At 50.6% G+C, this 41,355-nt stretch carries 37 protein-coding genes, 2 rRNA genes and 1 pseudogene (1 of these 40 running past the window's edge); 29 read left to right on the forward strand and 11 right to left on the reverse strand.

Annotated features, from left to right (window positions below; all coding sequences use genetic code 11):
* Positions 1–339, forward strand: a 23S ribosomal RNA gene (locus RDV48_29575) (its annotated part extends 592 nt beyond the left edge of the window); the annotation flags it as partial.
* Between the two features lie 69 nt (positions 340–408).
* Positions 409–525: ribosomal RNA gene (gene rrf, locus RDV48_29580) — 5S ribosomal RNA — on the forward strand.
* 567 nt (positions 526–1,092) lie between these two features.
* Here the strand turns inward: rrf and RDV48_29585 are convergent.
* Together RDV48_29585 and RDV48_29590 are read right to left on the reverse strand one after the other, a co-directional pair.
* A complete protein-coding gene (locus tag RDV48_29585; GenBank protein ID MDQ7826986.1) occupies positions 1,093–1,605 on the reverse strand; it encodes a hypothetical protein in 513 nt (170 codons plus the stop codon).
* A gap of 22 nt (positions 1,606–1,627) precedes the next feature.
* Positions 1,628–2,584, reverse strand: a pseudogene (locus RDV48_29590) (IS66 family transposase).
* Between RDV48_29590 and RDV48_29595 the strand changes: the two are divergent.
* The 4 genes from RDV48_29595 (at position 2,468) to RDV48_29610 (ending at position 5,993) form a co-directional block, all read left to right on the forward strand.
* The gene (locus RDV48_29595) at positions 2,468–2,905 is read left to right on the forward strand and encodes a hypothetical protein (GenBank protein ID MDQ7826987.1); all 438 of its coding nucleotides are present in this window, start codon (positions 2,468–2,470) and stop codon (positions 2,903–2,905) included. The pseudogene RDV48_29590 and the gene RDV48_29595 sit on opposite strands and share 117 nt — an antisense overlap.
* 111 nt (positions 2,906–3,016) lie before the next feature.
* Positions 3,017–3,532: a hypothetical protein gene (locus tag RDV48_29600; protein ID MDQ7826988.1), complete on the forward strand. Its 516-nt coding sequence runs from the start codon at positions 3,017–3,019 to the stop codon at positions 3,530–3,532.
* Between the two features lie 299 nt (positions 3,533–3,831).
* On the forward strand, positions 3,832–3,975 hold the full coding sequence (locus RDV48_29605; GenBank protein MDQ7826989.1) for a hypothetical protein: 144 nt from the start codon (positions 3,832–3,834) through the stop codon (positions 3,973–3,975).
* 38 nt (positions 3,976–4,013) lie between these two features.
* Positions 4,014–5,993, forward strand: coding sequence for a proteasome accessory factor PafA2 family protein (locus RDV48_29610; GenBank protein ID MDQ7826990.1), 1,980 nt, complete (start codon positions 4,014–4,016; stop codon positions 5,991–5,993).
* 36 nt (positions 5,994–6,029) lie between these two features.
* On the opposite strand, the gene RDV48_29615 is transcribed toward RDV48_29610, so the two are convergent.
* Positions 6,030–7,325, reverse strand: a complete 1,296-nt coding sequence (locus RDV48_29615; GenBank protein ID MDQ7826991.1) for a hypothetical protein — start codon at positions 7,323–7,325, stop codon at positions 6,030–6,032.
* Positions 7,326–7,338: 13 nt separating this feature from the next.
* The gene (locus RDV48_29620) at positions 7,339–9,927 is read right to left on the reverse strand and encodes an ankyrin repeat domain-containing protein (protein MDQ7826992.1); all 2,589 of its coding nucleotides are present in this window, start codon (positions 9,925–9,927) and stop codon (positions 7,339–7,341) included.
* A gap of 437 nt (positions 9,928–10,364) precedes the next feature.
* Here RDV48_29620 and RDV48_29625 point away from each other — a divergent pair, with 437 nt between their 5' ends.
* From RDV48_29625 to RDV48_29635, 3 genes are all read left to right on the forward strand, one after another.
* Positions 10,365–12,701 carry a delta-60 repeat domain-containing protein gene (locus tag RDV48_29625; protein ID MDQ7826993.1) on the forward strand — a complete coding sequence of 779 codons (2,337 nt, stop codon included), beginning with the start codon at positions 10,365–10,367 and terminating at the stop codon, positions 12,699–12,701.
* A 232-nt stretch (positions 12,702–12,933) separates the two neighbouring features.
* Entirely contained in the window at positions 12,934–13,365 is a 432-nt protein-coding gene (locus RDV48_29630) for a hypothetical protein (GenBank protein MDQ7826994.1), read from the forward strand.
* On the forward strand, positions 13,359–14,990 hold the full coding sequence (locus RDV48_29635; protein ID MDQ7826995.1) for a beta-galactosidase: 1,632 nt from the start codon (positions 13,359–13,361) through the stop codon (positions 14,988–14,990). The genes RDV48_29630 and RDV48_29635 overlap by 7 nt, the downstream gene beginning before the upstream one ends.
* Before the next feature lie 86 nt (positions 14,991–15,076).
* Here RDV48_29635 and RDV48_29640 read toward each other — a convergent pair whose 3' ends face one another.
* Positions 15,077–15,379, reverse strand: coding sequence for an RNA-binding protein (locus RDV48_29640; GenBank protein MDQ7826996.1), 303 nt, complete (start codon positions 15,377–15,379; stop codon positions 15,077–15,079).
* 421 nt (positions 15,380–15,800) lie between these two features.
* On the opposite strand from RDV48_29640, the gene RDV48_29645 reads away from it, so the two are divergent.
* The 20 genes from RDV48_29645 to RDV48_29740 all read left to right on the forward strand — a co-directional run bounded on the left by RDV48_29645 (position 15,801) and on the right by RDV48_29740 (position 35,473).
* Entirely contained in the window at positions 15,801–16,559 is a 759-nt protein-coding gene (locus tag RDV48_29645) for a formylglycine-generating enzyme family protein (protein ID MDQ7826997.1), read from the forward strand.
* 128 nt (positions 16,560–16,687) lie between these two features.
* Positions 16,688–17,302 carry a hypothetical protein gene (locus RDV48_29650; GenBank protein MDQ7826998.1) on the forward strand — a complete coding sequence of 205 codons (615 nt, stop codon included), beginning with the start codon at positions 16,688–16,690 and terminating at the stop codon, positions 17,300–17,302.
* Positions 17,303–17,478: 176 nt separating this feature from the next.
* A complete protein-coding gene (locus RDV48_29655; GenBank protein MDQ7826999.1) occupies positions 17,479–18,675 on the forward strand; it encodes a serine hydrolase domain-containing protein in 1,197 nt (398 codons plus the stop codon).
* A gap of 146 nt (positions 18,676–18,821) precedes the next feature.
* Positions 18,822–20,063, forward strand: coding sequence for an ATP-binding protein (locus tag RDV48_29660; protein ID MDQ7827000.1), 1,242 nt, complete (start codon positions 18,822–18,824; stop codon positions 20,061–20,063).
* Positions 20,064–20,473: 410 nt separating this feature from the next.
* Positions 20,474–20,788 (forward strand): hypothetical protein, encoded by a 315-nt coding sequence (locus tag RDV48_29665; GenBank protein MDQ7827001.1) that lies wholly within the window; start codon positions 20,474–20,476, stop codon positions 20,786–20,788.
* Positions 20,789–21,178: 390 nt separating this feature from the next.
* Entirely contained in the window at positions 21,179–21,406 is a 228-nt protein-coding gene (locus tag RDV48_29670) for a hypothetical protein (GenBank protein MDQ7827002.1), read from the forward strand.
* 54 nt (positions 21,407–21,460) lie between these two features.
* A complete protein-coding gene (locus tag RDV48_29675; GenBank protein ID MDQ7827003.1) occupies positions 21,461–23,023 on the forward strand; it encodes a class I SAM-dependent DNA methyltransferase in 1,563 nt (520 codons plus the stop codon).
* Positions 23,024–23,031: 8 nt separating this feature from the next.
* Positions 23,032–24,150: a three-Cys-motif partner protein TcmP gene (locus tag RDV48_29680; protein MDQ7827004.1), complete on the forward strand. Its 1,119-nt coding sequence runs from the start codon at positions 23,032–23,034 to the stop codon at positions 24,148–24,150.
* On the forward strand, positions 24,151–24,852 hold the full coding sequence (locus tag RDV48_29685) for a phage Gp37/Gp68 family protein (protein MDQ7827005.1): 702 nt from the start codon (positions 24,151–24,153) through the stop codon (positions 24,850–24,852). It begins immediately after the preceding gene.
* Positions 24,853–25,015: 163 nt separating this feature from the next.
* On the forward strand, positions 25,016–25,606 hold the full coding sequence (locus tag RDV48_29690; GenBank protein ID MDQ7827006.1) for a hypothetical protein: 591 nt from the start codon (positions 25,016–25,018) through the stop codon (positions 25,604–25,606).
* A gap of 48 nt (positions 25,607–25,654) precedes the next feature.
* Entirely contained in the window at positions 25,655–26,947 is a 1,293-nt protein-coding gene (locus RDV48_29695; protein MDQ7827007.1) for a restriction endonuclease subunit S, read from the forward strand.
* Between the two features lie 27 nt (positions 26,948–26,974).
* Positions 26,975–27,343, forward strand: coding sequence for a nucleotidyltransferase domain-containing protein (locus RDV48_29700; GenBank protein MDQ7827008.1), 369 nt, complete (start codon positions 26,975–26,977; stop codon positions 27,341–27,343).
* A complete protein-coding gene (locus RDV48_29705) occupies positions 27,324–27,734 on the forward strand; it encodes a HEPN domain-containing protein (GenBank protein MDQ7827009.1) in 411 nt (136 codons plus the stop codon). The genes RDV48_29700 and RDV48_29705 overlap by 20 nt, the downstream gene beginning before the upstream one ends.
* A complete protein-coding gene (locus RDV48_29710; GenBank protein MDQ7827010.1) occupies positions 27,727–27,948 on the forward strand; it encodes a hypothetical protein in 222 nt (73 codons plus the stop codon). The genes RDV48_29705 and RDV48_29710 overlap by 8 nt, the downstream gene beginning before the upstream one ends.
* Positions 27,949–28,000: 52 nt before the next feature.
* On the forward strand, positions 28,001–29,251 hold the full coding sequence (locus tag RDV48_29715) for an ATP-binding protein (GenBank protein MDQ7827011.1): 1,251 nt from the start codon (positions 28,001–28,003) through the stop codon (positions 29,249–29,251).
* On the forward strand, positions 29,248–29,760 hold the full coding sequence (locus tag RDV48_29720; protein MDQ7827012.1) for a hypothetical protein: 513 nt from the start codon (positions 29,248–29,250) through the stop codon (positions 29,758–29,760). Before RDV48_29715 ends, RDV48_29720 begins: the two co-directional genes overlap by 4 nt.
* A complete protein-coding gene (locus RDV48_29725; protein MDQ7827013.1) occupies positions 29,757–32,900 on the forward strand; it encodes a type I restriction endonuclease subunit R in 3,144 nt (1,047 codons plus the stop codon). Before RDV48_29720 ends, RDV48_29725 begins: the two co-directional genes overlap by 4 nt.
* A gap of 22 nt (positions 32,901–32,922) precedes the next feature.
* Positions 32,923–34,110, forward strand: coding sequence for an XRE family transcriptional regulator (locus RDV48_29730; GenBank protein ID MDQ7827014.1), 1,188 nt, complete (start codon positions 32,923–32,925; stop codon positions 34,108–34,110).
* Complete coding sequence (locus RDV48_29735; protein ID MDQ7827015.1) at positions 34,110–34,589, forward strand: DUF4411 family protein; 480 nt, start codon at positions 34,110–34,112, stop codon at positions 34,587–34,589. The genes RDV48_29730 and RDV48_29735 overlap by 1 nt, the downstream gene beginning before the upstream one ends.
* A complete protein-coding gene (locus RDV48_29740; protein MDQ7827016.1) occupies positions 34,574–35,473 on the forward strand; it encodes a nucleotidyl transferase AbiEii/AbiGii toxin family protein in 900 nt (299 codons plus the stop codon). The genes RDV48_29735 and RDV48_29740 overlap by 16 nt, the downstream gene beginning before the upstream one ends.
* Here RDV48_29740 and RDV48_29745 read toward each other — a convergent pair.
* From RDV48_29745 to RDV48_29770, 6 genes are all read right to left on the reverse strand, one after another.
* On the reverse strand, positions 35,435–36,313 hold the full coding sequence (locus RDV48_29745) for a hypothetical protein (GenBank protein ID MDQ7827017.1): 879 nt from the start codon (positions 36,311–36,313) through the stop codon (positions 35,435–35,437). The two genes, RDV48_29740 and RDV48_29745, sit on opposite strands and share 39 nt — an antisense overlap.
* Positions 36,314–36,537: 224 nt before the next feature.
* On the reverse strand, positions 36,538–37,467 hold the full coding sequence (locus RDV48_29750; GenBank protein ID MDQ7827018.1) for a competence protein CoiA family protein: 930 nt from the start codon (positions 37,465–37,467) through the stop codon (positions 36,538–36,540).
* A 23-nt stretch (positions 37,468–37,490) separates the two neighbouring features.
* Positions 37,491–37,718, reverse strand: coding sequence for a DUF2188 domain-containing protein (locus RDV48_29755; GenBank protein MDQ7827019.1), 228 nt, complete (start codon positions 37,716–37,718; stop codon positions 37,491–37,493).
* Between the two features lie 14 nt (positions 37,719–37,732).
* Entirely contained in the window at positions 37,733–38,809 is a 1,077-nt protein-coding gene (locus tag RDV48_29760; protein MDQ7827020.1) for a HEPN domain-containing protein, read from the reverse strand.
* A gap of 127 nt (positions 38,810–38,936) precedes the next feature.
* A complete protein-coding gene (locus RDV48_29765; GenBank protein MDQ7827021.1) occupies positions 38,937–39,791 on the reverse strand; it encodes a toll/interleukin-1 receptor domain-containing protein in 855 nt (284 codons plus the stop codon).
* Positions 39,792–40,026: 235 nt separating this feature from the next.
* Positions 40,027–40,884: a hypothetical protein gene (locus RDV48_29770; GenBank protein MDQ7827022.1), complete on the reverse strand. Its 858-nt coding sequence runs from the start codon at positions 40,882–40,884 to the stop codon at positions 40,027–40,029.
* Between the last annotated feature and the right edge of the window lie 471 nt (positions 40,885–41,355).

Genomic DNA, 41,355 nt, shown 5'->3' on the forward strand with positions numbered 1-41,355 from the left:
TAAAGCGGTACGTGAGCTGGGTTCAGAACGTCGTGAGACAGTTCGGTCCCTATCTGCTGTGGGCGTAAGATACTTGAGGGGTTCTGTCCCTAGTACGAGAGGACCGGGATGGACAGACCAATGGTGAGCCAGTTGTTCCGCCAGGAGCATTAGCTGGGTAGCTATGTCTGGACGGGATAAGTGCTGAAAGCATCTAAGCACGAAACCCACCCCAAGATTAGGTATCTCACCGGATTAACCGGGTAAGACACCTTGAAGATGACGAGGTAGATAGGCCAGAGGTGTAAGCGCCGTAAGGTGTTGAGCTGACTGGTACTAATCAGTCGAGGGCTTGCCATAATCATAAGAACCCTCCCTTAACGTTGAGATTATTCTGCAGCATACAACTCTATCACAAAGATTATATATCCCGGTGGCAATAGCGGAGGGGTCATACCCGTTCCCATTCCGAACACGGAAGTCAAGCCCTCCAGCGCCGATGGTACTATCCTGGCAACGGGGTGGGAGAGTAGGACACTGCCGGGATTATTTATTTTCTCATCTCTTTACCCATAAGAACCATTCGAACTAATGCTTATCTCTCCATAAAAGGCCTTTTGAGGGATCATATGAATAGACTTAAGGGTGAGGAATAATTACCCATGAGGATAGATTCGCCACCTTTTTCCATCGCTTATAATAATAAGAGGGTACACCGGGGATTTCCGTTATAAGAAGCTGCTTCTTATAACACCGATTTTCGCGCATCCTTAAACGTCATATAAATATAACATCAAAATCCTACCTGAACTCAAGCGCAAGTTTAGTGCCAGGCATACCTGCTGTTGCCTGATGCATTCTGTCCCATTTTGCCGCACGAAGCACAGGATTATGAGCACGCATAGGATAACTCACGTTGATCTGACCATCAGATACGCTCACGGTTCCTTTTCCTCTTATGAAATGGAGATATATTGTCCTGGCATCGCAATGCTTAAAGCCACGTAATCTTGACGCCAGAATTGAGTAAAGTGTATCCACGATCATCGTCATCACCACGTCGAAATGAACTTTGATAAGGATAGGAGATGACAGTGAATTAAGATGAAAGAACTATACCGCCTCAGCAATGCCGTTCTCAACCCTCCAGCGGCGTCTGTAATTCCCGATCACTAGCTCTACAGGGCTTTCAAAATTGTTGGTGATGAGAAAGGCCGGCTTTTCATTGCCATTGCCAAGAACCACCAACTGGCGCAGCATTCCATCATAGCCTCGAAGCTCAACGATAGACTCATGGACCTCTGGATTCGGATATTTCCGCTTCGCATGGGGGATATGGACTCTCTCCCAGGGAGCCATCTTTTCAATGTCCTGCAGTATGCCTTTACCCCTTCGACGAAGCGTGATAAACTTTACACCCTGTGCATTTAATGCAGAAAGATTGCCATATGTCGTGAACTTTGAATCAAAGACAAAGGTGGGCTTCACGCCTCGCTGTACGCCCTTCCAGAAAGAGAGAAAGGAGAGCGCCTGGTCATTCGCTTCGTCTTGCTTGATATCTGCAGCGGTATAAAGAAGAAGCCTGGAATCGGCATCCTGCGCGAAAAGCGTAAGAGCGCTTTTCATCTTCTTTTTTCTTGGTAAGTTTTTAGTGTCCTGAAGTTGCTGATTCGGGAAATGGCGGTAGTTTCCCTGTTTTGATGTATTCTACAAGATTATCATGGAGGGCATCAATAGGATTATGGCCTCGAATTTTCAGTATTCGGTAAATGCTCATCAGCACCGCCTGCATATCGGCGCCCTTTTCGCTCTTGTTCTGTCCCGAGTTCTTGCGCGTTATCACCGCCGGGCGGATTTCCCAATCCGCCTTGTTATTGTCCGATGCCACGCCTTCATGGTCAAGAAACGTCAGGAGCGCATGCTGAAAATCCCTGAGCCTCTTCTGAATCCTGCGGCACTCCTTGTCAGCAAAAGACTCTCCGATGAACTCTTTGAGGCAAAGCTCCAGTCTCTCCCTGCGGGAAGCGAAAGATTCTTCCGCAAGATCTTCATTTTTGTCAAGGCGAACGGCATCTCGCATCCAGCGGGTGAGCTTCTTGCTGAAAGCTTTCCACTCCAGAGAGGCATTCTTCAGCGATACCTTGGCCAGTTCGCGAAACATATGAACAAAGCATGCCTGGCGGTGTTCCGCAAACTTCCCATAGGCTTACCAGAAGACAGTGATAAGGACTCCTTTGAATATCTCCTTGAAGAATTCTCTCAGCGCAGGAGATCCTCTCGAGCGATCCACCATATAGTAGACAACACTCTCATTGGTAAAGCACCAGAGCCAGTTCGTAATCCCATTCACCCTCCAGCCGGTTTCATCGGCATGGAGATGAGTGCCCGCCTGCGCTTCATCGGCAAGCTTTTCATACCATACGGCGAGGATTTCGCAGAGCCGCTTCCACATATTCACCAGCCCACCGCCACTCAGCTTGAAATGGAGATGGAAATTCAGAACCTCGCAGATATGAGGGATCGTCACTCCAAGACCATAATGAAGCCATGCGATGAAGACCAGAAGGTTCAGGCCGACAGTGGATTTGGGAAGCGCTTCGGCCACGACGCCTTCCACCAGTTTATTGCATCGCTTGCAGAAACTACTGTGAATGACATATTTTTTGACGTAGGCACGCGTGTCTCGCATGTCCTCTATCAGACGCTCCCGGGTCACCATCGAAGCGGAGAGCGTATCGCCACAATGGGGACATTGAAACACATATACGTGGGTCGGTTCTCCGTCAATAACAAGAGGAACTTCACGGTGCTCGCCCTTATGACCCTTCTTTCTCCCCGGCTTTTTCCGCCCTCTTCGGGGAGAGTTCTCTTTCTTGTAAACCGGGACTGCGCCTGGATGCGTTGTCGCTCTTCAATCTCACTCTGAAGGTTCCGTGCAAGCTCAAGAAGCTTGAAAACAATCGCTTCACGGCCTTGCTCATAGATGGCGAGAGCCTCTTGCTCGGTCAGAATACTTCCAAAGGCGCCACAGGTCAACATGGAAGTATTATCCTTGAAGAATAGAAAAAATCCTGCTGGTTTCAGAAAAAACTTTAGATGGCTAAAAACTTACCTTCAGAGAAGTGCCACATTTCTCACACACTTCGGGGTAATGATGCTCTGTTCGGGTATCGTTATTCTGCGGCATAAGCTCTCGATGATGACCGGGGTGGCCCTTCTGCCCTCCCTTTGGACGACCCGATGGAGGCTTTTGTTGTTTGGGTTGTATCCAGGGCGGATCAGAGGATGGAGGCTTCGACGAATTGGAAGAATTCTCTCCCAATCGACTCTTAAGAACCCGGACCTCATCTTTGAAAGCCCGATTCTCAATTTCAAGTTCAGATATACGCTTGATAAGGGTGACGAGAAGATCCTTAACGGCTGGATGAAGCGTTGCCAATGCTTCCGGTGGAAGCGATTGCAGCAGATCTTCGTTGTGCCCGGACTTTTCCTTCATAGAGAGATATTTCAACAGAAAAGTGAAAAATCATGCAAAGTATCAAAATATTCTTGAATTCTGGGAGAAAAGTTCAGCTACTCCTGGGGAGGGGCTGAATGGTTACAGAAAAGGTAAGCATAAGCTGAGGAGGAGTGGAAAAATCAGCGCAAAGCAAAGAACTCCATAAAAGCCCGGGAAAAATCCCGAGTGCGGCGGCGCTTTCCGGCAAAGCCCTCCGGCCATCCCATAGGCCGATGATTCATGAAGGGGAAAAAGTGCATGGGAAAATGTGATCCGGTGATAAGGAGTCGAGCAGTTGATTTTATCAGGGGTATCGATTATAATAGATAGTACGAACGGAAGGAGGAATACCGATGAAACTACAAGATGAAGTCAAGAAGGAAATGCCGGTAGAAAAAGAGGTCGCGCCTCCTGCAATCGAGAACATCAAGCAGGATGCGATGAAAAAGCCGGAGCAGTATATCAAGGACTACAAGATTCCAGCAGAAGGGGAATAAACACTCATCTGGGGCCATAGCAGCGCCCGTCGATTCATGTGAAAAAAAGAATATACGGCTACGAAACAGAATACGGGGTGCTCATCTCGTCCTCAGATGATGATGTCAAGCCGCCTATGAGACTCCATATATACGATTATATGGAGTTTCTTGTCAGTACCACCGTGAAGGTGCTTTACTCGACGTACCGCAAGAAAGGCATTTTTATCGAGAATGGAGGGCTTTTCAACTATGAGGCCCTCCATACGCATTTCTTCGAAGGCCTTGTGGAAATGGCAACGCCCGAGTGCGCTACACCGCGGGAGGTGGCCCTCTACCACACGGCACAGACGTCGATCCTTTATAACATTGTCCAGGAACTCAACAGGAACATCAAGGATATCGACCCGGCATTCATTGGAAGGATATTCCTCGGGAAGAGCAACGAGGACTCAGGGGGGAAGTTCATGGCTTCCCATGAGAATTATCTCGTGGAAGATGACCCGGGTTACCTTTCCAGGCTGCTTCTCCATCTCGTCGTGCCCCTTTTCTGGCTTGTGCACCTTGTGCTGTTAGCCGTCACCTACCTCCCGCTCATCCTGTTTATTCCCCTTGTGGTCGCTTTGTCAGTCTTCTCCTCCCTGCTCTCGGCCCTTTGCTCCCCCTTCAAGTTTCTCCACGGCATGGCGAGGGCCCTCAGGTCATTTGTGTTCGATTTTCTTCTCAAGGAAGAGTTTCTTATCAACCAGTTCGCGAGGATCCACGGCGATTTCTCCCGTTTCATATTCTCCCCCTGGATCACGGCCTTTACCTGGGCCCTCTCGCCCTTCATTTTCAGGAAGATAAGGAGGAGCCTCATCTCTTTCCTGGTCACGAGGATCATATACACCGGCACCGGCAAAGTCGAGGCCCAGCCGCCCAGAAAGGACAGGACCGCCGACAACGGGGGCATCTTCGAGATCTCCCAGCGCGCCCGCGCCATAAAAAGCCTCTGCAGGATTTATTTCGACGACGAGAAGCGCCCCATGATAGATATGCGGGATTTCTTCCTGGAGCCCCTCAGCGCCCTCAGGCGCGAGAAAAGGCTCCATGTTCTTTTCAGCGACACCAACATGTCTTCCATAGGCCTTTACCTCAAGGCAGGCGTCACCGGCCTCATTCTGGACATGATAGAAGACGGCGTCACCTTTGACGAGGTGCAGCTCAAAAGCCCTCTTGAGGCGATGAAGACAATCTCTCGGGACCTTTCCATAAGGGAAAAGGTGCCCCTCAGGAGGGGAGGCTCCATGACGGCCCTGGAGATTCAAAGGATATACCTGGGCAAGGCCAGGGAGTATGTCCACTCCAGGATTCCCGATGACCACGACGCCAGGGACATCATTGAGAAGTGGGAATATCTGCTGGGATGCCTTGAGATAACGCCGTCGCTTCTTTACAGGAAGGTGGACTGGGTAACCAAGAAAGATCTTATCGGGGAAGTGATAAGGGACAGGGCAACTCTTTCCGAGCTTAAGGACGTGGCCCCCTGGTATTCTTACCTGTCCGAGCGTGGCCTCTTGGCGGGCCACCAGGTCCCCCGGGCCCTTATAAGGAGCGTTCTCAAAGAGAAGAAATACCAGGAGTTTCTCTCTTATCTCACCGAAAAGCACATGACCTACGAGGATTTCTGGGAGAAGATGACTCTTTACAGCGAAGTGGTGAAGGTGGACCTCAAGTTTCACGAGGTGGACGAGGAAGGCTATTACTACCAGCTCCTGCAGTCAAATCTTGTGGACAGCCTCTTCACCCACCAGGAGATAGAGGAAGCGAAGGTGGCCCCTCCCCGCCACACCAGGGCCTTTGTGCGCGGCACCCTTATCAAGAAGTTCGGCTACAAGCTCAGCCCCCTGGAAAGGGAAATATACATGGAGAAAATCGTCCAGGGGAAGTGCAAGATAGGATGGAACAAGTTTTATATAAACTGGCCATGGAAGAAGATTAAGCTCGATGATCCATACAACAATAACATCTCCTCAATAGAGAGAGAGATCAACGAATGAAAAATAGGGACAGACTCCTCTATCCCGGCGGAGACCCTACCTCACGGTGACCATGATGACGAGCTCATCGTCTGATGAGAGCTCGATTCCGGGGAAGAGAAAGTCTTTTATCACCTTGGTGAAATATTCCCCCCTGAGGGCCGTAATGATTCCCGATTCTCCCCGGGAAAGCTCCAGAATGACATCGGAGCTGATGGTGTAGATTTTCAGCGGCATCTGCTCGCGCCTGACCCCGAACAGCATCGATGGATCGGCGTTGTTGAGCCATAGCTTCGCCGTCACGTCCCAGCGGCCGGGTGAGAGGGCCGCGCATTTCACCACGCCCTTCATCCCGATATCGATGTAGATGACCTGGTACATGCCTGATCTCGGGTCAAAGTAAGTGAGGGGATATTTCCGCCCGATGAACATGGCGCTCTCGCTTCGTGACGAGAGGATCTTCTGGCAGTCGATGAGCCTCGCCCCGCCCGATTTCGTGAGGCCCGCCATTTCCCCGGGGGAGAGCCGGTAGCGTGTTTCGTACTTCTTCCAGAGCGCGCGGGGAAAAAAGAACGACCTCATCTCGATGCACGAGGGCGGCCCGCCCTTCTCCTCTCCCAGTGGCCCACCCTGGGAAGGCGCGAGTGAGGGGGTGACGGCGACGACAAGCCCGCTCCCTTTCCTCGAGAAGGCCTCTTTCTCCCCGAGACTCTTCAGGAAGCTCTCGAGGGAGAGCCCATGGAAGTTCGAGATGATGAGCGTCTCGCCGTTTCGCAGCCCCGAGAAGGAGAGCTCGGCGCTGGAGTTTTTCGTGGAAGGGTAGTAGAACACCGTGTCCCTCTCAATTTCCTGCCGGTAGTCCTCTATCGACGAGATGTCGGATTTCATTCCCACGTCGATCCTTCCGCCTGAGGTGATGACGGGCTTGATGGCGAATTTCATGCCCACGTCCACAAAAATTATCTGGTAATATGAGTTCTTGGAGTCAAAATAGGTAAGCGGGAACTTGTGGCCGATGGAGGCCATGGTATCCTGGCCGTTCTGCGCGGGGAAATGAAAGGTCTCGAGCTCCCGGGCCATTTTCCCGTCAATCAGCTTCTGGAGGCTCCCGGGTGGCAGCGTATCCTTCTCCCCCAGGGCCCTCACTCCCTCTTCGGTAAGGGAGAGGACGCTGATGCGCAGCCATAGCTGTCCCTTGTCGGAAGGAGCAGGCTTCTCTTCGGCGCAGGCCGCCGGCAAGCAAAGGAAGAAGGCAAAAAAGAGGAGGCTAAAAAGGAAGAAGGCCATTCCCGCGAGCAGAAAGATGGCGGGGAAAGGGCCTTTTCTCTCATGACAGGATACTCCGCTTTTCATAGTGCTTCTCCCTTCATCGTGACGTTTTGTAGACTGACAGGGGGATATCGACGGTCCCCCCCAGGACCTGGGGGTGCTGCCGGTCTTTGGTGATTCTGGGCACCATCTCGGTGACATACTTCTCGATCTCATAGAGGGTGACCTTCCCGCTGCCGCCCGGGGAGGCTTTCCCCCCGAGGCCCGAGAGAAGGGTCTGCGTGAAGACCCCTCCGAGCCTGGGAAACTCGCGGCTGGACTCATCGGCGCGGCATGCGGCGAAAACCGTCACGCCGACCATTCCCTCGGCCAGGCTCTCATGAGGCGCAAGCCCCGCGTCGGCCCCGAAAAGTGACGCCGAATGGCACACGTCGGCGATAAGGAGCACATGCTTCGCCTTCAGATCCATCAGAATTTTCTGAAAATCGCCCCAGACGAGCCCGTCCGCGGGAAGCCCCTCCCGCCTTCCCCCGTGGCACAGGAAGAAAAAGCGCTCCTGCTCATCGAGGACTCCGTGGCCGGCAAGAAAGAGCACTATGAGATCCCTTTCCGTCGATTCCCTGCCTATCTCCTTCAATGCCTTCAGGATGGCGTGATCCTTTGCCTGCGAGTCGGTAAGAGCGAGGGACTTCACCGATTCAAATGCAAGGCCCTTCATTCTCCTGAAGAAGGCCTCGATCTCCCGGGCGTCACGGGCGGCGCACTCGAGATTCAGGTTGCTGTCGCCGTAGTCGCTTATGCCGACTGCAAGCAGGAAGAGCTTCTTCGAAGGCACGGCGAAGGGGTAGAGATAGTGAATGACGACGGTCTCGGGGAGGCTTCTCACCTCGTCAGTGCTCACGGCCAGCGCCTCTATCCTGTTAAGGCCGGGCTGCAGCCTGATTTCAGCAGTAAGCTCCCTTGCTTCCGCGGCGCTGCTCTCATTGATCGCAAAGGTCCCGGCGGGGCGGCCGTTGATGAGGACCACGAGATCCCTGATCCTGCACTTCCCCTTCGCTTCGAGCTTCAGCGTGATCTGTTCCTTCTCAGACATGCCCTCTGGAGGGGAGATGATCCTGATCTCGGGGGGATCAGGGAGCTTTTGTGCTTTCTGCGGGAGAGCCCTTCCGCCGAGGATGTCCCTCACGGTACCGGCGCTTCTGCGGGGGCCCCGGTACTGGTCGAGGGTCACGGCGGCTCCCTTGGACTCAAGAAGGATGGAGCGGGCGCCATAGAGGGATGAGTCAAAATAGAGTCCGGGAGTTACCGAGACCCATTCCCCGTCGCTGAAAGCCACAAGCGTAGTCAGCAGAGCGCCGAACACGGAGTCCACGATGGAGAGAGAGCCGTCTTCTCCGCCCAGGACCAGGTATCTTCCCCCCGGGGAGAATTTCATGGCGCCTATGGCCACGCTCCCCCTGTAGAGGACCCGCGACCTGCTCCTGGAGAGCCCGTCCCAGTATTTTGCCGCCCCGTCGCTCCCCGCCGAGACGAGGTACCTGCCTCCCGGAGAGTAAAGAAGAGAGCGCACCGCTCCCTCATGCCCTTGAAAACGCTTCAGCACCCTGCGGGAGAATATGTCCCCGATAAGGATCTCGCCCGATTCGTCTCCCGATGCCAGGATTCTGCTCCTGGTGGAGAAGCAGAGGGAGCGGATTCCGCTCCCATGGGCATAGAGGAGCTCCTGGCTCTCCAGGCCCGGGAAATCAATCGCCGTGAGGGTGCCGTCCTCGCATCCCGCCAGAAGCGTGCGGTTTTCAGGGGAGAGGGCCAGCGCGGTGAGAGGGCTGTGGGAAAGAAGAGCGGACCTGACAGGCTCCCCTGAAGCCAGGCTCCATACCTTCACCGTGCCGTCAGTGCAGCCGCAGGCAAGATATTTTCCCTCGCTTGAGAAGCAAAGGCTTCTTACCGGCGAGGAATGGGCGAGGACCTTCTCGGAGCCGTCACGGAAAAGGGCGCTCAGGTCACGCAGGATGACAGTGCCGTCGAGGGATCCCGAGGCAAGCCGGGAGCCTCCGGGGGAAAAGGCCACGGAGGTCACGGAGGCCTTGTGCCCGCTGAAGCCGGCAAGGAGCCTTCCCGATACTGGGCTCCATATGGCCAGACGGCCGTCATCGCTTCCCGAGACCAGGAACCGTCCCCCGGGGGAGAAGCATATCGCGGTGACGGGCGCGGCGCATCCTTCCTTGATGCGCCATGGCCGTTCCTCCAAAGAAGCATCAGGGGCCGTCAGCTCCCCGTAAGGCAGCCCCCCGAAGGGCATCTTCCCTTCATTGTCAGCTTCAAAGGGATAGGCACCCTGAGAGAGAAGGAGAAGGATCAACTCCTTGTTGTTGTTCTCTGCCGCGAGGTGGAGAGGCGTCCTGCCCAGGCCATCGTGAGTGTTGACATCGGCCCCCATGTCCAGGAGCAGCCTCACGCATTCCTCGTTGTTTCGGTATACGGCCAGGTGCAGGGCCGTGCTGCCGTCGCGGTTTTTGGCGTTTATCGCGGCGCCCTTCAAAAGGATCGCCCTGATGACATCAGCCCGCCCCTCTTCGGCAGCCCTGTGAAGAGGAGTGCCGGTATCAGCCGCCCAGGCCCCCCCTGCGACAAGACACACTATCAGTAAAAAAAGTGACAGACTCTTATATCTGCAATTATGCAACACAGGTGCAGTCCTCACCGGATAAAAATATGTGAATGCCGATGAAAATTCCAGGCCCCTCCATTATACACCCGGCCACCACCCGATGCAAAGGGAGCTTCTCGAATCTGAAGAGAATATTCAGCAATTAAAACCGGGCGGAAAATATAGTACGGTCAATAACGCTGGAATTCCGGAGCTCGTGACACCCGATCCGGCCAGGTTTTCCCCATGGAGCACGCACCGCAAGGCCGGGGAATTTTTGCCGACAGGATTACGCTGTTTTTCAGAAAGGATTTTTCACGCTGAGAATGTAGTATACCTTTGTAAATATTTTACCTTACTCAACCCCAGTAAAACATCCCAATGCTCGAACACCGTTCCGTAAAAAGAATTATCGTAATCCATCGCAAAAGACCGCCTTTATCTCTGCGGTGAGAGAAAGGAGTGCACTTTCCATGAAGAGGATGACCATGCCATTCCGCTTTCCTTTGATTCTTCTGCTCGCTCTGGTGATTCTCTGTCTCTCCTTTTATTTTACCGGCTGCGGCGGGGGCGCGGGGAATGCAGGGGGATGGGCAGGAGGCTCCTCATCAGGCGGTAAGGGCTCCCTGAGGCTGGAGCTTCCTTTCCCTCGTTACCAGGTGACTGAAAATGTTTATGCAAGGGTCACCTCATCGGCAGGCACAAAGGTTGAGGAGCTGCTTCTTCGCAACGTCCCTTCAGGGGTGAGCTCCTATGTGATTTCAGCCTGTGGCAATGAGAGCGCCGCTCCCCTTTTGAAATCCGCCACGATTACCCGCCCCGCATCAGGAAGCATCGGGAGCGCCACGTTAAAAAGCCTCCCTGAAGGCCGGAGCACCCTTCGCGTGAAGGCTTATACCGCAGACGGCGCTCTCGTGGCCGAGAGCTTCACCGCTGGAGATTACCGCGGCATGGTGACCGTTGATCTCCCTTTTCCCGGGCAGGGAAGATTCGTGAAGGTATCGGTGAGGACCCGGGGAGGCCTGTTCAGAAGCGCGGGAAGTCTCGCCCTTAGAAAATGCTCAGCCCGGGAGAGGGAAATACCTTCGGAGGTGGCATATTATGTAATCTCTGTGAGCGAGCGCGGGGATACAGGCCCCGTGCTGACCCCGGTGAGGGTAGACCGCCCCGGTGACGGAGCTTCTGCCTCTGTGACTCTTGATGAGATACCCATCGGCTGGAAAACTGTCACCATAAAAGCATACAATGGCAACAACGGGCTTGTGGCCGAGGGATCGGCTGATGCTGAGATTCTGCCGGGCGATGCAGGCCCCGACATCACCATATCTCTCACTCCTCTGGTCTCTCCCGCTCCCTCCCAGTCACCGGCTGCCTCTCCTTCTCCCTCACCTGATATTTCACCTGTCCCGTCGCCTGCCCCCACGGCAAGCCCCTCGCCGGTGCCGACGCCTTCCCCTGACCCTCCGGGCCCTGGCCCGGTCCCGAGCCCGACTCCTACTACCGGCGATGTGACAGGAACCGTCACCGATGCCGCGACATCCCTGCCCATTGTCGGTGTGACCGTGACAATAGGCACAAGCAGCACCAGCACCGCCGTTGACGGCACTTATTCCATAACCGGGTTATCGGCGGGCCTCCATGTGATCTCCGGCCAGAAGAACGGATATAAGAACTATTCATCAAGCGTCTCAGTGGCAGCCGGCTCCACTGCGGTTCACGATTTTTCCATGGATGGCCTGAAAATTCTGATAGGGGGAAATTTCAACATCTATAATGCAACAACCCGCAATTTCTGCGCGCAGGTAAACCCTGACGGCTCCCTCGACACCTCCTTCAATCCCGGCACGGGAAGCGATACCGCCATCGAGGCGCTTGCGGTGCAGAGTGACGGCAAAATCATTATCGGCGGGCAATTCTCCACTGTCAATGGCGTCTCACGAAACCGCATCGCCCGGTTGAATCCTGACGGCACCCTTGACACCTCCTTCGATCCCGGCACGGGATTCAGCTCAACTGTCTGGGCACTGGCTGTGCAGAGTGACGGCAAAATCGTCGTGGGCGGAAATTTTGTCACTTATAACGGCTTCCCGTGTAACCACATCGCGCGGTTGAACACCGACGGCTCACGGGACACCTCCTTTACACCCATTTCAGGAGCCAACAACGTGGTCTATACGGTGGCTCTGCAGAGTGACGGTAAAATCGTCATCGGCGGATTCTTTTCCGATTATGACGGCACCGCGTGCTGGCGCATCGCGCGGGTGAAAACCGACGGCACCCTTGACACTTCCTTCACGAGCAACCCGGGAGCCGATTCCCTTGTCAATTCTCTGGTAGTGCAGAGTGATGGCAAAATCGTCATCGGCGGAGGTTTTTCCAACTATGACGGCGTCGCGCGTCAACGCGTCGCGCGGGCGAACAGTGACGGCACCATCGACACCGCTTTCAACAGCAGCTCGGGAGCCAGTTTCAACGTCGAAATGCTGGCGGTGCAGAGTGACGGCAAAGTCTTCATCTGCGGGCAATTCACCAGTTATGGCGGCACCCCGCGGAATTACATCGCCCGGGTGAACGCAGACGGCTCCCTCGACACCTCCTTCAACCCCGGCACAGGAGCCAATGTCCCCGTGCTCTCGATGGCACTGCAGTCCGATGGCAAAATTCTCATCGGCGGGCAGTTCGCCAGCTATAACGGCACCCTGCGTAATTACATCGCGCGGGTAAACGCAGACGGCTCCCTCGACACCTCCTTCAATCCCGGCACGGGGACCAACGGCAATGTTACGGCAATAATCCTCCAGGCCCCATAGTAAGGCAGGACTCCTTTATTGACAGAAGGGCGCCGCTCGGGAGGCATATGCCTGGGAAAGCCGGGGGCCCTGCTCCCTGCCGGCAGATAGCCGGGGAAAGTACCGCCCGAGAAAGGAAAAGCTTTGTCTGCTGCGAAGTCTGTAATATGAGTCCCGTGGTTTTCTGGTCGTATTAAAGCCCGGTCCCAGCTATGAATCACTGTTCTAAACGACTGAAGAAAAGAGGTGCCTTATGGTGATATCGCGGTGTCTTATGAGCTTCCTTGTTCTTGTCCTGGTCTTTTTCTCACCCCTGCCTGCCAGGTGCGAGGAGAAGCTCGCGCCTGCGCAGATCATGATGGCCTATACCAACATTTCGGTGCAGATGAAGAACCTCGCCTGCGCCCTCGACATGTATAAAACCGACAATAAGCGCTATCCCGGGAGCCTCTCGCAGATATATCCCACCTATCTGAAAAAGCCCAGCGACACGATGAAGGATTCTTATTTCACCTACCTTCCCTCGCAGAACGGGCAGTCATTCCAGCTCCAGTTCAACCAGGGGGCGCCTCCGGGCGTGAAGGTTCCCGGCGGCTATCCACGCTATGACAGCACGAAGGCGGCAATCGAGTATATGCCGGGAATCACCGATTTTGAGGCTTTTCTGAGGAAGATCACATGGTAAGCCTGGCCGTGTGGTGCCATTGTATAAAAGTCTGTCCCCGTTTTTTTGCAGCCCTCGCGCTGGTCTCTTTGCTGATCTGTGGCTGCGGCGGAGGGAGCGGCTCATCGGGGGCCTCGGGGTACAGTGCTTCAAGCTCCACCTCTTCTCCCACTCCCTCGCCCTCCAGTCCTCCGGCTTCCCTCACCACGAGCGAGGTGCGGCTTGTGAACAACAGGCCCGTCCTCTTCGTAAATGACCGCGAGCTCACCCCCAGCGTGTTCACTGAAGTCTATTACCATCCTGACGATATGCCCGCCCACGCGAACCAGGCCCTCTACGCCTCGGGTGACAGCCGGTGGGTGACGGCCATGAAGAAGGTCATCGACAGGGCGAAGGAAAACGGCGTGAAAGTGGTGATGGCGAGGATATGGTGGAGTGACGTGGATCCATCAACGGCAAGGCCGTCGCCGATAAGCAGCAATTTCACCTTCGCGAAGCTCGATGAGGTAATGAATCATGCCCAGGCGGAGGGAATGTACGTGATACTGATGTCAGACCTCCACAACAAGTATCCCGCCTGGTGGAAAGCCGAGAACAGCTTACCTTACGCCACGGCCAGGAACACCGGCTGCGACTTCTGTGAGACCGATTCATACGGCAACCAGTACAACAATCCAAGCATGGGGAGCGATAAAGTGCGCAGCGACTTCGGCGGTTTCCTTGAGGCGCTGGTGAGCCGCTACAAAGCCCATCCAGCCCTCATCGGATGGGCCTTCGGCCTCGGCGCGAGCGGGGAGGACGGGTACGGGCCCAATTACATCCTGGTGCTGGGGCTGGGGGGATACCCGCCTCTTGAGGGCGGGTGGCAGCCCCTGATGTTTACCGACTACTCTCCCTTTTTCCAGCGGGCCTTCAAGGAATGGCTCCGCGCCAAGTACAAGACCGATGAAGCGCTCCAGGCCGCATGGTCTGACGGAGCCGCTTCTTTCTCACACTTCATCATGCCCGGGCCTGAAGAGATGGTGAAAGACGCCGCAGCCTTCGGCATGAACAAGTTCCCCGAGCCTGATTCCAGCGGAGGCGGGAACTACGCTGAAGCGCTCACCCCGAAGGGCATGGACTTCTACGAGTTCAGAAACTTTACCAGGGACAGCGAGACTGATTTCTACGCCGGAATTTTCAAGAACAACGACCGCAACCATATCCTCATCCTGAACGGAGGGGCGACACCCCGCAAATCTCTTCTTACCCACTCCAGGGTGGACGGCATCATGGGCAACCCCAACCTCACCTATACCGACGACAAAGGCGGCAGAGGATCGCAGTCAAACGCCATCATGTCGGAAATTGCCACCGTCACGGGGGCCGGGAAGCTCTGCCTCATCGCCTCGGAGAACTCCGACGGCACCCTGGAGCTCAGGGAGCCGCAGCAGCTCACCTATCTCGAGACCACAGGCAAGTCGGTGCGCTCGGGCGGGGGCTGGATGGGATACGCGAGCGACCTGCTCGACAGCGGGGGCACCGAATCCATCTGGCTTCCCACCTGGTCTTCGCCTCAGGCCATGGAGGTGGTGAAGAAAATAGCGGCTTACGCACCTTCCCAGGGCAGGGCGGCACCCGGGAGTAACTGTCCTGGGAAAGAGTGAGGATCCCCTCTGAATAAAAAAAGAGCCGAGTGTTGCGTCGGCTCTCTTTCTGAGTGATTGTCGCCCTGCGGCGATGATTCGCGTTATTATCTTCTGCTGTAGCTTCTGTTGCCGCCCGATGAGCGGCGGTCACCACCTTCTGTACGGGGGCGAGCTTCGTTCACGACGATCGTCCTTCCGTCCATCTGGGTGTTGTTCAGCATCTGGATTGCCTTTTGCGCCTCTTCTTCCGTGGTCATCTCGACGAAGCCGAAGCCCTTCGGTCTGCCGGTTTCCCTGTCGGTAATGATGCTCACGTTGTCAACAGCTCCAGCGCCCTGGAACGTCTGAGTCAGCGTCTCTTCGGTGATGCCGTAAGGCAGGCCACCGACGTATAATTTCTTTCCCATAGTGTTTCTCCTTTCTTATTTGCTTCAGGAGAAAGACTTGCGAGCAATGCTTTATCCTTTATCAAACATATTAATATACCCAGTCCTGCTTCACTCTCAAGACTGGGCAAACTTTTCAATTTTAAATCCAGTAAGGATTGCGATTCGACTGTGGTAAGTATATCATGTCGTGCATATAATGTCAATGGATATCCGGAAAAAATCTGAAGCCCCCTGCTCCCCTTGTGCATATTCTCCCGCCTTTTTCCTCGATGATTTTCATAAGCCGGCAATGATGCTATGCCGGTGTGTAGAGGGAAACCTGAGACCGCGCTGGAGGAGAGGGCCCCGGAAAGCCGGATGAGGGAGAAATGGCAAAAAGAGCGAACTCTTTTATGGGGAAGAAGACCCATGGAAAGAAATAAAAGAAAGGAGCAGTGCTATGGAGAAAATCAATCCCGCTGACGGCGCCGGGTTGATCCTGATCCCCGCAGGAGAGTTTTTGATGGGCTCTCCTCCCGGGGAGGGAAGGAATGACGAGCGCCCGCAGCACAAAGTCCATCTTGAAAGCTATGGGCTCTATAAATATCAGGTAACCAACGGGCAGTTTGCGAAATTTGCGGCAGAGTCAGGATATAAAGCGGAAGGTGTGTGGAAGACCTGGCACAAAGCAGGTAGAGAGAATCACCCGGTGGTCTGTGTGACATGGAATGATGCCCTGGCTTACAGCAAATGGGCAGGCGGGAGTCTTCCGACAGAGGCGCAGTGGGAGAAGGCGGCCCGGGGCACCGACGGCCGGCCTTTCCCCTGGGGCGATGAATGGGATGAGGCAAGGTGCAACTGGGATAAAGGGCCGAAGCTGCCGGTGATGGTCGATTTGAGCGAGGGAATGGGCACGGCGCCGGTAGGCTCCTTCCCGGCCGGAGCGAGTCCCTGCGGGGTCCATGACATGCTGGGGAATGTGTGGGAATGGTGCGCAGACTGGTATGATAAGAGCTATTACAAGCACAGTCCCCATGAAAACCCCGCCGGACCGCCGGAAGGAGCACATCGAGTGCTGCGTGGAGGATCATGGGCTGCCGAGGAAGATATCAACCCTCTTGAGGATCTTCGCTGCACCGCACGCCGCAGGTTCAATCCGGGTTACAGGTATCGCATTGACTTCGGTTTCCGTGTCTGCCTCCCCGCCGACACTCTCTGATAAGCTCCCTTGACCTCGTGGCTGCCGGGAGGCTTCACCCGGGGCGTCATGGTGCTGTGTGCCGGGTGAGGGCTCGGCTGCGGTGCAGGGCCTGCGCGCCACATCTTTGAGACAAGGAGGAAGGTTTCATGAAATCCTATTCTGTCTTTTACCTCAGGGATAAGACTCCGGAGGAGCTGGAGCGCCTGGCGGGCGGCGAAAGAAAGCTCCGCCTCATGCTCGGCCAGGTCAATGTCCACCCCGGCTCGCCATGGCTCGAGTGCAGCTTTCACAGGGATGCCGGTCCGCCCCATGACGAGGCCCTGTTCGGTGAAGCCTCCGTTATCAGGGAGCAGTCAAGGGCCTTCGGGGAGATGATATTCCTTTACTGCAGCAAGCCTGACTGGTTCTATTACGAGCACGCCCGCGACGGGGTGCTGCTGCGCAGGCTGACCTGGCTTCCCTTTCTTGACGGTTTTGACACACCGGGATGGATTTCCGTCGAGGGAGAGCCTGAGCCGTGGGAGCGGGACTTCTTCTTCCAGGAGAAAAAGCTTGAGTGGGCCATCAGGAAAGCCCGCGATATCTATGCCTGTGAAAAGGATTTTGATCTTTCGGCCCACGAGGCGGGAATCCGCCGGATCTGGGAGCATGGCAGAATTGAGGCCCGCAATGCGCTGCCGGAGTGTGACTGGACGGTTGCAATGCACGTTGAGGAGGTCTTCGGGCTCAGGCACCTGGCGGATCCCTGGAAGCCGGCATGAGGTGCCGCCGCTTCAGTTTCAACACTCATAAGCTCGGCATTGTTCATCAGTATAGGTGCTCCATTCAATGCAGCCATATCCTCCGGGTGATTCAGAGCCCTGAAGGAGAATTCGCGGGAGTGATGAAATCTGCCAGGTCTTCACATAGAGGGAAATATACAAAGGAGCAGATGGTGATGAAAAAATTCTCTTTTCTCATTCTTGCAGGGCTTGTCATCGTGCTGACAGGCTCGACTCTCTCTGCGGCGCAGGCACAGGAATCCCTTGATTCCATGCTCAGGCCGTACCTGGCGAAGTATGAGCTTCCTTCCCTGGCGGCAGCGGTGGCAAAGGAGGGAAAAATCGTCTGCGCCGGCGCCGTGGGGACACGGCGGTACGGCGAGAATATCCCGGTGACGATACATGACAGGTACCACCTGGGCTCCGACACCAAGGCGATGACGGCAGTGATGGTCGCGATGCTCGTCGATCAGGGGAAGCTGCGCTGGAATACCCCCATGGGCGAGATCTTTCCCGAGCTCGCCGCCTCGATGGACCCCGCTTTCAAGGGAATCACCGTGGAGCAGCTCCTCTCCCAGACCTCCGGCATGCCGAGCGACAACACCTCCAAGGAAAGCGAGGCCTACACCAGGTTCATGATTGATGAGGTGTCCTATCCCCAGGGAAACCTTGATGAGATACGCTACTGGCTCGTCGGGAAGTGGTGCGGGCTCCCCGTGCCTTCAAAACCGGGCGAGAAATTTGAATATTCCAATCTCAACTATATTATTGCCGGCGCCATAGTCGAGCACATCGAGAAGAAAAGCTGGGATGAGCTCATCATTGAAAAGGTTTTCAATCCCCTGGGCCTCAGGAACACCGGTCTCGGGATCCAGTCATCGCTCGGAAGGGTCGATGCGCCTCTCGGGCATGCCGTCGTCGAGGGAAAGATCAAGTGTTTTCTCGCAGGCCCGCGGGCTGACAACCCCGTCGTGGTGGGACCTGCCGGCATCGCCAATATGTCGGTGCTTGATTTCGTCACATGGGCGGGATGGAATGCCGGCGAGGGGAAACGGGGCCCCCACCTTGTCAGGCCCGAGACGCTCAGGAAGCTTCATGCCCCTGCCGTTGCCATACCTGCGCCCAAGGATGCCCCCCTGGGGACGGCGACGGTGGGAAAATATGCTTTCGGGTGGGGAGTGGTGGCCGTTCCCTGGGCCGCTCATCCGCTTCTCTTTCACGGGGGCTCCAACGGCTTGAACTTTGCGGAGATCTGTGTTGATACCGAGAAGGACCTTGGGATTGTCATCCTGACCAATATGGGCGGGAAGAATGCCGATGCGGCGGTAAAGGAAATCCAGAAAGAGCTTTATCGGAAGTACGGCGGAAAGTGAGAAGGGGGGCGGAATCCACCTTCCTGTTGATCGAAAGCACGAGACTCACGGCTGAAGAGCTCAGAGGTCTGTGGTGATGGCTCTGGAGGCTGGTGAAGCGGGGGGAAGAGTCTGATGTCACAATATCAGGAAAGCGTGCCGGGCTCATGAAACAGAAAGATTCAACAGCACCGGAGCATGAGCGCTCTCTCGATGCGCTGCAGCTCATACATCATCTGCAGGCGGGCGTGGTGGTCCATGGTCCCGACACGGCGATTCTGCTGGCCAACAATGCGGCATCGAGGCTGCTGGGGCTGTCGCTGGAGCAGATGCAGGGCAAGGTCGCCATAGACCCTGACTGGTGCTTCATCCGGGAAGACAGAACGAAGCTCCCCACTGAGGAATATCCGGTCGTTCGGGTGATCGCAGCGCTCCAGCCCCTGGATACGCAGATCCTCGGCATCAATCGTCCGAATACGGGCGACATCGTCTGGGTGCAGGTCAATGCCTTCCCGAAGCTTGATGACCGCGGGCAGTTGGTCCATGCGGTGGTGACGTTCGTGGACATCACCGGGCTCAAGCGGGCTGAGGAGCAGATCCGCCGGCTTAATGAGGACCTGCAGCGCCATGCGGCAGAGCTGGAGCGCCGGGTGGCAGAGCGGACTGCCGAGCTGGAAGTGGCCCGCGATCATGCCCGGGAGTCCGACAGGCTCAAATCGGCTTTTCTCGCCACGATGTCCCATGAGCTGCGCACTCCCCTCAACTCCATCATCGGCTTCACGGGCATCATTCTCATGGAGATGGTGGGCCCTCTGAACGAGGAGCAGAAAAAGCAGCTCGGCATAGTGCGGGCCAATGCCCACCACCTGCTGGAGCTGATCAACGACATACTGGACCTTTCCAGGATAGAGTCAGGCCAGTTCGAGATTACCCGGAATCTCGTCGATATGGAGAATACCATAGAGAAAGTACTCGAGAAGATGACGCCCCTGGCCGGTAAAAAGGGACTGGAGCTGACGGCCGTGATCGCCCCTCCCGTCGGCCAGGTTCTCGGAGACCGCCGGCGGGTGGAGCAGATCCTCATCAACCTGATCGGCAATGCCATCAAGTTTACCGAGGAGGGCGAGGTTCGTATCGAGAGCAAGGCAGAGGGCCGATGGCTGGTCACGCGAGTGCTGGATACCGGCATCGGCATCAAGCCAGAAGACCAGGAGATGCTCTTCAGGCCTTTCCGCCAGGTGGATACGCGTCTCTCCCGCCAGTATGAAGGCACCGGTCTCGGTCTTTCCATCAGCAGGCTGCTGGTTGAGGCCATGGGGGGTGAAATTCACGTGGATAGTGAATTCGGGAAGGGGAGCGCCTTTACGTTCACTCTGCCGCTCACCCTCCCCTCCGGCCCTGCTGAGTAAGCTGCCGCCCGGCCGATGATCATAAAAAAAATGCGCATATCATTTCAGTGAGGATCCCCTCCTGCGGATCCTCCGCAGCTTGAGCTCCTTTCCTGGAGAGCATCTGGGCTCGCCGGCCTCTTTTGCCACAACTCGCCCTTTCGGGCTCAAACAGTGGCAAAAGGATCGGCCGCCTTGCGCCCGATGCTCTTGCCATGAATTCCGCAGGCTGCTCCGGATTCCACAGGAGGGGCTCTATCCATTACTGCATGAAAATGGGAGCCCTGGCCCCACGAGGAGGTATGCTCCAGCAAGGCGAAAGTGAAAGGGGAGGGGCACACGTGGGCACTCTTTCTCACTATGGCGGGGTTGACAGGGTTTAACCTACAATATATAATTATATGGAGAAGAGTAGGTTAAGTGAGGGCGCCATGGAAATGGTAAAATCAATGCTCAAAGAGGAGCTTGCTCATTCCCTTGAGGTGCTGGAGCATTATCGCCGTGCGCTCTCCGGGCTTCCCTCCGGCGCGCTGGTGAAGAAGCGGATTCACGGCGGGGAGTACTGGTACAGGGTGTTCCGGGAAGGCTCGAAGGTGAGGACGGAGTATGTGGGAAAGGTGAACGGGGAGGAAGCCGCAGCGGCGCTCAGGGATCAGGAAAAGCGGAAGCGTTACCGGGAGCTTGAGAGAGAGGTGCGCCAGAAGATACGCTACCTGGAGAAGGTGATTCATGCCCGAGCAGTATGAGGTGGTGGACAGGGTGCTCGAGGCGCTGGAGCCAGTCTTCATGGAATTTGCAGGAAAGGCGCATGATGCCGCTGGATAAGGGGGGAGCGCTGTACATGGCGGCCCTGGAGAAGATTGGCGGATCAGGCATCAACCGGATCTCCCCAAATGCCTGAAAACCGGCTTCATCGTGCCGGGACGGCGCCCAGGTAAGGATTCAGGGGGGGTGAGCCGGGGCTTTTTCTGAGAGTGGACTGGTCGGGTGGAAATTTTGTAGAGGGCTGATTGTGGCTGGATCTGGTGGAGAAGGGCCGGCCAGGGGGTCGCCTGGGGTGGAGAGTTTTATAGGAGTGACATACATGTGTCATTGTATAAAGATATAATAAGGGGAAAAAGGGAAGGATGAAAGCTATGGCACGATACAAAAACCTTGGCGGAAATTCTGGAGTTGTAGAATATGAGATAGGGGAAGATAGTATAAGAGTTGCATTTGACGATGGGTGGAAATATTTATACACCTATCAAAGCGCAGGGAGCCATCATATTGAACAAATGAAGCAACTGGCACTATATGGACAAGGCCTGAACAGTTATATAAAAAAGTATGTTGAAAAAAAATATGCAAGAAAATTTCGATGAAGCACCATAATGTGTAGAAGAAGATTGCTTTTAACAGAAGTGGGGTGAATGGTGATGGCGAGGGCCAAGGTGAAAGAGAAGAATGGGACGGGGGCTAACCTGGGTTTTGAGGCGACGCTCTGGACGGCGGCGGACAAGATGCGGAATAACTTGGATGCTGCTGAATACAAGCACGTGGTGCTGGGCCTCATTTTCCTGAAATATATCTCTGATGCTTTCGAAGAAAAGCAGAGAGAGCTTTTGCAGGAAGCTTCACAGGGAGCCGATCCAGAAGATCCCGATGAATACAGGGCTTATAATGTTTTCTGGGTTCCCAGGGAGGCAAGGTGGGCTGAATTACAGGCCCAAGCGAAACAGCCCGAGATCGGAAAGCTCGTCGATAACGCCATGGTAGCTATCGAGCGTGATAATCCATCACTCAAAGGGGTGCTTCCCAAGGAATATGCGCGGCCCTCACTTGACAAACAGCGATTGGGTGAGCTTATAGACCTTATAGGCACAATCGGTCTTGGCGACAGGGAAAACCGCTCCAAGGACATTCTGGGAAGAGTCTATGAATATTTCCTCTCACAGTTTGCAAGTGCCGAAGGAAAGAAGGGCGGGCAGTTCTATACCCCCCGCTGCGTGGTGCAGGTGCTCGTCTCGATGCTTGCCCCTTACAAGGGGAGAGTCTATGACCCATGCTGCGGCTCCGGCGGCATGTTCATTCAGAGCGAAAAGTTCGTGGAGGCCCATGGAGGCAAGATCGGCGACATCAGCATTTACGGCCAGGAATCGAATCCCACCACATGGCGCCTTGCCAAGATGAACCTTGCCATACGCGGTATTGAAGGGAACCTGGGCGCAGAGCATGCCGACAGCTTTCACCGTGATCTGCACAAGGATCTCAAAGCCGATTATATTCTCGCCAATCCCCCTTTCAATTCGAGCGACTGGGGAGGCGAGAGGCTCAAGGAAGATGTGCGCTGGAAATATGGCGCCCCACCGGCGGCCAATGCCAACTATGCCTGGGTGCAGCATTTCATTCATCACCTGGCGCCCCATGGCATCGCCGGCTTTGTGCTCGCCAACGGAAGCATGTCGAGCAACCAGTCCGGCGAAGGTGAGATAAGGAAAGCCATCATAGAAGATGATATGGTGGACTGCATGGTGGCTATGCCGGGCCAGCTTTTCTACTCGACGCAGATACCTGTCTGTCTCTGGTTTCTTGCGCGATCAAAACAGAAAAACCGCTTCCGTGATCGTCGGGGACAGACCCTGTTCATTGATGCCAGGAAGCTTGGCCAGCTCGTGGACAGGGTGCACCGTGAGCTTACAGATGAGGATATCGCAAAAATTGCAGGGACCTACCACGCCTGGCGAGGTGACAAGGAAGCAGGAACCTATGAAGATATGCCGGGATTCTGCAAGAGCGCCTCGATTGAAGAGATAAGGCAGAATGGCTATGTGCTCACTCCAGGGCGTTATGTAGGTGCCGAAGCGGTGGAAGATGATGAAGAGCCATTCGAGGAGAAGATGAAGAGGCTTACAAAAACGCTCGCGAATCAGTTTGCAGAAAGCGAGAGCCTGGAAAGAGCAATAAAGGAGAATCTGAGAGGGCTTGGTTTATTATTATAGGGGGGAATATGGTCACTGACAAAGGCTGGTTTGAAAAGCCCACTGAGGAATCTCTAGCGAAAAGAGAGATAGTGACAAAATACTTCAGTGCCTGGTCAAAAATAATGCTGAGTAAAAGTAAATCAGTTCTTTCCTATGTCGATCTTTTTTCTGGACCGGGAAGATATGAGGACGGCACTCCATCGACCCCTCTGTTGATATTGGAAAAAGCAATCAATGATGCCGGTTTACGATCACGTTTAATGATAGCTTTTAACGATGCAGATCCAAATCTATCAAACTCGTTGGATAATGCAATTAATTCTTTCGAAGGAATAAATACGCTTGCTTACAGGCCAAAGGTGAATAACATCAAGATAGCAGGGGATATCGTAAAATCTTTTGAAAAAGCATCAAATCCTACGTTATTCTTTCTTGATCCCTGGGGTTATAAGGGATTAACATTGAAATTGATTGGCTCTGCTGTCAAACAATGGGGATGTGACTGCATTTTTTTCTTCAATTACAATAGAATAAAGATGGGGATAGCAAACAAGATCGTCCTTGAACATATGAACGAGCTCTTTGGTGAAGAAGGTATGAGACAGCTCAATAATAGACTGAATTGCAAGGTTAATGCTCAGGAAAAAGAAAATATCATAATGTCTGAGATAACTGATGGATTAAGAAAAATCGGGGGCAAGTTCATTATATTCTTTTGTTTTAAGAATATTAAGGGAACAAAAACAAGTCACTATATTATTTTTGTCAGTAAAAACAAGATAGCGTATAAAATAATGAAAGAAATTATGGCACAGATGAGCACATTGAAAGAGCAGGGAGTAGGCACATTTACTTTCTGTGCGCTTGAGAAGAAACAATTACGCCTATTTGAATATTCAAAACCTCTTGATGATTTGAAGGAAACGCTCCTTAAGGATTTATCAGGAAGGTCAATGACGGTGGAAGAAATATTTTATGACCATAGCATAGATACCCCCTATACACTGAAAAATTATAAAGATGTGTTGAGAACACTTGAGGAAGAAGGCAAGATTAAGATAGTATTACCTAAAGGAAGATTTAAAAGAAAAAAGGGCACGTTGCCTGATGACTTGATTATAAAATTCCCTGAAAGAGTTGATTAAATGGCACACACAAAAATAGAATGGACACAAATGACCTGGAATCCTGTAACAGGCTGCACAAAAATCAGTGAAGGATGCAGAAACTGTTATGCAGAGCGCATGGCGAAGCGACTTCATCTGATGGGTCAGAGGAATTATCAGAATGAATTCAAGATAACGATGCACGAGCATATGCTGAATCTCCCTTATCACTGGAAAAAAACGCAGCATGTATTTGTCAATTCTATGAGCGATCTTTTCCACGAAGATATCCCTTATGAATATATTAAGAATGTATTTGCCACTATGGAGAGCACTCCTTGGCATCGCTACCAGCTGCTGACAAAGCGCTCTGAGCGATTGAGCAGACTGGATTCACAGATCAAATGGCCATCAAATGTCTGGATGGGAGTGAGCGTGGAGAGTGATGCATATTCCTTCAGGATTGACCATTTGAGAAAGACAGGTGCATTGCTGAAGTTCATATCCTTTGAACCATTAATAGGGCCAATTGACAATATCGACCTCTCGGGAATAGACTGGGTTATTGTGGGAGGTGAATCAGGTCCTGGCGCACGCCCTATGGCGAAACAATGGGTAATTAAGATAAGGGATAAATGCGAAGAGATGAGTATCCCATTTTTCTTCAAGCAATGGGGAGGCACACAGAAGAGCAAGACAGGACGGCTTCTGGAGGGAAAGATATGGGATGAGTACCCGTAGAGTTTGTGCCACATCGACGGAGCAGGTCAGAAATAAAAGGAGACTTGGGAAGTGTTCTGTAATGATTAAGGGGCTTTGATATGGGAACATTTGATAATCTTGTGACAAGAAGACAAAATACAAAGAAAAGTCTAGTGTGCAATATTTATGATTAGGGTGTAAGATGATTACTCCAAAAAAGAAAGTAACAATGAAGTGTGACGATGCATTTTTTGTCAATACTCAAATTTCCCATGAGAAAATATTTACAGTCGGTGATTTCTGGAGATGGGCTTTTTCTGACTTACAGGATAATACTTTGAGGGGAGAGCTCGCAGAATTTATCGTGGCAAAGGCGCTTGGGATTAAAGTCCATGTAAGGGAGTCCTGGGCAAATTATGATCTTGAGACGGAGGATGGAATTCAAATTGAAGTAAAAGCAGGTGGATTTCTCCAGGCATGGGATCAGAATAAGCTGTCCAGCCCGGTATTTTCCAGACTTAAAGCGAGATCCTGGAATCCGATAGATGGCTATGATAAGGAGAAATCATACAGGGCTCATGTATATATTTTCTGTGTGCAGACAGCAAAAACCCATGAGGAATATAATCCGTTGGATCTTTCACAGTGGGAATTTCGGGTGGTTTCAATGAAGGCTCTTGAAAAGCTTGATTTCAAGAGCCTTTCATACAGTTCACTTTGTAAGCTCTGTCCGGAGAAAGTTTCTTTTAATGAGTTACGTGAAACTATGTATAGAATAAAAATTGGGGTTTGAGGAACCTATATTAGACTGTGTTGAAATAGAGTTTTAAGGAGATGTGGAATGAGAGATGAATGGAAAAAGTATAAATTGAGGGATGTTGCTAATATTATTGATAGTTTACACAAAACACCTGATTACTCTGAATTCGGATTTCCTATGGTAAGAGTGACTGATATTAAGGAAGGCTTTCTTTCTTTGGAAAATGCCCTCTATGTCTCAAAGGAAGTTTATGAAGAATTCTCAAAAAAACACATATCTGAAAAAGGTGATATAGTCTTTTCCCGCGTCGGATCATATGGAATAGCAAGCTATGTGAATACAGATAATAGATTTTGTCTAGGGCAAAATACCGTTTTTATTTTACCTAACATCAATAGACGTTTTTTTTACTATTCACTTATAGCTCCTTCGACGAAAAAACAAATCGAGCGACTGGTTGTTGGATCAACCCAAAAGACAATTAGCCTAAAAAGCATTGGAGAAATTGAGTTCTACATACCCAATGATAATACACAGACTCGCATTGCCTCTATATTCTCCTCATTTGACGATAAGATCGAGCTTAACCGCAAGATGAACGAAACACTGGAGGCAATAGCCCGCGCCCTTTTTAAGTCATGGTTTGTTGATTTTAATCCTGTGCGGGCGAAGATGGAAGGACGACAACCCGCAGGTATGGATGAGGAGACGACTGCTCTCTTCCCGGATTCTTTCGAGGAATCGGAGCTAGGGGAGATTCCGAAAGGGTGGAGAGTGGGTAAACTGAGTGAGATCGGCGAACATATCCGACGTAATGTGCAACCCAATAAGATAGAGCCAGAAATACCATATATTGCGCTTGAACATATGCCAAGATTCTGTATTGCTCTGTCTGATTGGGGAAACTCAAATGATTTGGAGAGTAACAAGTTTCAATTCAAGAAGGGTGAGATTCTCTTTGGGAAACTCAGGCCATATTTTCATAAGGTTGGCGTTGCGCCGGTGGATGGAATATGTTCCACAGACATAGTAGTGATGGCACCGAAATCAGAAAAATGGTTCGGTATATTACTCGGTCATGTTTCAAGCAATGAATTTGTAGAATACACAAATGCTGGTTCTACAGGTACTAAAATGCCGCGAACCAACTGGAATGATATGGCAAAATTTGAAATTGTGTTACCGCCAGAGAAACTTGCCGGAGTGTTTACCGAAAATATGAAACCGGCAATTAAACATATCATCCAATCGATTCACGAATCCCGTAACCTCGCCCAGATTCGCGACACGCTCCTGCCGAAGCTCCTGTCGGGGGAGATCCAGGTCAGGGAAGCGGAGAAGGCAGTGGAGAAGGCAGTGGAGAAGGTGCTTTAAGAATAGACAAAAGGGGGAGGTCTTTCTATGGAACTGTCTGACAGCGCACACCTGCAGGGGATACGCGGGCTTTTGTCCGAGATTGTTGAGAACTATCAGGCAATTATCGGAGACAGGCTCTATGAGTTAATTTTGTTCGGCTCCTATGCGAAGGGCTGCCAGGAAAAATACTCTGATCTCGATATTCTGGCGCTGGTAAACGACACAGAAGAGCAAATCAGAAAATATGACAAGAAACTTGAGGACATCAATCACGACCTTACTCTGCGCCATGAGATTCTGATCTCATGCATAATCACAAGATCCTCGCTGTTCAATGAATATAAAGATGCTCTTCCTTTTTACATGAATGTTGAGAAAGAAGGGATTCTGATCTATGAGCGATCCGCTGCTTAACCTGGCATTGCATCGATTGGAGAAGGCAAGAGAAGATATTGACTCTTCTGACGCGCTGCTGAAAATCAGTAAATTTGCGCAATCCATCAATCGCTCCTATTATGCGATGTTTCACGCGACAAGGGCAATTCTTGCCCTCGACAGATTTGACGCTAAAAAGCATTCTGCAGTTATTTCATTTTTAATTTTCAACTATGTAAAGGCCGGAAAAATAAGTGAAGGATTCAGTAAAATGCTTACCACCGCAGAGAAGATAAGAATCAACAGTGACTATGATGATTTCTATATCGCTGATAAAGAAACGGCGGAAGAACAGTTGAGCAACGCCAGAAGCTTTATTGAAATGGCAGAGGCGATTATTGATGAAAAAAGGAAACGCCTGAATGGATAAGACAGAGAAACGTGGATATAAGCAACTGTCCGGAAATAATGAATCCTCATCACAAGATCTGGAGGCTGCTGAACGGGCAGAGGATCAAGAGGACCTCAGGATGCTTGAAGAGATGAGGAAGAAAAAGCTTCATTTCAAGAAGCTGGATACCTTTCTGGGGGGATTAAAAACAATGCCTGAGGTATATCACCGGCATAGCGGAAAAGAGACCTGAAATAGCTTGTGATTACCGCACCAAAAATGAATATTGAGGATGGAGCTTTATCATGATCAAGCAAATTGAATTTGAAAACTGGAAAAGTTTCTCTCAATCCACCTTATACGTAGATCCGCTCACTGTTTTGATCGGCACAAACTCAAGCGGTAAATCCAATGCTCTCGACGGCTTCCAATTTCTTCTTCGCATCACGCAGGGAAAAGAAATCAAAGCATCGCTTGCAGGTGAGACACTTCTTACTCCTATCAGGGGTGGTGTTGAATGGGCCTCACTCAGACCTCATAATCGTTTTACCGTAAAGGCAATGATTGGTGGAGACACAGAACAGACAGATTATTCCTATACAATTACTGTTGAAACGCATCCTGAAGTCCAACTTGCAGCCGAGTCTCTTACAAGAATAAAGTACAGACCAAGGACTAAGACAACCCCCTATGAGCTTACTCTCTTCAAGACGGATCCCGTGCGGCATGAGGGCCCCGCAATTATCGCCAGGCTCTATAATGAAAAGAGAGGAGCTCCACGGGAAGTCAGCAGGCAGAGAGCGGTAATCAATCAGATTGGCGCCTATCCATTGAGAAAAGAGATCACTGAAGGAATAAAAGCGGTATCTCAGGCGTTACAGAATATTTTCATACTTGATCCGATTCCTTTCAATATGAGGAATTATTCTCCTTTATCGGAAACATTGCAAAGCGATGCATCGAATATCGCGGGAGTGCTTGCAGCTCTGACGGATAGTGAAAAAAATAGAATAGAAGCGACACTCACTGACTATGCCAGGCATTTGCCAGAGAGAGACATCAGGAGAGTATGGTCGGAAAAGGTGGGGAGATTTGAAAGCGATGCCATGCTGTACTGCGAAGAAGAATGGGTTTCCAATAAAGAAACGGTTACAATTGATGCAAGGGGAATGTCTGATGGCACGCTTCGGTTCCTTGCAATAGTCACTGCATTACTCACAAGGCCAAAAGGAAGCCAGCTTATAATTGAAGAGATCGATAATGGCCTCCATCCCTCAAGGTCTGATATTCTTCTCAAGATGCTCAGAGAAATCGGAGCAGAGAGATCGATAGATGTACTTGTCACCACACATAATCCTGCATTGCTTGACGCTCTCAGCCCTGCGATGATGCCATATGTGCTCATCGCTCATAGGGATCCAAAAAGTGGATTCAGTATGCTTACCCCACTTGAAGATATCAGTGATCTTCCCAAGCTCTTTGCACGAGGCTCTCTAGGAAAACTGATAGCTGATGGCTCCCTGGAGAAAAGCCTTACAAGGGAGGCTGCACGATGAGAAAAGTGATTGTCCTTGACACTTCTGTGATGTGTGCCTTTCTTGAGGTTCCGGGCAAGGAGACATGTATGAACGGAGATCTGAGATGGGACAGAGATCGTGTTGAAGAATATCTAAAAAGTGAGGAGCAAGAGGGCACCACTCTGGTTCTTCCTATTGCAACAATTATCGAGACCGGTAATCATATAGCACAGGCACCTTCTCAAAGATACGAAAAGGCAAAAAGCCTTGTTGAATTACTTGAAAAAGCAGTAGATGAAGAGACTCCCTGGGCTGCATTTACTGAGCAGAAAAACCTTTGGACGGAGAAGAGCCTCAGAAAGCTCATCAATGAGTGGCCTGAGCTGGCTTCAAGTAGATTATCAATGGGTGATGCCACAATAAAAGATGTAGCGGAGTTCTATGCCCAGATGGGATATAGAGTGGAGATTTTCACCGGTGATCAGGGCTTGAAGGGTTATGAGACGCCCATCCCTCCGTCAATACCCAGGAGAAGAAGAAATGCATGACTAAGGCATTTTCGGAGTCCGTCCTTGAAGAGGCCTCACTGGCCTGGTTTTCGGAACTGGGCTACACGGTCCTGCCCGGCCCTGATATCGAGCCGGAAAAGCCGGGGGCTGAGCGAAGGGATTTTCGGCAGGTACTGCTTATGGGGAGGGCACAGGATGCCATTGCGCGGCTCAATCCCACCATCCCTCCTGATGCGAGGGAAGAGGCGCTCCGGAAGCTCACCCGCGCCGAAGCGCCCTCACTCATAGGGAACAACCGCCTCTTTCACCGGATGCTCACCGATGGCATAGGGGTGGAGTGCCGGCGGCCCGACGGCACAGTCGCCGGAGACAGGGTATGCCTCATTGATTTTGAGAATGTGGAGAACAACGACTGGCTCGTGGTGAACCAGTTCACCGTGGTGGAGGGGCAGTTCACCAGAAGGCCCGACGTGGTGATATTCGTGAATGGCCTTCCACTTGCCGTGATAGAGCTGAAAAATCCGGCAGACGAAAACGCCACTGTGTGGAGCGCCTTCAACCAGCTCAAAACCTATCTTAAGCAGATCTCCTCGCTTTTTGTATATAACGAGGTGCTGGTGATATCCGATGGCGTCGATGCCCGGATGGGCTCACTTTCCTCCGACAGGGAGCGCTTCATGCCGTGGCGCACCATCGAGGGCAATGAGGTGGCGCCGTCAGCTCTGCCGCAGCTTGAAGTGCTCCTGAAGGGCGTTTTCGAGCGCCGGCGCTTTCTCACATACCTCAGGCATTTCATCGTCTTTGAGGATGACGAGAGCGGCGCGCCTCTCAAGAAACTCGCGGCATATCACCAGTTCCATGCGGTGAATACGGCCGTTGACGAGACGGTGAGGGCCTCCAGGATAACCACCAGGGCGGAGGAAGTGCGTGATGATCCTGGAGTTTTTTATGCCGGGAAAGCGCCCGGCAGTGCTGAAGGGGATCGCCGCTGCGGTGTCGTGTGGCATACCCAGGGATCAGGGAAAAGCCTCACCATGGCGTTCTATGCAGGGAGAGTCATACTGCACCCCGCGATGGAAAACCCCACGCTTGTTATCCTCACAGACCGCAATGACCTCGATGAACAGCTCTTCTGTACTTTCTCACGCTGCCGGGAGCTTCTGCGCCAGAATCCTGTGCGGGCGCAGAGCAGGGAAGAGCTCCAGGCGCTCCTCTCGGTCGCCTCGGGTGGCGTGGTCTTTACCACGATTCAGAAGTTCTTTCCCGAGGAAAAAGGCGATCAGTACCCGGTGCTCTCCAGGAGGCACAACATTGTCGTAATAGCTGATGAGGCGCACCGGAGCCAATACGACTTCATAGACGGCTTCGCGCGGCACATGCGAGACGCCCTGCCTCATGCATCATTCATCGGCTTCACGGGGACGCCTCTTGAGCTTACCGACAAAAACACCAGGGCGGTATTCGGGGATTACATCAGTATTTATGATATCCAGCGCGCCGTTGAGGACGGCGCCACCGTGCCCATTTTCTACGAGAGCCGCCTTGCAAGGCTGGAGCTGAAAGAGGAGGAAAAGCCCCATATTGACACGGAGTTTGAGGAGGTCACCGAGGGCGAGGAGCTCCAGAAGAAGGAGAAGCTGAAGACCAAGTGGGCAGCACTGGAAGCCCTCGTGGGAACGGAGAAGCGCCTGGGCCTTGTCGCCAGGGACATCGTGCGCCATTTTGAAGACCGTCTCTCGGCGATGGACGGCAAGGCGATGATAGTATGCATGAGCCGCCGAATATGTGTTGAGCTTTACCACGAGCTGGTGAAACAAAGGCCCGAATGGCATAATGATGATGATTTAAAGGGCGCCATCAAGATCGTGATGACAGGCTCAGCGTCGGACCCCCTGGAGTGGCAGGGGCATATTCGGAATAAGGCAAGGAGAGAAGCCCTCGCAAAGCGCTTTAAAAACTCAACGGTTCCTTTCAAGATCGTGATTGTGAGAGATATGTGGCTCACGGGCTTCGATGTACCCTGCCTTCACACCATGTATCTCGACAAGCCTATGAAAGGCCATGGCCTTATGCAGGCTATTGCAAGGGTGAACAGGGTATTCAAGGACAAGCCCGGGGGCCTTGTCGTTGATTATCTCGGGCTTGCCGACGCCCTCAAAAGAGCTCTCTCTGATTATACGGAGAGCGGCGGCAAGGGAAAGACTGCGGTGGACCAGGAAGAAGCTGTGGCTCTTATGCTTGAAAAGTATGAGGTATGCTGCCAGATCTTCCACGGCTTCGACTGGACACCCTGGTACAAAGGGAAGCCCCAGGAAAAGCTCTCGCTTCTTCCCGCCGCCCAGGAGCACGTGCTTGCCCAGGAGGAAGGGAAAAACAGGGTTCTGAAATCGGTGACGGAGCTTTCCCAGGCCTTTTCCCTCGCAGTGCCTCATGAAAAGGCCATTGAGATCCGTGATGACGTGGGATTCTTCCAGGCAGTGCGCTCGGTGCTGGCGAAGTCATCGCCGGGAGCGGGAAAGCCCCCCGATGACCTCGATCATGCTATCCGCCAGATCGTCTCAAAGGCTGTCTCTTCTGAGGAGGTAGTGGACATATTCGCCGCGGCAGGCCTCAAGAAGCCTGATATCTCAATTCTCTCTGATGAGTTTTTGGCCGAGATCAAGGGAATGCCTCATAAAAACCTCGCCGTTGAGCTTCTTCGAAAGCTCCTGAATGACGAGATAAAGGTAAGGGAGAAGAAATACATGGTCCAGGCCCGCTCCTTTGCCGAGCTTCTTGAGCGCTCGTTGAAGGCCTATAAGAACAGGGCCGTGGAAACCGCGCAGGTGATAGAGGAGCTTATCGCCCTTGCCAGGGAGCTCCGGGAGGCCCAGAAACGGGGCCAGAAGCTCGGGCTCTCAGATGATGAGCTGGCTTTCTATGATGCACTTGAGGTGAATGACAGCGCCGTGAAGATACTTGGTGATGAAACGCTTCGGGCTATTGCGCGTGACCTTGTGGAGGCGATGCGCGGCTCGGTGACTATTGACTGGACTGTGCGGGAGAATGTGAGAGCACAGATCAGGGTGAGAGTGAGAAGGATACTGAGGAAGCACGGCTATCCGCCTGACAAGCAGGAGAAAGCGACGCAGACGGTGCTGGAACAGGCGGAGTTGCTGTGCAAGGATTGGGTGGGGTAGTATCTTGAAATGTGAGGTTTAAATGGCAGGTTCGATAAAAGCCATGGTTGAGGCTGAAATGTTAATATGGGCCAGAAAAAATTCCGGCCTTGATATAGATATGGCTGCGAAAAAAGCGCAAGTGAAACCAGAAAAATTAACGGAATGGGAAAATGGCAATGTAAGGCCCACCATAAAGCAATTGCGAAAGCTAGGAAAAGTTTATAAAAGGCCTATTGCCTTTTTTTACCTGCCAGAACCACCTCGGGATTTTCAGGCAATGAAAGATTGCAGGAGGTTTCCTGGAGTTACAGGCTTTTCGGTATCACCCGAGTTAATCTATGAAATTCGAAGGGCTTTCGAAAAAAGGGAGATAGCAATAGAGCTTTATAAAGCAATGGACAGCAAACCGCCGGAGTTAAAAGTAAAAGCGAGCCTCAGTGATGATCCTGAAAAATTGGGTGATCACCTGAGGAAGGTGTTAGATGTTAAATTTGAGGAACAGATTCAGTTTAAAAGCAGTTATGATGCTTTAAATTATTGGAGGAGCAAGGTAGAAGAAAGAGGGGTATTGGTATTCAGCGCCACAGATGTGAAAATCGAAGAAATGAGGGGATTTGCCATTGGAGAACCGCCATTGCCTGCCATTGTAGTAAACATAAAAGACAGCCCATATGGGAGAGTGTTTTCCATCATACATGAATTGGTGCATATAATTTTAAAAGAAAGCTGCCTTTGTGACTCTCATGATGCCGAAGATCTTCCACCGGAAAAAAGAGAAGTGGAAATATTCTGCAATGCAGTGGCTGGCTGTACCTTGGTGCCTCGAAGAAATATACTAAAAGAGGAACTTGTTGAGAAGAAAACAAACGCCTGTGAATGGACAGATGATGAGCTTAAAGGCTTAGCTAAGCGATATGGTGTAAGTAGAGAGACAATGCTTAGGAGGCTTCTTGAATACGGCAGAACAAATGAATCATTTTATAAGGAAAAACGGGCTCAGTTTATAAAAGAGTATACGCAACCCCAAAGAAAAAGGAAAAAGGCCATACCTCAGCCTTACCGTATTGCTATTAGTAAGGCCGGAAGGCCATTGGTTAAACTTGTTTTGAACAATTATTACAAACAGACGATTACTTCAAGTGATGTCTCTGACTTCTTGGAAATAAGACTGAAGCATCTGAAAAAAATCGAAGACGAAGTTATGGGTCCAAATATAGTGATTGATTGATGGAAACAAATCAAGTAATGTATACTATTGATACAAGCTCCATAATACATGGATGGCATGAGGCATATCCAAAGGATGCCTTTCCCGCTTTATGGCAGAAAATAGAGGAATTGATTGATGATGGAAAGCTTATAGCAATTGAAGAAGTAATACTTGAACTTGAAAAGAAGGAAGATGTATTGCATAAATGGGCTATCAAGCAGGAAAAATTATGTGTGCCAATAGATATAGACATTCAAAAAGAGGTTAGAGAAATTTTAAAAAGCCACAAAAGGCTTTTGGATACAAGAAAAAACAGATCTGGTGCGGATCCTTTTGTAATAGCCCTCGCCAAAGTCAGGAAATGTACAGTTATTACCAACGAAAAGAAAACGAGTAGCCAAGAAAAGCCGCATATACCAGATGTTTGTGAAAAACTGGGGATTCGATGTATAAATCTTTTGGAGTTGATATTGGAACAAGGATGGATATTTCGATAAAGAGAGGCTTTGAAAGGATCAAGCGACTCGCCATCATTGCGATGGTTTCCAATGACTATCTCATGGAGCGCCTGGTGCTCAAAGGCGGTAACGCGCTCGATATCATTTATCACATCGCCTCGCGCTCATCGGTGGATCTGGATTTTTCCATCTGTGATGACTTCCCGAAAGATGAGCTGAAGAAGATAGAAGAGGCGGTGATACACACCATCACCACCACCTTCAATGAAGCAAGATATGTGGCTTTTGACGTGACATTCAGGGAGAGACCCAGGAGGCGCCGGAGCGATCAGCCTGATTTCTGGGGAGGATACAAAATAGAGTTCAAGGTTATCGAGAAAGAGCGCTATAAAAATATCAAGCACGATATGGAGACTTTGCGCCGAAACGCCATTACGCTTGACAGCGCGCAGCACAGGAAGATAGAGATAGACATCAGCAAGTTCGAGTACTGTGACGGCAGGAGAGAAGCGGAGCTTGACGGCTATACCGTGTATGTGTATCCTCTGGAAATGATTCTTTTCGAAAAGCTTCGGGCTATCTGCCAGCAGATGCCCGAATACGCAGTGGCGCTGAAGACGACAAGAAAAGCCAGGGCAAGAGATTTTTTCGATATACACACCATCTGCGAGCATTCACCGATCAATGTTGAAGCTGAAGAGCACAAGGCCCTTATAAAAACGGCTTTCGAGATCAAGAGAGTACCATTGGAGCTGCTTGGTAAAATTGGTGATTACCGGGATTTTCACCGGCAGGACTTCCCGGCGGTGCGCCAGACTGCTGCGGGGGATGTGAAGGAATTCGATTATTATTTTGATTTTGTGGCGGCCCTTGGTAAAAGAATTTTACATTCCCTTGGGATAATGAAGGCGCCACCTCTCTGAAAAGGAAGTCTCCTTCATCCCGTGGACAAGATAGAAGTCAAATTTCATGGGGAAGGCCTTTCCGAACATGGTGAGCTGAGTGTCTGAGTAAACACCGGCTTTTTCGAGGTAAAATCCGATAGCCTGATGATAGGGGTATGTGTGGGCAAGCTGCTTCAACACCGCAGAAAGTTTGTTTATGGAGAGGCGATCTTTCGCCAGTCTATAGGCGTTAAGCACCTCGAACACGCCGCCGACATAGACGGGCCTCACTGCGATATCAATAAGGGTTCGCTCAATATTGGTGACCTGGAGGGTTTCGCCATCGGGGCCGCTGAGTTCGATTACGCCGAGATTATTGGTATTCTTCCCGTTGAGCGCGACAATCTCATGATCCTGAAAGATGCCTCTGTAGTGAGAAAGGCGCTGGGCATTCCTGAATGCCATATCGATGCGGCTCTGCTCCAGTTTGCCGACTGAGACGGAACTCAGCTTCTGCTCGTGGTTTGCATAGATCGTTTTGGGAATCTGATCGGTAAGGTGGTGGATAAAGACCGCGGAATAGTGGGAGAGGTAACTTCTGGGATAGAGTGAGAGCGCGATCTCGAAGACAGAGGCATTTTCCATGGCATAGCGCTTATAGGTCTTGCCGGGGAACTCAAGCTCAATCTTTTTGAGGAGGTCCTCAGAGGAGAGGAAGTAAATGAAGTCGGCGACCGTTACTTCCCGGCCTGTTTTCCAATCAAGGATGTGGGTGACGAGTATCTTGTTCAGCTCGGAGCGCAGAAAGACCCGCGCAGGCTGGGCCTTGAAGAATTTGACGATTTCTGATTTTGCTTTTCTGAGCTTTGCAGTTCTCATGGTATGGTGGTTAGGTATACTGTGTAGTATATATACTACACAGCTTTCCAATTAAAAATATTCTCGAAATATTGTTAGCAAAAGCATTTTAGCAAATTTTCTGCGTTTAATTTAAAACTTTAGTATGTATATATACATACTAAAGCAATTTTCGGGTTTTGTCAAGAATCATTTATTGATGCATTTTTATACAAGCTTTCGAAGGAGCGTGCCTAGCAAAACTGTCATTCACAATGATATGGGTTGCTGGGGAGCCAAAAATCTATGCCGTCATCGAGGTGGAAGTCTCCTTGAATAGCACCGCAGAAACGGCACGTGTTAACCCAATATTTAGATCGGGTTGTATGGGAATACTTGAACTTAACGCTTGGAGGAATGGGCTTGGGTGGCAACTTTGTCTGCCAAAGACTATGTCCTTGCCATTTGTACACAAGCGTTCTTTTATCGCAGCGATAGCAATTCTTAATGGACCAATAATAAGGGGGAGATGGCGGGAGCTTTATTTGATAGTGCTCGGTGAATGACTGCACTTCCTTTATTAAGGCATCTCTCTTTTCTTTTATCTCATTCTCCCGCGCCAAGCAATCAGGGCATTTGAAAGGCTTAAGAGAATCTTGACGGCATTCCCAAAGTAAAGGGTTTTCGAGAATCTTAAGGGCGTCAACCTCAAACCATGGATGCTCAAATTCGGAAGCTTTTTGCGCATCGACCTTATGGCTATAATAAATCTCGACAGCCGCTGCCACAGAAGATTCTTCCATAAGAGCGACATCTACAACGCGGCCATTGGGGAGCCCGAACTCCTCTGATGCGCTGACGACTTTTTCCGGCAACTCCTGATCTTTGAAGCCGCTACAGTAACTTTTAGGGCATAATCTTCTAATTTTTGGCCGAGGGCCCTTACCTTCTTTCCAGTTCGATACGGCTTCAACAATCAAGAGCTTGGCGATCTTATGCATGACCGTCTCTTCAGAGCAGTTGGCAATAATCTTGTGGGCAAAATGAGGAGCGCGGACTTTCCCTTGGCGAAAAACGAGATCAGAATGGCAGGAAGGGCAGTAATAATTATTCGACTTTAGCGCATCACATGCTTTGATGAGCTCGCCGACTTTTTCATCGACACCATAGGGGATCTTAAATGTCTTTTTTTCCATTGCAATGACGTTGGAGAAAAGGGCTACCCCGGGCTCTCGTGGGGATCGCTTCCGTAGGTGTATTCTTCCTGGATCTTGCCGTCCTCACCGTGAACAAACACTTGGGCAGGCTGGGACTGCTTTGCCAGGGCTCTGGCGGCGGCCACGGCTTCTTCCTTGGTGCGATGGGTGCTCAGGGGATCGGGAAGGTGCTCTTCCTTCACCGCCCAGGTGGAATTGTGGGGGACGACGTGGTATTTCTTCCTGACCATAAGGCGATCACCTCTTATACAATGCTAGGCTCAATATATGCATTATTCAATTGAGCAAAACGTAACAGGCAATAACGTATAATTCTTTCAAGACCTAAGTATGTTGGGACCTTTGCAAGAATTTTACCGAACTCTTTGTCTTCTACAACGGGCTTCCCTATCATAATTTCATTGTTCATGCCTGAAATATAATGAGAAACCAAATTCCTGAAAGGTATTCCTGTGTGAACATATCTGCTGCGCAGATCATAAGCAGCAGATATTGTATCCCTAAAGGAGGACTCCTTTAATCCTGCGAATGGCTCTTTCGCTTCTGAATGCTGAAAAAAATCTTTTTCTACGAGACCAATAATTGTTTCAACAAATCTTCTTTTTACCTGAAGAAGCTTCTTTGAGATAAATTTAGCAACTCGGTCTCCATTTACTAATTCCTCTTGTATTTTTGACAATACTTTTAGGGTCTGAGTATCAAGCAATGCCTCTGTTCTATAATCGTAATAATTTGACAATATTTCACCGGCCGTTATAAGGTGAAGATATGCGATCTCTGGATCATATTCAATATTCCGTAACGCCTGAAGATAGAATTTGGTAGCCCCTTGGAATGTTCTGAGAAATTTAATGTCAGGTAGGGGAGCAAGAAGAAGCCGTTCTATTCTTGAAAACTGCCCTAATTCGAGAGGAACAGGAAAATCAACCCGGGGAGAGTGTGAATTTTGAGGCAGATGGTGATCGCAAAGATGCTCAAACTGTTTAAGGTTCGGGAAATGAAAAAGCCCTCTGCTTTCGATAATCCCATGAAAATCAAAGCGTTTACCAAATAATACAGCAAGATATGCACAGATCAAATCCCCCATTGGAGAATAATCGGGAACAGGGCCCGACTTTTCAATCAGTGGAGGAGTCTCAAAGATAAAAACAAATGCACTGCGAGATAAAGGACCCTCAAACCATCGAGTTGATGCTGTTCGGTCATAAAAATCAGGCCAAGCATGGGCCAATAACATGCCATTTTTCTCATACTCACCGACAAAACGGCTTGTACTTGAGATAAGCGCCTTTTGTATAGTTGGCTTTGGGCGCAGTGTCATATCAGGATAAACTCCCCGGAGCACATCCGTGTTCTTAGGATAATAGAATTTCTGTCGGGTTTTCGCATTAGAATTTAAGCCTTTTTAAATTAAGAGCATCAAAGATTTTGACCAATGATGCTCTGTATTATAAGGTGAGAACACGATACAACTTCCCGGCGACATTGTCTACACCGTCCTCCCAATTGAGAGCAAGGCGATCTGCCAAGCTAGGACAGTAATCATAGACATCCTTTACCGTAATACCCGACCATATAGGCAAGATAACATCCTGACACTCGACAATTTCCCGAGTAAACGCTGAATTAAACTCCACCTTTGACCATCTTTCGTTTCGGAGAAAATTTGGAGAAAGAATCACGATACACTTTCGGCACTCTCTGATACCTTTTTCTATCGACTCACGAAGCCGAGCTCCTGCAATAAGAGAAAATTCATCATACCAGACTGGGCAAAGAAGGCTAGACAGTTTTAAAGCTAGTGGCCTTGCAATGGCTTCTTTGTCGCGAGAATCATGAGAAATAAAGGCTCGTGGAGTTTCATTCGACGTTCGAATAAACGCATAAGCATTATCACGTATTTTTAATGCCAGACCATGCTGTGCAGCAAGTTCAACAAGTGCCGTTTTTTGTGCTGGCTCGATTAAAGAATCAATATAAAGAAACATGCGCCCGGTGAATAAAAGATCTGATGATGAAATTGCAATGTCCTCATTGAATGTATAACTGGCCTCTATCTGGTTATCTAGATCATTGGCAATATTAAGACAAAGCGAAGAAATCACATATGAAGCTAAACCAATAGAATTTTTAGAACCTGGCAGAAAAAAGAAAACATATTTTGCACCTGCGAAAAAGTCCAACTGGACACGTGATTCTACAACAATGGTTTCACCTTGGGGTGTTGTAATTTCATGAGAACGCCTTGCGCCCATCGTATGAGAAGGCGCGTCTCGCTCGAAGTATTCCCGAATTGTCGCCACTATGACCTTCTTGAGTCTGAATTATGAGGCCAGATATAATTTTATTATCAGATTCAATACTATGACTCAATTTACCTGTTGTTCCTACAAGGAAGTATCAATGAGAGAGGAAGTTGATAGAACAGTCGCTGGATTTCGCTTAACAATCAGAAAGATTGAATAACATGAAACCTTAGTCATTGAAAATATGATTGCACAACTTTTTCTATCTGAACTCGTTTTCCTCAGACACCCTTTAATTAGTGCATCCACGAATTCCTCCAGTGGTCCTTCTGAAAACCTTTAATAGGGGTGCACGTTCCGTGAATTGTGTCACAGAAAGACTCGATCTAAATATATCCAAATAATATAGCATAATTATTAGTGACTGTCCCTCATCCAAACCCCTAAAGAAAGTAAAATCCTTTCTTTTATCGATTTGAGATCCCTTTAAATTAAGAGCTTTCTCAATCATCTCTGGATTATGTTCTTTATGTATTATCATAGAATTTCCACCAAAATCTATAATAATGTCTGGAATAATATCGTTTACACGTATGGGCCTTTCTATTTCTTCAGCGTCTATGGAATACTTTTTCCCCACTCCCTTAACAAAATGTTTTTCATATGTTTTGCTGTCTTTGAAACCTTTGCTTCCTATCACGCACATGGGGACCCATTCTACCTTTACAAAATCATACTCTACACCATCATACTCCTCTGGACAATTCTTATCAAAACCACCATGAAGTCTGTGACATTCCCAAGTTTTTGAAATAATTTCTTCTATTTGTGATGAAATATTAGATTTTACCTCAAATGCAGCTATTACCTGATTCGCGAAATATCCATATCCAGATCCTAAACCGAATAATACACTTGGTATTCTCAACTCCCCTCTTATCCGCATTATTAAATCTACTTGACCAGTATATTTATGTTCCCGATCACAAATCCATCCCGAATCTCTGGGCTCAGGAAAGAAATCAAGAAGTTGGTTAGCAACTTGCTCTCTTATAAGCCCAACAATGGTGTTATTATCCACAATATCGCTTTTTTCAAACATAGTCTTGATCATCACATACAATGCCGTTATTTGCTTCCTCATGTCCATATTGAAAATCACCTACCTCATCATAAGTTTCAACAAAATTTTTTCACCAAACATTTCTATAACCCTTTCCATAAAAGGGGTATCGGAAACATAGCAGTGTAGCTGCCGGGACATAGCTTCCCTTTTTATAAACAGAACTGGAAATTTCCCCTTTGCCTTAATTCTATTATTGGCATAACCTTTTTGCAACGCTCATCAAGCCATTAATTCCGGGTCTTGTTATTCAAGGAAATTAAAGACAAGGTGTGGTCCGGCAGGCCAGGCCGCCTCTTTACAAAGTTGGGTCAAAAATGGGCGTGTCTGGCCTGCCGGACCGCACCTGAGCGCACAGGCCGCGTGAAGCAGAAAAGCAGCCCTTTTACCACCAGGCTCTGTCGAGGGATATGGCGCGAATGTCGTCAAACACACCTGTTTGACGACCCGTAGGGTTTGCGAATGCAAACATTCGCGCAGAGATACCCCCGCACACCA

This window comes from Candidatus Eremiobacterota bacterium (assembly GCA_031082125.1).
Classification (GTDB): domain Bacteria; phylum Vulcanimicrobiota; class CADAWZ01; order CADAWZ01; family Ess09-12; genus Ess09-12.

Bases quoted from the DNA above. Each gene is read 5' to 3' on its own strand.
- RDV48_29585 (MDQ7826986.1), bottom strand. From the start codon at position 1,605: ATGAAAAGCGCTCTTACGCTTTTCGCGCAGGATGCCGATTCCAGGCTT.
- RDV48_29595 (MDQ7826987.1), top strand. From the start codon at position 2,468: ATGGAAATTCAGAACCTCGCAGATATGAGGGATCGTCACTCCAAGACC.
- RDV48_29600 (MDQ7826988.1), top strand. From the start codon at position 3,017: ATGGAAGTATTATCCTTGAAGAATAGAAAAAATCCTGCTGGTTTCAGA.
- RDV48_29605 (MDQ7826989.1), top strand. From the start codon at position 3,832: ATGAAACTACAAGATGAAGTCAAGAAGGAAATGCCGGTAGAAAAAGAG.
- RDV48_29615 (MDQ7826991.1), bottom strand. From the start codon at position 7,325: ATGAAAAGCGGAGTATCCTGTCATGAGAGAAAAGGCCCTTTCCCCGCC.
- RDV48_29625 (MDQ7826993.1), top strand. From the start codon at position 10,365: ATGAAGAGGATGACCATGCCATTCCGCTTTCCTTTGATTCTTCTGCTC.
- RDV48_29630 (MDQ7826994.1), top strand. From the start codon at position 12,934: ATGGTGATATCGCGGTGTCTTATGAGCTTCCTTGTTCTTGTCCTGGTC.
- RDV48_29635 (MDQ7826995.1), top strand. From the start codon at position 13,359: ATGGTAAGCCTGGCCGTGTGGTGCCATTGTATAAAAGTCTGTCCCCGT.
- RDV48_29640 (MDQ7826996.1), bottom strand. From the start codon at position 15,379: ATGGGAAAGAAATTATACGTCGGTGGCCTGCCTTACGGCATCACCGAA.
- RDV48_29645 (MDQ7826997.1), top strand. From the start codon at position 15,801: ATGGAGAAAATCAATCCCGCTGACGGCGCCGGGTTGATCCTGATCCCC.
- RDV48_29650 (MDQ7826998.1), top strand. From the start codon at position 16,688: ATGAAATCCTATTCTGTCTTTTACCTCAGGGATAAGACTCCGGAGGAG.
- RDV48_29655 (MDQ7826999.1), top strand. From the start codon at position 17,479: ATGAAAAAATTCTCTTTTCTCATTCTTGCAGGGCTTGTCATCGTGCTG.
- RDV48_29660 (MDQ7827000.1), top strand. From the start codon at position 18,822: ATGAAACAGAAAGATTCAACAGCACCGGAGCATGAGCGCTCTCTCGAT.
- RDV48_29665 (MDQ7827001.1), top strand. From the start codon at position 20,474: ATGGAAATGGTAAAATCAATGCTCAAAGAGGAGCTTGCTCATTCCCTT.
- RDV48_29670 (MDQ7827002.1), top strand. From the start codon at position 21,179: ATGGCACGATACAAAAACCTTGGCGGAAATTCTGGAGTTGTAGAATAT.
- RDV48_29675 (MDQ7827003.1), top strand. From the start codon at position 21,461: ATGGCGAGGGCCAAGGTGAAAGAGAAGAATGGGACGGGGGCTAACCTG.
- RDV48_29680 (MDQ7827004.1), top strand. From the start codon at position 23,032: ATGGTCACTGACAAAGGCTGGTTTGAAAAGCCCACTGAGGAATCTCTA.
- RDV48_29685 (MDQ7827005.1), top strand. From the start codon at position 24,151: ATGGCACACACAAAAATAGAATGGACACAAATGACCTGGAATCCTGTA.
- RDV48_29690 (MDQ7827006.1), top strand. From the start codon at position 25,016: ATGATTACTCCAAAAAAGAAAGTAACAATGAAGTGTGACGATGCATTT.
- RDV48_29695 (MDQ7827007.1), top strand. From the start codon at position 25,655: ATGAGAGATGAATGGAAAAAGTATAAATTGAGGGATGTTGCTAATATT.
- RDV48_29700 (MDQ7827008.1), top strand. From the start codon at position 26,975: ATGGAACTGTCTGACAGCGCACACCTGCAGGGGATACGCGGGCTTTTG.
- RDV48_29705 (MDQ7827009.1), top strand. From the start codon at position 27,324: ATGAGCGATCCGCTGCTTAACCTGGCATTGCATCGATTGGAGAAGGCA.
- RDV48_29710 (MDQ7827010.1), top strand. From the start codon at position 27,727: ATGGATAAGACAGAGAAACGTGGATATAAGCAACTGTCCGGAAATAAT.
- RDV48_29715 (MDQ7827011.1), top strand. From the start codon at position 28,001: ATGATCAAGCAAATTGAATTTGAAAACTGGAAAAGTTTCTCTCAATCC.
- RDV48_29720 (MDQ7827012.1), top strand. From the start codon at position 29,248: ATGAGAAAAGTGATTGTCCTTGACACTTCTGTGATGTGTGCCTTTCTT.
- RDV48_29725 (MDQ7827013.1), top strand. From the start codon at position 29,757: ATGACTAAGGCATTTTCGGAGTCCGTCCTTGAAGAGGCCTCACTGGCC.
- RDV48_29730 (MDQ7827014.1), top strand. From the start codon at position 32,923: ATGGCAGGTTCGATAAAAGCCATGGTTGAGGCTGAAATGTTAATATGG.
- RDV48_29735 (MDQ7827015.1), top strand. From the start codon at position 34,110: ATGGAAACAAATCAAGTAATGTATACTATTGATACAAGCTCCATAATA.
- RDV48_29740 (MDQ7827016.1), top strand. From the start codon at position 34,574: ATGGATATTTCGATAAAGAGAGGCTTTGAAAGGATCAAGCGACTCGCC.
- RDV48_29745 (MDQ7827017.1), bottom strand. From the start codon at position 36,313: ATGAGAACTGCAAAGCTCAGAAAAGCAAAATCAGAAATCGTCAAATTC.
- RDV48_29750 (MDQ7827018.1), bottom strand. From the start codon at position 37,467: ATGGAAAAAAAGACATTTAAGATCCCCTATGGTGTCGATGAAAAAGTC.
- RDV48_29755 (MDQ7827019.1), bottom strand. From the start codon at position 37,718: ATGGTCAGGAAGAAATACCACGTCGTCCCCCACAATTCCACCTGGGCG.
- RDV48_29760 (MDQ7827020.1), bottom strand. From the start codon at position 38,809: ATGACACTGCGCCCAAAGCCAACTATACAAAAGGCGCTTATCTCAAGT.
- RDV48_29770 (MDQ7827022.1), bottom strand. From the start codon at position 40,884: ATGGACATGAGGAAGCAAATAACGGCATTGTATGTGATGATCAAGACT.